A 57,671-nucleotide genomic window follows, 5' to 3' on the forward strand; every position below is an offset into this window, starting at 1 on the left:
TGCAATATCGCGAAACCGACCTTGAATTCATTAATCGCCTTGCCGCCGAAGAAGGCATGGTGTATCACATTGAACATTCAAAAGGGAAACACAGTGTACTGTTCACCGATGATTCTCAAGTCATTAGCTCGCTAGATTCTCCTGTTCCTTATAACGTCATGGCAAGCGGTATCAGCTCAACGCCGTATATAAAAGAATTCAGTAAGACTACTCAGTTTGAAGTCAGTGAAGCGCACAGCAGTGACAACAGTTTTAAAAAGCCACAGTACACCTTTAGCCAACAAGCCGTTGCCAGCGATATAGACTACCAACGTGATACCTATGAGCACTTTGACGCGCCGGGGCGTTTTAAAGATGACGCCATCGGTAAAGAGTTCAACCAACTACGCCTAGATAGCCTGCGTCGCCATGCCCACACCGCCAGAGGCAAAAGTAATGAGCCGCAACTGCAAACTGGCGCTAAGTTTGAATTAAGTGAACACTCTGATGACAGCTTTAATAAAAAATGGTTAGTCATTGCGAGTACTCATCAAGGTGAGCAACCGCAAGCGTTAGAAGAATCCGCAGGCGGTAAACCCACGACTTACGCCAATCAATTTGAAGCAATACCTGCGGAGAAAACCTGGCGCATGCCACAAATAACTCGCCCACGAGTCGATGGCTCAATGACCGCTTACGTTGTCGGCCCAGAGGGTGAAGAAATCTTCTGTGATGAATATGGTCGGGTGAAACTGCATTTCCCGTGGGATAGATATTCCAACGGTGATGAACATAGTTCATGCTGGATTCAAGTCTCACAAGGTTGGGCGGGCAGTCAATATGGCATGATTGCTGTTCCACGTATCGACCAAGAAGTCATCGTGTCGTTTTTAAACGGCGACCCAGACCAGCCAATCGTGACTGGTCGCGCCTTTAACGCACAAAATCTACCGCCTTATACACTGCCAGATAATAAAACTAAAACTGTATGGCGCAGCGAAAGCCATCAAGGCGAAGGGTTTAATGAAATCAGTTTTGAAGACCAATCTGGCTCAGAGCAAGTGTATGTTCGCGCGCAAAAAGACTTTAAATCCGAAACCCTCAATGACCACATTACTGACGTAAACCACGACCAGCATTTAACGGTTGAGAACGACCAATTCACTCAAATTAAAAACAATCACAATCTAACGGTAGAAGGTACAAGTGCTACTAATGTGAAAGGGAATGTCTCTCAAGAGGTCACAGGTTCGATACAAAGTAAAACGGGTAGCGCGTACATCATAGATGCAGCCCAAGAAATCAGCCTTATCAGCCAAGGAAAAATTGTTTTAGAAGCAGGAGCAGAGCTGACATTAAAAGTCGGAGGTAACTTTGTTAAATGTGATGCTGCGGGTGTGCATATTGTTGGGCCTACGGTAAACATCAACTCAGGCGGCAGTCCGGGTGTAGCTTCAAGCTACAAAGGCACAATGCCTCAGTTACCTAAAGGTATTGCTGTATTGCAAGCTCCCGCAACTTCAGTGTCTAGTGGCTCAATGGGAATAAGCACACTAACGCAAGCATCTATTGTTTCTATTTGTGGTAAGCAAACCGATGGCTCGTGCTTAAAAGGAGAGCAATGTCAGTGCAAGCGATAGAGATAAATAACCTGTATCAGCGCCTTGATAGTCTTCACCATGATGAGCATCTCTATTTATTGGTTGATGCGTTAAGTTGGCCAGAGGGATTAGCGCAAGCACAAAGCCTCGACCCACAGGTTAATATGGTGAAGCTCTTTATGGGAACCCAGTTAAGCAACGCAATGGAAGCTAGCCCTTGGATCATCGAAATCAATGACCAAAACAAAACCTTGTTAGCGCAAGTCACTGAAAAGAAAATTGGGATAGTCTATATTTCCACGCTGTCATTATCCAATTTTCAGAAAAGTATTACGCCGTTATTAATAGCATCGATGCCTGCTATCAATGACAAGCAACCACACCAAGTCTTATTAAGTTTTTATCGTCCAAGTGTGGCGCAAGGTATTGCATTGATGGATATCGGACTCTTGTCCTTTAACTCATGTGTTGAAGTCTGGGTTCCCACTGCTCGTCATCAACAATGGCAATCTTATACCTGCCATCAAACGTTACCCGCAAGGGCGATATTACTTACGCCTGAGCTACACCAATCTATCGATGAACAATATTATCAATACTGGTTGGGGGGCTTTGGAAATTGGCAATCTCAATCGGATGATGAGCTAAATAAAGCGGCGCGTATTGTGTATTTATTAAAGCAAAATCATGTCACCAGTGAATTGTCCATATTAATGTGGTTGGATTGGTTGCAAGGACACATTCAAGAAATTGATATTGAGACGATTTTACCCATTATACGTCAAGATAAACCTGCCTTAGCGCGACTTGAGCAAGTGAAATTATTAGTAAAGGATAGCGGTGATGAGTAAGCCTTACGTGATCCAATCTGGCGATACGTTATATTCGATTGCCTACTTCAATCAAACCACGGTTGATGAACTCTTACAACTCAACCCACAATACCAAGCCAATCCTGATTTAATTATGGTGGGGGATACTTTGCAGCTTCCCGGTGAGGATGACGCATCAAGCGCTGAGGACAGTGCCGGTACTGAGAGTGGCGACACCAAAGAGGTGATTGAACTCCCTGCCGCGCAAAGCCCTCTTTCTACAGGCGAGCATCCGACGAATCCCTTACCTTTTCATGAATGCGAAAGCAGTACCGCGCCGCTTGAATATACGGATATCGCCTATTTAGTTGGGAGTCGTCATTTTTATTTGCTCGGTGAGGATGGTGTCGATTTTATTCAACACGCAGAAGATACCTTAATGAGTCGACTGTCTGGCTCTAAAGCACAAGTACGAGAAGGTTTATCAAAGAGCAATGTATTTGATGGCTTAGTCATGGCGAATCTAGAAAGCTTCATGACAGAGGATGAAAAATCGCAATATGAAGCATCTTACGATTGGCTACAAAATGCCGACCAACATGCTGCGGATGCGATTGCAAAAGGCAACACCTCAGGGCAAGGGTTTTCGGCAGAAGTGTCTCATCATCAATCGGAGATGGATGCACTTGAAAGTCAAGCGTTAAAGGTTGCTGAAGGGCAAGGATATAGTGTTGAAAATGGCCTGTTGTATTCTCCAAGAGAAAAAGACATCACCCGCTTAGTTGAACGCTATTTTAGCTTGATGGCGAATCACGCTACAACGACACAAATTAGCGATGTGATGGTGGAAACCGTTCAGCTAGAACAGGCAATACGTAAAGAGCAGGCAGAGTCAGAACAAGCCTACCCCAATGCTTATCAAGCGGCTCAATGGCAACAAAAGCTTGATAATCTAAAAGCGTTAAAACAAGACGCCGATGAGCATCAGCAACAATGTTTTGAGGTGATTTATCAATTATCGTTATTGGGTATTGCGACACCGGAATATGCGTTGTGTAACGGTGTAGATGTGGCGACAGGTGTGACGTTACTTGAAGAATATTATGCCCACTTAAAAGAAGCAGAATCACAAAGGCAAGCGCTAAGCGACAAGCTCAAGTCGTATACAGACGGTTCGAATCTCTACGCCCCACCACCGAGTCAGGCGTTTACTCAAGATATACAGACGTTGAAAAAGCAGCTTGAACAAGCAAAATATCTGCGTGAAACCGCAGAGGTTAATGTCAGTAACATGCAGCCAGTGATGATGCTGCTGTGGGAGCAGGATGATTATACGAAACGACCGTTACAACGCTTAGCCAAAGGCAACTTCCCACTGCGAGAATATGTGCTTGCGACTCCGAAATCGGGCAGTAATGCAATGCGTTACTTCAGTTTAAATGACTTTCCTCATTCAACGAGCTTGCAACAGGATGAAGGCTTATTTAAACCAGACCAAGCCACGGATGAAGCATTTGCAACAATGCTGCAATGCTATGGCGTGAAAGTGTCGATTCGTGACACATGGTTTGATGATAAAGGCATTTTTGATGCGCCTAAGTGTGTTGAAGATTTAAAGGCGGATGGAATTAAAGTGACAGCCTTAGAGGCCAATCAAAGCCAATGGCAAACGACACTAAGCCAAATCTTGTTTGCCTCTAATGTTGAAAAAATGCTTCATCCGTATGACGCCAGCTTGCAAGCGCAATTGGTGCGCTTAACCAATACGACGACCTCCAAAGCCAGTGTGCCTATTTCGATTGGATATGAGCGTAAGGCTGATGGCAGCACGAAAACGTCCGCAAAACTTGCCAGTGTTGATGCAAAAACGCAATTGGATTTAGCACGCGGTGAGGTGAATTTGGTGCAAGCCTTGCTTGGTCAGCCTTACTTACGTTTTCCAGAAGAGGTCTCGCCAGAGGTTAAAGTACCTGTGGATTACTTTGACCGAGCGGGTAACAAAATCGGTCAGGTTCAATTTCAATGTGGCGCGTTTCAGATGCGTTTTTATTGTAAAGCATGGGGATTTGCAGCGGCCAATATAGGGCTGTCGGGCAAGTTAGCATTAACCGACAAAGGATTGGAGGTCACGTCATTATTTAAGCGTGACGAGACAACCAATACGGCGACCAGTGAAGCATTGGATTTTTCCGCTTCGGTATCGGTTGGGGTGACGGTCGGCTCTATGGTGGACTGGCATGTTCCAAGCGACTTACAATCTTACTTGGCTGCATTAAACCTTACCGATACTCAGCCGAATTCAGTATTGACCTTGTTTGAAGGTAAAGTAGAGGTGAAAGCGCAATGGAAGGTAGCCTGTCCAATAATCTTTCAATACGTGAACAAACGATTGAGGGTTGGCATTAAAATCACCCAAGGTGGCGTGACCTTGGGAGTGACAGGCACCGTTGCCCCCGAAGCCGTTGGGTTTTGGGTATTGCAATTTCAGCGCCTGCTGCGTCAAACCAGCTATCACCGTATTCAGATTGCACAAGATGATGAAACCTTTAATCAACTGACTCGCATGAGCCAAGCGATGCTTTTGACTCACTTAAATGTGGGGTTATTTATGGCGCGTGGTAAAGATGTGTTAGATGACATGATGGACTGGCTAACCAATGCCGATGCTAAGCGCGCAGGCTTGATGGCCTACAGCATCTTTGATAAGAACACCAATCAAACCGCGTTAAAACAATGGACGCAGATGTTAGTGCCAGAGGCATTGGGTGCACTGCTGAATACCTTATTGAGTGAGCCAGTTGAGTTTACTACTTCCATTAGGGTTCGTGGTGGTCAAATAAGTATGAAGATTGAAGAGAATCAAACCCTCGCTCTTCAACAAATTGCGATTTGCCGTTTAATCGATTGAATTTATGGTGACAACATGGATAGTAAATATCAATTTGGCTCTACTAGTGAACGAACTCACAGACAAGTTGAAGAGGCACTATGTCGTGTGAATGCCGCAAGTCGAGCTGATGCTAATCCTGATGTACGTTTGGTGGATATTGAAACCAACTATCAACTATTGGAAGCATTTATGGATAGAGAGCCAGTTTTAAGTACTGCACAGGTAGGTAGTCTTGAATGGAGTCTTGCCAATGAGCTACCAGAAGCCAAGCGAGGGGTTAAAACGTCGATACCTATCAACGATAAGAAAGGATTTTATTATCAACTTGATGCTTTGACCTATCATGTTAGGCAACGTATTACACCTGAGGTTAAACAGCGCGCTCAGCTCTCCCATCTATCTAATGTAGGAATGCGTTAAACATGAAAAAAATAGTCAATCGCTTATGGTTATTACCACTGTTTGTACTGCTCATTAATAGTAGTTGGGCGGCGGTGTCGCAAGATGAACTCACCAAGCTGACCCCGAAACAAGCCTACGACAAAGGCATGTTATTACGGTGGCAATATAAGCTTACAGATGCCAAAGCGTACTTAAAATATGCAGCAGATAATGGTGTAGTGAATGCGATGTGTGTGTATTCAATCATGAGTCAAACTAATATATTTATCCAAACAGAAGAGAGTTATAACTATTCCTTAATGGCTGCTAAGCATAACAATGTTTGTGGTATATCGGGGTTGATAGGCGCTGAATCACTTTCTAGTCAAGCGGACAAAAAATTTTGGATTGAACGGTTAAGAGCAATCATTAAACCCAAAATAGAGCATGGGGATGGTGACGCGATGCTAACAATGGCATCGACTTATCTAGTTCAGGATGATCAAGATGGATATTTAGAATGGCTAGAAAAATCAGCACGAACAGGTTATGCCGAATCACAATATTATTTAGCTTATAATCATGATGGTGGTGATGGTTGGTTCCTCATCCCCGGTAGTCGAGAGAAAGAGATCCGTCGTTTGTATAAGGCTTCAGCCGATCAGGGGTATATTCCCGCGATTAGCCAATATGGTGCAATTCTAGTAGAAGAAAATAATTTGGTTGAAGCATTAAAGTATTGGAACAATGCAATAGAGCAAGGTGCGGCCTTGGTGATATTGAGTATGGCTGAAATTTACAGCGGAAAAAATCCGCAGGTTCATTTAGAAGAAAATAAAGTATTAGCTGCTACTTATTATCAAGTCTATTTTGACTCTATGGGCTCAGAAAAAAATGAGAATTTACACAGAATTTTTAAAGAAAAAAATCGTGTTCTTCTTGAAACCATGACAAATGAGCAAAAAGCAGAATCCGATCGTTTAGCAAAAGAATATTTAAAGACGCATACCGTACGAGCCTTTGATGATTTTTGGTATTTGAGCGAAGAAGATAGTGTGATTAAGCGTTGATAATTTATTAATTAGTATTAGGAGTTTGGGAAGTGTTAAGAGCATCAAATAGTATTGGTGTCGTTACTTTAATTGGTGTTTATATCTATTGCGCTGATATGGCTTACACAGGGGGGTACCTCAATACTCTCGGTTTAGATTCAGATGTATTAGGTCGAGAGTTTTATCCGACTCTATATTCTGGTTTTAAGGAAAATTTTATACATCTATTTATGCTTCTTGCTGCCTGTATTATTTGGTTTTTTTTGATTGATATAAGAAATGCTTTTAGGGAAAGCAAGGAAGGTAAAGAGTTTTTGGCATTTTTGGAGACAAAAATGACCTATATCTTTAAAGGTGAAAATAAATCGTCAACAAGTAAGGAAAAAGAGATAAATTTTTGTTTTAGTATTTTGTTCGCTTTTGCTTTATTTATCTTGATGATGGCGATGAATGAAGGGTTAGGCAAACAAAAAGCCATCAAAGTTATGAATGGCATAGAAAATCTAGAGTATACAAAGGTTTACACCCACAATATGGTTGATGATCTTGCTTTTTTATATTGTGGAGCAGTTAACTGCGCGGTATTCAATATTCAAAAGCAACGAACAGAATACATATCTAATAATAATTTTATGGTTGATAATCATAGAATTAAGAGGTTTTTAGGCTTAAAGGAAGCAAGCGATAAAGCAAATCAAAAGTAAAATTCTGGAGTGTGTGGTCAAATAATATGTTAACACCTCAGTTAATCCTCTAAACGCTCATTTAGGAAAATCTGTAACATGGTTCTGCTCCTTTATCATTTAGAGTTACTGTTCATTACAGCTTCATAATTCTATGTTTGACCAAATTCTTAGAATGAATCAATATGTGCCTAATTGATTAATTGCCAAATGAAACCGTATCTACTGATTTGGTGGCTATTCATCAATTTGGGAGCAGGATTGCCCACCATGAGCCCATCTTTGGGATCCTTACTCTTCATCAAATTTACCCGCTAATTATTAAAACAGTGGAATGGCGCTGCAATCACACTAAGCAATAGCTTGACTCAATAGAGTGAGTTACAGAGTTGCTTAGTAAGCCTGTAATATGAGGAGATGCTATAAAATGAATCGTCAATGCCTTTGTTTAACACCCAAAGAAATATAAATAACTACAAAACAAAATATCGGGAGCAATAGCAATACATGTCAGTTAGTTTTTACGATGAACGTATCCTAAACATACGAATCAAAAATAATAGCAAGGGATCTACTTTTTTGTTTGGTGCTGCACTAAGTCAAATAACTGATGGAGTCGGCATTCCAAACGTTGAAAGCGTTCTTGAATTTATTGACGAATATGCAATTGAGCAAGAAGTTTATGACCACTATTTCGAAGAAGCACATAGCTTTTCAGAACAGGATAGATACCAACAAGCTTTTAGCCTAATAGCCGGATTATGTGGTCAAGAGTCGGTAAATGAAATCATTAAGCGGGTAGTAGAAAGTAATATCGACGAGAACGGAAGACATCGAGTACCTAAAGCAATCAAAGACTTCGTTGCTAGTATCAAAAGCGGCAACATCGTAGTAAACAACATCATCACGACCAACTTTGATACGCTACTTGAAGAGGAGTTCAGGAATCAAGAAATTCAGTTCAACTCTTTTAGCGTGGTGGCAGATACTCAGCTCCCCAACGATGTAAACGACAATATCAATATTTATCATTTGCATGGTAGTTGGGAGCGTGGCGATTCAATGCACACGACGAATCAGTTGCAATCAAATAGAGACCGTATTGAAACTTCATTGCAAAACCTCATAGGCAATCAAAGTCTGGTTGTTATGGGGTATGGCGGATGGGATGATAGTTTTACTCGCTCTTTGGCATCTGCAGTTATTAACCCGCAGTTGAGCTACAATATCTTATGGTGTTTTTACGAAGGCAACAGCGCAGTTATAGAGCAAAGAGAAGCCCCGTTATTAAATAGTCTGAACGATGGCATGAGTCGTGGTCGAATACAATTATATAAAGGGATCGATTGCAATAAGGTGTTCGCAACACTGGCACAGGTAAGTGCAATAAAAAAGAGACAAATTGAGCAACGAGACATCGAACAAAAACGTTTAGAAACCATTAACTACTACAACATTCCAGATCGGCATTACAACAGTCAAACCCGTGGGCGAACTAGAAGTAAAGCAATACAAAAGTTGACAAAGCACAACTCATTGTTTGTAAGGTCACCATTAGGTTTCGGTGCATATGACTTCATCTATTCGCTAACGAACGCGGTATCAAGTAAAGACACTCACTGCGTGAGAGTGAACTGCTCAGAGGTTATTTCTCAAGCACAAATTGACCATCAAGTCCTTATGGATTCGGGGCAGCCTTTGTCGCAGCTTTCTTACTTACTTAACTTACGTGAAGATGATGTCCATTTCATTATTTTCGATAAGATTCGTGGTGACATGGATGCGGAAGCTTTGATGTATTTATCTAACCTTCCGAAGAGCCTAAACCTTATACGCAAGAATGTATTTTTCATCTACATGTCAAGTGTTGACATTAAACAATTTGACAAGTTGAAAGTCGAACTAAAAAAACTGGATAGAAACGACACTCAGCTTATTTTAGACAATCGATTTGACAAGCATAGCTTTACACATGCACAAATATCTCAGATATACGAATACTCGGAAGGTGTGGTAGAGAAGCTGGAACTAATAATGGACTACTTAAATGTTAGCTCTGTTGAAGAAGTTCTTTCAGATGCCGAGATGTTCAATGATGCGTTTCACTCAGAACACATTCCTAAAACCACGATGAATCAGATCAACTTATTATTCGATGAACCCTCAAAGGAGCCAGTGTTAAGGTATCTGAAAATTCTTGCCATTCTCAAGAATGGAGAAACATTGACCAATATTCGTAAGGCTGAAATGGGAACAGGTCTACATGCTAGGCATACAATGGAACTCATTAGACTAGAACTTGCCACAACAGTGCAATTAGATCTGGACTCTAAGCTAGTCAAAATTAACCCTATAATCAAAGACTACATGCTGAGTAAAATGACCCGTTCAGAGATATTGCAAATATCCAATGAGTACTTGAATGTTACTCTCATCCGAACGAAAAGGGGTGTAAAGCTCAGCTCTATCAATCGAAAAATCTCACAGTCTGGGTACAATACTGAAGAAGATAATACCTGTACCCTGCTTCGCAACGCGTTCGAAGAGTGTCGAGACAATATTCGTCATGCTGAAGAGACGGGAGAATCAACAGAGCTGTTATTAAGAAGAATGAATAAGCTATGCACTCTAAGCGGAGCGTATGTGTATTTACTTGAAAGTACATCTCGCTTCACGGAAACAATTACAGCTGTAGACAGTTTATTAGGTGTGATTAAAGAAGTCGATAGTGACCAATTGCATCGATATTATGGTCTAATGTCCAGCGCGTATAGAATGAAAGCCAACTACGATGAAGCAAAGGAGTACTTAGATTTATGTGAAGAGTTATGCCCAGAGTCGGATAAACAGACACAGGATATGATCTATAGGGAAAGATTGTACTTGCTTGAAAAAACGAACTGGGATATGGCGATTAAGCTCGCAAAATCACGAAAAAATGACTTCCACAGACATTCTGTTGAGAACATTATAACCGAAGCTCTGCTTGCAGAAAGTAAACCATCTGACCTTCATTTCCAAACCCTAGTTAAATTGGAGAAAAAAGCAAGAAAGCTTGGTCACTTTACAACGGCAAATAACATCTTGTTCACCATTAATCGAGAACGTACACATAGTGAGAAGATTAATAATCTCAATAAAGCAATACAATCAGATCAAAGTGAATATAACATTTGTCGCGCTAAGATATATAAACATCAAGCATATATTGAAATGGGACTTTTTGAACGCATTAAAGATAACGATATAAATGAACTTCTAAATATCTACGATTACCTATTCAGGCAAAAGTTTGACTCACTTTTCAATCAATGTCACCAGTTGCTCTGGGAAATAGCTGAACACAGGCAAATGCACGATGTGATCTTTTTGATATTTTTTAAAGGTACAATTGTGTGGCGTTTAAATTCTGACAATGAAAATGAAATGAAGTACAGAACTAAAATCAAAGAAATCCCGCAACCAAGGCTTCTGGAATTTCAACCATAAAAAGTTATACCATTACTGACAGAAATGACTAAAGAAGAACGTCACCCGCGTCGTTTGATGTTATCGCCGTATGGCATAGCGATGATCTGCTACAAAAGTGGGTTGTTTCTCTGTTAGAGGAAAAATACCTCACATAGGTTGCTTCGGTATCGCTCGCGTAACGCATTTTTGTCCAGAGGTGAGTTGGGTGACAAGTATATATGTGATCACCAAGCGATCCCATCGTAATGACTATCAACTTCAACTTATAGCAACGCCTTAGTTTTTATGACAAGTTTGCGCTTGGAAAAGCGTCAAAATCAGCCCGATTTACAAAAAATTATGACAGTTGCTATAATTGAGGTTCAAAAAGAAAAATTATTAACCTAACTCACTGTTAAAGATACAATTTGTTAATGAATGTCAAAAATTTTGTCTCATAAAATTTCCAAGGGTATGACGTTATGGGCAAAATATATGATGGCTTACACCGTATCAGTTTCTTAATTGATGAAAACGGAACGATTGAACATGTCTTCAATAAATTTAAGACCAAAGATCACCATGAGGTAGTACTTAACTACCTAAATGACAATGCTTAATTGTTCGTATAAGTAGTGAACAAACTAAAACGCCCAGATATTCGATGGTATCTGGGCGTTGTTATATCACGTTATAGTGACTCAGCCGGAGGTTCATTGTTTGCTTCATTACTTGGCAAAGCATTCCAAACTGCTTTGACTAATGTGGCTAATGGAATGGCAAAGAACACCCCCCAGAATCCCCAGAATCCTCCAAATACCAATACCGCGACTATGATTGCAACTGGGTGTAAGTTAACCGCTTCCGAAAATAATACCGGTACCAGAATATTACCATCGAGCATTTGAATGATACCGTACGCAATAATCAACCAATAAAACTGAGGAACGAGTCCCCACTGGAACAACGCAACCAACACCACAGGAACGGTAACAGCAGCAGCACCAATATATGGAATCAATACAGAAAAACCGACCGCTACCGCCAATAACACAGGATAACGAAGCCCAAACGCTAAGAATACAATGTAAGTTGCCACGCCAATAATCACAATTTCGACCACTTTGCCACGAATATAGTTAGAAATCTGGCTATGCATTTCATCCCAAACTTTGGTGGCTAAACGACGATTTTGTGGCATCACTCGGCTTAAAGATGTCAATAATTGAGATTTATCTTTTAATAAAAAGAAAACCAACAATGGTACTAAAACCAAATACACCCCTAAGGTCGCCAAACTAAGTAAAGAAGACATTGAGCCACGTAAGATAGTATCACCCATCCCCAAGATCTTATTTTGAGCGTTATGCATGATCATTTCGATCACTTGGACATCCGCTATGTCCGGATAACGATGTGGCAAACTCGTAATATAAGTTTGGAAGGTAGTATACATGCCCGGCATATCATTAAGTAAGTTAGCAATTTGTCGCCAAATAGTCGGCACCAGGCCAAAGAAAGCTAGCAGCATCAAGCCAATAAAAGCACTCACAACAATTAAAACACTAGCAAGCCGAGGAAGACCCACTTTAGATAAGCGAATAACTGGCCACTCCAACAAGTAGGCTAATACAATAGCGACCAATAACGGTGCAATTAAATGTCCAAAAAAGTAAATAGTAATAAAACCAAATAATAAAATCGCCACTAAGCTCACAGCATGTGGATCAGAAAATCGTTTTTTATACCAACGAACTATCATTTCAAACATTCAATTTGATTCCTTTTTCGTTACTAACAAAGTACATTCATCATTATGTTGTTGTACTGTTACTGAATACGAGGCTTGTTTAAAATATCGAATCATATCGTTAATCGATGCAATGTCATTCGATAAAATGGTTAGTGATTGCTGGTTCAACAATTCAGCACTTTTTCGTTTGGCTAACAATAGTGCCATTGGGCAGCGCTGAGATCGTAAATCAAGACACTCTATTTTCATTCAGCCATTAACCTTTATGATAGAGTTATTAATCATGAGCGAGTATATACCCAAGTAACTTCAAGATGCGAGTTTCAGCAAGAATAAAACAAGCTTTATGCCGCGTCAGATTGGTTTGAAAGGTGCCTTCCTTCACCAATCTTCCTTGCCTAACGGTTTGGATGAGAGCTCTGAATTCTGCATCTTGAAGTTACTTGGGTATAGATACTTTAGATAAAAAAGAAACCAAGCAAGTGGTTTTGAGTCTATACCTCTGACAAATATACCTAAGTCACCTCTAAACCTTGAGCTTACTTAGGTATAACAGATAAACTGGCTTTGTTTTTATAACGTCAAATAATAATGGATGTTGCTTAACGATATGCGCCAATTTTTTCGCACTACCGCATGCTTATGTCTTTCGGCTTTATTATGCGTACAACCTATCGCCTATGCACAGCAAGACTTACCGGATATAGGTACCGCTGCGGCAGGCACATTGACCATTGCTCAAGAATTAGAGTATGGCGATGCTTACATGCGAATTTTACGCAGCATGAGTCCAATAATTAGTGACCCAGTGATGGATGAGTACATCACCTCGTTAGGCCACCAACTGGTTGCCAATGCGAATGATGTCAAAACCCCTTTTCACTTCCATTTGATCCGCGATCGTAGTGTAAACGCCTTTGCATTTTTTGGTGGGTATGTGGTTGCTAATACGGGTTTATTTCTTCACGCCAACAATGAAAGCCAACTTGCTTCAGTTTTTGCGCACGAAATATCGCATATCACTCAACGACACCTTGCTCGACATATGGAAGATCAAGCACGCCGTACGCCATTAACAATCGCCGCTTTAGTCGGTTCATTATTACTTGCCATCGCCTCACCAGAAGCAGGTATTGCTGCGGTTAACGCCACTACCGCCAGCTCAATGCAAGCCAGTATTAACTACACGCGCTCTAATGAACAAGAAGCAGACCGATTTGGTATTGCCACATTAGCCAGAGCCGGTTTTGATCCTGAAGGCATGCCTCAATTCTTTGGCCAATTAGCTGATCAATATCGCTATGCAAGTACCCCGCCTCCAATGTTGCTGAGCCACCCCTTACCTAAAGCACGTTTATCAGAAGCACGAGATAGAGCAGGCCGTTACCCTAGAGTTAATCCACCTATCTCTGTTAATTTCCATCTTGCCAAAGCGCGAGTGATCGCTCGATATGCTAGCATCGATTCTGCTCAATCATTAGATTGGTTTGAGCGTAGACTGCAAAAAGCCAACCCAATGATAAAACCAACTTTAGAGTACGGCCAAGCCTTGGTTTATATGGATAGCGGTAAAATATCACAAGCAGAAACCATCTTAACCCGATTGCTGGCCAGCGATCCGTACAATAACTTTTATCTTGATGCTGTGTCTGACTTATATATACATAAAAAGCAGTATGACAGCGCGATCACTTTGCTTAAAAAAGGACTCGAAAGAAAACCGGGCAATCAAGTGTTAACCATTAACTACGCCAATGTTCTTATCGAAGCCAATCGAAATAAAGAAGCGATAAACATTTTACAAAAGTATACGCACTCCCATCCAGATGAAACGGTGGGATGGTCACTATTAGCGAATGCGAATCGTAAAGCCGCCAATGAGCCGGAACAATTAGCATCAGAAGGCGAAATATTTGCACTGCGAGCGAATTGGAATAAAGCTATTAGTAACTACACTAGAGCAAGTCAGTTAGCCGAATTAGGCAGTCTACAACAAGCAAGATATGATGCGCGGATTGACCAATTGCGTATCGAACAGCAACGTTTTGCTGCTCTACAATAACTCATTAAAATTTTATAAGGATATGTCATGTCAGTTGTTATTTATCACAACCCACGCTGCTCAAAAAGCCGTCAAACATTAGAGCTATTAACTAGCCAAGGTATTGAACCACAAGTCGTAAAGTATCTTGATGACACACCGGATATTGCCACGCTAAAAACCTTGTTTAAGCAACTAGGCTTAACCAAAGTTCGCGATATGATGCGCACCAAAGAAGATATTTATAAATCACTAAACTTAGCCGATGAGACTTTGAGTGATGATGATCTATTTAACGCTATGGCTGAAAATCCAAAACTGATTGAACGTCCTATCGTAGTTGCCAATGACCAAGCTCGCCATGGCCGCCCACCAGAGCAAGTGCTTGAGATTCTATGATTGATCCACAGCTAAAGCGCAGCTCCGTGACTATTGTTGTGTTGTACCATAGCCGACATGGTACGACACAGCAATTAGCTCGCCATATTGCTCGAGGGGTAGAATCGGTAGAAAACTGCCAAGCTTCATTGCGTACTGTTGCGGATATTGATTCCAATGACGACTATCCTGCTACCGACCCGGTGATCAAATTACCAGAGTTAAAGCAATGTGATGGACTGGCGATTGGTAGCCCCGTTTGGTTTGGCAATATGAGTGCTGCAATGAAACACTTTTGGGATCAAACCACTTCTTTATGGATCGCTGGTGATTTAATTGATAAGCCTGCTTGTGTATTTACCTCATCATCTTCCCCTCATGGTGGGCAAGAAACCACTCAACAATCAATGATGTTACCGCTATTACATCACGGTATGATGGTGATGGGACTCCCTTATTCAGAACCAAGTTTACACACTAGCTTTAAAGGCGGAACGCCCTATGGAGCAAGCTCTATATCAAAGCAAGGTCATAGCGGACTCGATAAACAAGTGACTGAGTTAGCATTTGCACAAGGCCAACGTTTAGCAAAAGCGGCTTTAGCCTTATCATCTCTGCATGCTTCATCAACATAAGAAACGGACTGTATGACACAATCATCGGCGACATCGCCACTTTTGGACCGCTATTTAGCTCTATTCAGCTACTTTGCACTACTGCTGTGGGTACTCGCATGGCATGGTTTTATTTCCCCTCATCCCGATCTTAACTCAACCGCCGTCACCGTAGGTTGGTGTATTCCGTTACTGCTGCCTTTTATCGGTATCATTAAAGGTAAGCCCTATACCCACGCTTGGGCGAACTTCATTTTAATGTTCTACTTTTTGCACTCATTAACCATTTTATATATCGATAATGGGGAGCGCATACTTGCAGCTATTGAACTGCTTTTAACTAGCATTAATTTTGTGGCTAATATTCTTTATGCTCGCCACAAAGGTAAAGCGCTCGGCTTAAAGCTAACGCGCCTTTCAGAAGTAGAAAAGCAAGAAAAAGCCAAATATGAAGGTTCAAACAAATAGTATAATTATTCAGAAAACGCTTGCGATAAAACTTTCTGAACTTCGGTTCTAAGCCAACGGTGTGCAAGGTTATTATGTTGCCTTGCATGCCAGACCATATGATATTGATATGTCGACGTATCTACCGGTGCATCCATTACCACCACTTCTAAGTGCTCTGCCATTTTTCTCGCCAAACATCCTGGCAAGGTCAGCAATAAATCACTTTGCTCAATAGCGTAAGGCGCAGCGGTAAAGTGTGGCATTCGCAATACTACGTTACGCTTACGACCAATTTTTGCTAACGCCAAATCAATCGCCCCGGCCCGATCGCCCCCCATAGTGATCAAAGCATGAGTACTATTACAATAAGCATCTAGGGTTAAAGGCTGATTAGCTAAAGGGTGACCTTTTCTCATCATGGTCACTAAACGATCTGGGCCAAGAGCCTGCGCATAAATATCAGCTTGCGGTTTTTGCACATCACTACTAAAACTTAAATCAGCCTCACCAAGCGATAACTTTTCCATCATATCTGGCTGACGGTTCAAACACGTTAATGACACTCCCGGTGCTTGCTCAAATAACGTTTTATAAACGGGTGGCATGAATACTTGCGCGAAAAAATCACTCATCATTAAAGTGAAATGAGTATTGGCTTGCTTGGGTTCAAAATCCGCAGGATTGAGCAAAGTCTCTGCGTGCTGCAATAAACAATCCAATGACGTTGACATTTCAATCGTACGCTCGGTAGGCAATAAGCCTCCTTTGGTTCTCACAAATAACGGATCACCAAATTGATGACGCAAACGCTGCAAAGTACGGCTCATTGCCGATTGCGTGATATTAAGTTGCAAAGCGGCTTTAGTAACACTTTTGGTGCGAATCAAAGCTTGTAATGCGACCAATAAATTTAAATCGACTTGATTTAGCTTATTCATGATATGACTTTAGCTCATTTTGGTAATTATCTTTATGCATTAGGAATATATTACCTTTCTCGCTATTCTAACAGCATAAATTTTCAATCAACTCCACGATAGAGGTTCCAATGCATATTGAAAGTAAAGGTTATGCTTTAAAACAACGTCCAGCTGGCATGCCAACTCAAGAATGTTTTGAGTTACAAATCGAAACGATTACTGATATCGCTGAAGGCCAATTCATCATCAAAAACCTTTGGTTATCCGTTGATCCTTATATGCGTGGCAGAATGACCGATGCCGAAAGTTATGTACCGCCATTTCAACTTGGTGAATTAATGCAAGGCTCTGCGATTGGTGAAGTGATTGAATCAAAGCACCCAGACTTTCAAGTAGGTGACAAAGTTAACAGCATGCTTGGTTGGCGCGAATACGCAGTCTCAACCGGTGACATGGTACAAACACTGCCACAGACTACACTACCTGAGCAAAGCTTCCTTGGGGTTGCGGGGATGCCTGGCTTAACCGCTTGGGTTGGTTTAAATATTATTGGCGAATTGAAAGAAGGCGAAACCGTATTAGTTTCTGCCGCTTCAGGTGCGGTCGGTAGCCTAGTCTGTCAATTTGCTAAATTAAAAGGCTGCCGGGTTATTGGTAGTGCTGGCAGTGATGAAAAAGTGGAATGGTTAAAATCACTTGGTGTCGATGGCGTCATCAATTACAAAGATTATAACAATGCCGCTGAGCTTGAAGCCGCACTCGCAGAGCATTGCCCACAAGGTGTTGATGTATGCTACGAGAATGTTGGTGGTGATCACTTAGAAGCCGCATTAAATTTATTAAATCGTTATGGTCGTATGAGTGTTTGCGGCATGATTGATTTGTATAACCTAGAAGATGCTAAAGCCGGCCCAAATAATCTGGCTAACATCGTCAAGAAGAGCCTACGCATTCAAGGCTTCATCGTTTCTGATCACTGGGAACATTATCCAAGCTACGTTGCACAATTAACTCAATGGGTTGAGCAAGGAAAAATCAGCTGGAAAGAGACGACTCGTGAAGGTATCGAAGCCACCCCGGATGCTTTCCTTGGATTATTTAAAGGTGAGAACATCGGTAAGATGCTCATTAAACTGTAATAAGAAATCATCATTCTAAACACAATCTAAATTCAATAACGTCGCTTTCACGCAAAAGCGACGATTTACTCTGGAGCAACAAATGAACAATTTTAGCTATCAAAATACGACTCAAATTCATTTTGGCCAAGATCAAATTTCAGCAATCACCAATAGCATTCCTAAAGACAAAAAAATTCTGGTGACATACGGTGGCGGTTCAATCAAAAGCAACGGTGTGTATGACCAAGTAGTTGCTGCGCTTAAAGATCATACTTGGGATGAATTCTCTGGTATCGAGCCAAACCCACAATTCGACACTTTAATGAAAGCAGTTGAAAAAATCCGTGCCGAAGGCTTTGACTACCTATTAGCTGTTGGCGGTGGTTCAGTGGTTGATGGTACTAAGTTCATCTCTGCGGCAGTGGGTTTTGAAGGTGACACTTGGGATATTTTAGCCAAAGGTGCTGAAGTAAACAGTGCGCTACCTTTAGGTTGTATCTTAACCCTACCTGCAACCGGTTCTGAAACCAACATCGGTGCAGTAGTGACTCGTGGCAAAGAAAAATTAGCGTTTATGAATCCACTAGTACGTCCTCAGTTTGCAGTATTGGATCCACAAACCACATTAAGCCTGTCTGAGCGTCAAACCTCTAACGGTGTGGTTGATGCCTTTGTTCACGTAATGGAGCAATACTTAACGTACCCTGTTAATGCGAAAATCCAAGACCGTTTCGCAGAAGGTATTTTACTGACTTTAATCGAAGAAGGTCCAAAATTAATCGATAACCTACAAGATATCGAAGCTCGTACTAACGTTATGTGGGCGGCTACTCAAGCACTAAGCGGCTTAATCGGTGTTGGCGTACCTCAAGATTGGGCAACGCACATGATTGGTCACGAACTAACCGGTAACTTCGGTGTAGACCATGGCCGTAGCTTAACCATCGTACTTCCTGCTGTAATGGATGTATGTCGTGAAGAGAAAAAAGCCAAGTTACTACAATATGCAGAGCGTATCTGGAATATCACTGAAGGTTCGGATGATGCTCGTATTGATGCGGCGATTGAGAAAACCAAGCAATTCTTCAGCCAAATGAAGACTCCTGTTTCACTTGGTGAAATCGACCTTGCACAAGCAGACGTTGATACTGCTATCACCAGCTTAGAAGCGCATGGCATGACAAAACTCGGTGAGCACGGTTCAATTGATATTGCCCGTTCACGTAAAGTGCTAGAAAGCGCGCTTTAAGTTATAGCGATCTCAATTAATCACTGAACGAATGAACACAACAAAAAAGGGAGCCAACTTGGCTCCCTTTGTTATATATTCAATATTTACCTTACTTTATAAGCTAAACCACAACTGCTGATCAACTGGCAATTGTTCATCAGCCGTTTTTTTTCCTAGCTCTGAGCTCTCTAGCGTAGCTGATTGTTCTGCAACTTTTGCAGAGTCCACAGGCGCTTGTGTTTTCTCTATTCCTTTTAATCCCATAACTTGCTTTTCAAAGTCCGTTTTATTGCTTAATAGTTGAATATTGAATATTACATTCGTACCTTGGATTGAATGCACTTGTACCGTTGCAACACTCTCTAAATCAAGTAAAGAACGCTCTAAAATAAAGAAAGATTTAGCCGATTGAATGCCAGAAAAGTGAGCCCATAACGCATCATCCACCACATGCTTACCGGTTGGTTTATTTTTCTGAGCGTAGTAAGCACTCACTCGGTCAATGGCTTTATCTATCGCTTGAGTTACATCGCCACTTTCAACACCTGTAACAGCAGATTGAGGCGAAGAGGTAATACGATCCGGAGCCATATCATAGAGCTGCCAATTAACTTCTGAAGATGGTCCATCAGCCGCCACTTTTAGTACGAGTACAGAGTCTGCCGGATAGCGAACACTGGCTGCTGCGAGTGGCTCTGGAAAACCGCCCCATAAATCTGGCGCAGAAATTTTAGTGAAATCATCCATATCACCCACTGGCAAAGTGATCGGAAGCCCTGACTGTTGCGCAGCCGTTTGTAAAGCTGACACTGAATCTAATCCCGATTGCTCCCAACCGACTCGACGTTCAACATTGTCATCTTGCACTAACCAAACTAAAACATTCTCACGCTCTTTCGGCCAAATCGAAGCATTGGCTTGTGATAACAACACACTAATTTGTTTAGGGTTATACTGCATATCTAAACTTTTTTCGCCATTTAGAGTGCTATATTCAAATTTTGCCAAATAATCAGAGCCATCGCGCATGGCTTTTTTTACGACTTCATTGTCAGCAATATTGGCATTACCCGATGCTTTAATTAGCACTTGTTCAAGACCTTCTGCCCATGCGATTGAACGTGCATTTTTTTCATTACTTAACACAACTTCTGCGTGATATACATCAACCGACGTTTTAGCAACTGTCGTTAATGGAAATAAAATCGAAACGATAAGGGGAATAGCAAAATAACGCATAACAGACCTGTTTTTTATTCAGAAATCATTCTGTGTTGTAACACCAAACACTTACACCAAACACTTACACCTAAGTCATTTGGATATATATTAAGCCGCTAATAATACATGAAACGTATACATTTTTCTGCGTACTAATAAGTAGAAAAAAGCGACTCCATTCATTCAATAGAGTCGCTTTATACTAATTAATTCCATCTTCCAGATAATTTTCTGCAATGGCGCTGTTTATTGAGTACCGAAGATCTTATCACCAGCATCGCCCAAGCCCGGAACAATATAACCTTTATCATCCAGTTTTTCGTCAATTGCAGCAGTGTATAGCTCAATATCTGGGTGCGCTTTTTCTAAAGCTTCGATGCCTTCTGGAGCAGCAACGAGCACTAATACTTTGATGTGGTTACAACCTTGCTCTTTTAACAAGTCAATCGTTGCAATCATAGAGCCGCCAGTAGCTAACATTGGGTCAACGACTAAAGCGATACGCTCATTAATGCTAGAAGTTAACTTGTTAAAGTATGGGATTGGTTCGAGTGTTTCTTCATCACGGTATACACCAACAACGGAGATTCTAGCACTTGGCATGTGCTCAAGTACGCCATCCATCATCCCTAAACCAGCACGAAGGATCGGCACAACAGTGACTTTTTTACCTTTAATTTGGTCAATTTCAACCGGGCCATTCCAGCCTTTAATTGTCACTTTCTCTGTTTCAAAATCAGAGGTCGCTTCATAAGTGAGTAAACTTCCCACTTCAGTTGCTAACTCACGAAAACGTTTTGTGCTGATATCGCTTTCGCGCATTAGACCAAGCTTATGCTTAACCAGTGGGTGTTTAACTTCTACGACTTTCATGTCCAACTCCGTGCTTAATTTTGATAAACAAGAGAATTATATACCCAAGTCACTTCAAGATGCGAGTTTCAGCAAGAATAAAACAAGCTTTAGGCAAGACAAATTGAATATGATCATAGTGATTCTATCTCTGTTCAAGTATACACCTCAAACTGACCAAAATTTATTGATAGAACTCATTAAATTTTTTGACCAATCATTGAAGTAAAAAAACTGACGCAAACGTTTTCCTTTTCGCTTCATCCCCTGTTAGAATAGCCCCGTTTTTCACATCCAATCAAATCAAAGGCGAGGATATCCCCGTGAGTGGTAACAATTCTTCTCTAAGCTATAAAGACGCTGGTGTTGATATTGATGCAGGTAATGCATTAGTCGATAAAATTAAAGGTGTGGTAAAACGCACTCGTCGCCCTGAAGTTATGGGTGGCATCGGTGGCTTTGGTGCATTATGTGAGCTACCAACCAAATACAAGCAGCCGCTTTTAGTTTCTGGCACAGATGGTGTTGGAACAAAACTGCGTCTGGCTTTGGATATGAAAAAACACGACACCATTGGTATCGACCTTGTCGCCATGTGTGTAAATGATTTAATCGTTCAAGGTGCAGAACCTCTTTTCTTCCTAGACTACTATGCAACAGGCAAACTAGATGTTGATACCGCAGCAGAAGTGGTAACTGGCATCGGTGAAGGTTGTATCCAAGCGGGTTGTTCTTTAATCGGTGGTGAAACGGCTGAAATGCCTGGCATGTACGAAGGCGAAGACTACGATGTCGCTGGCTTTTGTGTTGGCGTAGTCGAAAAAGCAGATGTTATCGATGGCACAAAAGTAGCCGCTGGTGACGCTTTAATCGCGGTAGGTTCAAGTGGCCCTCACTCAAACGGCTATTCACTTATTCGTAAGATCCTTGAAGTGTCTCAAGCTGATTTAAATGAAGACCTAAACGGTCGCACTATCGGTGAACACCTTATCGAGCCAACTAAGATCTACATCAAATCAGCGCTTAAAATGATTGAAAAGCATGATATCCATGCGATTTCTCATATTACTGGCGGCGGTTTCTGGGAAAACATTCCACGCGTATTACCAGAAGGCACTAAAGCAGTGATCGATGGTAACAGTTGGGAGTGGCCAGCAATTTTCTCTTGGTTACAACAAAAAGGAAATGTTGAAACCTACGAGATGTACCGTACCTTCAACTGTGGTGTAGGCCTGATTGTGGCACTTCCACAAGATCAAGCACAAGCCGCTGTAGAACTACTTAATGCTGAAGGCGAAAATGCTTGGATCATCGGTCAAGTAGCAACAGCTGAAGCGGGTGAAGAGCAAGTCGAAATTAAATAAGCAAACAGCCGAAAGTCCAATTGACTTTCGGCTGTTCCTATTTGGCAAGGAATGTATGAAAAATATCGTTGTATTAGTTTCAGGTAATGGAAGCAACCTACAAGCCATTATCGATGCTTGTGAATCCGAACAAATTCAAGCCAAAGTCACGGCAGTGTTTTCAAACAAAGCCGACGCTTATGGTTTAGAGCGTGCAAAAAATCATTCAATCGCAGCTCACTCCCTTTCCGCGCAAGACTTTCTAAATTCAGATGGAAAACCCGATCGTTTGGCTTTTGATACTGAATTGATGAAGCAAATCGACGCCTATCAACCTGATTTAATTATTCTCGCTGGTTATATGCGTATTCTCAGCAGTAACTTTGTAGAACATTACTTAGGCAGAATGCTAAACATCCACCCTTCTCTACTTCCTAAATATTCAGGCCTTAACACGCATCAGCGCGCCATTGATGCCGGTGATAGTGAACATGGAACCAGTGTCCACTTTGTGACTGAAGAATTAGATGGTGGCCCTGTTATTTTACAAGCTAAGGTACCTGTTTTTGAAGATGACAGTGCCGATGATTTAGCCAAGCGGGTCCTCGTCCAAGAGCATAATATTTATCCTCTGGTGAGCAAATGGTTTATTGAAGGCCGATTAGAGATGAAACAACAGCAAGCTTATTTAGATGGTCAGCCATTAGGATTGCATGGGTACGCTGAAGACTAGTGTTTCGTGTTTCGTGTTTCGTGTTTCGTGTTTCGTGTTTCGTGTTTCGTGTTTCGTGTTTCGTGTTTCGTGTTTCGTGTTTCGTGTTTCGTGAGGAGTTTTAGCTTCCTTGTTTTACATAATCAATAAGATTATCGTCTTTTTCTCGCAACACGAAGTAAAGCACTCTCGTCACTCGCACCACATTCAAGCAACGAGAAGCGAAGCGCCCGAGCCACGAAATACGCTCCCCTAGGAACTAGGAACTAGGAACTAGGAACTAGGAACTAGGAACTAGGAACTAGGAACTATATTCCTTGGTGCAAACGGCTCATCAATCAAATCTAAGCTATTATCTAAAATCAGCTCACCAAAATGAAACACTCCATATTCACTCGGCTTCATTTTGTGCCAGCGTTCGTTATCGGTTAACGGTTGAGTGGCAATCACTGAAACCACATCATTGGGCGTAGTTTCTTCTTGAAAGTCGATACTGACTTCTTCATCAATCAATGTCGCTTTACCAAAGGGCGCTCGCCTTGTTATCCAGTGAAGATTGTTGGTGCAATACATCATCACATATTCACCATCACTCAACAGCATGTTAAATACACCAAACTTTTTCAACTCATCACAACATTGAGCAATAAACTGAAAGATCTCCGGCATTTGACGAGAATGTGGTGGCTCTGGATAACGGTCTTCAAGTTGCTTTAAAATCCAGCAAAATGACAGCTCGCTATCGGTCTCTCCAATAGGGCGATGGCGGCCAGTATTTAAACCTTGGTAACCACTCAATTGACCATTATGAGCAAACGTCCAGTTCTTCCCCCAAAGCTCACGAGTAAATGGGTGAGTGTTTTCTAAGTTCACCTCACCCCGATTAGCCTGACGAATATGACTAATGACCGCACAACTTTTGATAGGATAGCTCTGGACTAACTCGGCAATTTTAGAATGGCAGCTCGGTTTCGGATCTTTAAAATTACGGCACCCTTTACCTTCATAAAAGGTGATCCCCCAACCATCACGGTGAGGGCCTGTTTTTCCACCACGTTGGATTAATCCGGTAAAACTGAAGCAAATGTCAGTTGGGACATTGGCACTCATACCGAGCAATTCACACATTCATCGTTCCTTTTAACATCCCGATTTTGAAAATAGCCACTTTAAAATATCAAAATAATAAAGTTACTTTTCCATTTCTTTTTCAATCAATTGGATCACGATATGGATAATTTTAATGTGGACTTCTTGAATACGGTCAGCGTAACCAAAATGAGGAACACGAATTTCCACATCGGCAATACCTGCCATTTTACCGCCGTCTTTACCAGTTAAAGCAACCGTCTTCATACCTTTTTGCTTGGCCGTTTCCATTGCTTTTAAGATATTGCCAGAGTTACCTGAGGTAGAAAGCCCGAATACCACATCCCCTGTTTGTCCAACCGCTTCAAGGTAACGCGAAAAAACAAATTCGTAACCAAAATCGTTACTAACGCAAGAAAGGTGACTTGGATCCGAAATGGCAATCCCAGGGTAACCCGGGCGGTTTTCACGGTAGCGTCCCGTTAATTCTTCAGCAAAGTGCATCGCATCACAATGTGAACCACCATTACCGCAAGACAATACTTTACCACCTTGCTTAAATGAATCCGCTATTAGCTTAGCCGCCGCTTCAATATCTTGAAGATTTTTATCATCATTTAAAAAAGCGTTAAGTACTTGGGCAGCTTCTGTGAGTTCACTTCGAATCAAATCTTGGTACATGGGAGATTCCCTTATTTTGAATAGTTATCAATCTTGAGTTTACCTATAAAGCTTGAGTTTACCTACAAAGAACGAGACCTGTCACCCATTGGATGAAATATTTTCGTAAGAAAGAAATGACCATTCGATACTCCCCTTACAAGCTAGTTAGAAAACGAACCATTCTAATAAAAAATATAAGATTAATTTGAAAGATACCTCTTACACAAATCTTCCTTACCTAAAGGCTCGTATGATAACCCGGAATTCTGCATCTTGAAGTCACTTAGCGATACATATCGATTAAAAACATTCATTTCATGCTTGAGATCACTTTTCAACCACATTGGCCTTTTACATTTCCTCAACAAGATGGCTACAATGAATCCATCTGGTACGACCACTTATCTTTTTTGTTATAAAAAAGTGTGGTTTTATCACTCATCATAATAAGGAAGACAAAGATGACCACCCTACTTACCTTAATCGTTACGCTTGTCGTATTCGGTTTTTGTTTATACCACCGTCGCTCTCAGTCGATAACCATTGGGGCGATGGCAATAATCTTGCTGATTTCGACCTTACTTGGCGGACTATCCCCGATTTTATTTGGCGTGTTTATTATTCTTTCAGCATTAGTCGCAATTCCACAGATTCGTCGTTCATTATTCAGTAAGCCGGCACTCAAGGTATTCCGTCAAATTTTACCGGCGATGTCGAAAACTGAAAAAGAAGCGATTGATGCAGGTACTGTATGGTGGGAAGCAGAATTATTTAAAGGAAAGCCTGACTGGAAAAAGCTATCCGACATTCAAGCACCAAAATTAAGTGATGAAGAACAAGCCTTTATTGATGGACCAGTAAATGAAGTTTGTCGCATGGCGAATGACTTTGAAATCACCCATGAATTAGCCGACTTACCACCAGAAATTTGGCAATACCTTAAAGACCACAAATTCTTCGCCATGATCATCAAGAAAAAGTATGGAGGCTTAGAGTTTTCTGCCTACGCACAATCTGTGGTATTACAAAAACTAACCGGCGTATCAAGCGTATTATCTTCAACCGTTGGCGTTCCGAACTCATTAGGCCCTGGTGAATTACTACAACACTACGGTACTAAAGAACAACAAGATCATTACTTACCTCGCTTAGCCGAAGGTAAAGAAATCCCATGTTTTGCTTTAACTAGCCCAGAAGCGGGTTCTGACGCCGGTGCAATTCCTGATTTTGGTATTGTGTGTAAAGGCGATTGGCAAGGCAAAGAAGTGCTTGGTATGCGCCTGACATGGAATAAACGTTATATCACGCTTGCACCAATCGCAACTGTACTTGGTTTAGCTTTCAAACTACGCGATCCTGATGGGCTACTCGGTGACCAAGAAGATATCGGTATCACTTGTGCTTTAATTCCAACGGATACTAAAGGTGTGAAAATTGGTCGTCGTCACTTCCCTTTGAATGTGCCATTCCAAAATGGTCCAACTCAAGGTAACGATATTTTCGTCCCACTAGACTACATCATCGGCGGACCAGAAATGGCAGGCCAAGGCTGGCGTATGCTAGTGGAATGTTTATCGGTAGGTCGTGGTATCACTCTACCGTCTAACTCTACCGGTGGCACTAAAACAGCCGCATTAGCAACTGGTGCATATGCTCGTATTCGCCGCCAATTTAAACAACCAATCGCTCATATGGAAGGCATTGAAGAACCATTAGCGCGTCTTGCTGGTAATGCTTATGTGATGGATGCAGCCAGTCAATTAACGGTTGCCGGTATTGATCTTGGGGAGAAACCATCCGTTATTTCGGCGATAGTGAAATACCACTGTACTCACCGTGGACAACGCGCCTTAATTGACGCTATGGACATCGCTGGTGGTAAAGGTGTCTGTATGGGCCCCGCTAACTTTTTAGCCCGTGGTTACCAAGGCGCACCGATTGCTATTACCGTAGAAGGTGCCAATATTCTCACTCGTTCTATGATCATTTACGGACAAGGTGCCATTCGCTGCCATCCTTATGTATTAGAAGAGATGGAAGCGGCGCATTCAAGCGAGAAAAATGCCCTATCACGCTTTGATAATGCGGTATTTGGTCATATTGGCTTTAGCATGAGTAATGCTGTACGTAGCTTTTGGCTTGGCCTAACGGATGGTCGAGGCTCAGATTATGCGGTGCCAAGTGATGCCAATTTTAACGGTATCATTCATGACCAAATTAAAGGTTATTATCAAAAACTTAACCGTTACAGTGCCAACATTGCTCTAATGTCAGATATTTCAATGGCAGTACTAGGTGGTTCATTAAAACGTAAAGAACGTTTATCAGCTCGTCTAGGTGATGTGTTAAGCCAACTTTATTTAAGCTCTGCAACCTTAAAACGCTTTGAGATGGAAGGCTACCAAGAAGCGGATCTGCCACTAGTGCATTGGGGTGTTCAAGATAGCTTGCGTCAAGCAGAAGAAGCGATTGATGACTTCTTACTTAACTTCCCATCACGAGGAGCAGCAGGATTAATGCGTATGTTAATTTTACCACTAGGTAAGGTACGTAAAGCGCCAAGTGATAAACTCGATAACCAAGTCGCGAAAATTCTGCAAACGCCATCGGAAACGCGCTCACGTATTGGTCGCAATCAATACTTAGAGGCTAGTAAGTTCAATCCTGCAGGTAAAATTGAACTAGCTCTAGAAACAATTCTGCGTGCCGAGCCAATCTTTGATGACATTGTCAAACAATCTGGCAAACGCCGCGCTTTTGTCCAATTGGATAAGGTTGCTGACATTGGCTTAGAAAATGGTTGGATTAGTGAAGAACAAGCTAAGGTTTTATGTGATGCGGAATTCTATCGCTTAGAAACCATCAATGTTGATGACTTTGACCCAAGTGAGCTAATCGTAAAAAAGCCTCAAAACAAAATGAGTGAAGTGGCTTAATTCGAAACTCGAAACTCGAAACTCGAAACTCGAAATGATAGTAAAACACCTCAATGGTCACTTAACCATTGAGGTGTTTTTTATGCAATCTATATGGAGTTTCAGTTTCAAATACGCAGAGAGTTGAGGGTTATCCTTCCGGCTCACAGCGCCACAAACAAGTGCCTTTTTTGGCAAATAAATCTAAACGCTCTTCATGTTGCTGCAATTCTTCATCGCTAGCTTTTAAGACTTTCAACGCTTTACGTCCCGTCACTCGCTTAATGGTTTCCCCCGCTCCACCATCTTTAGACTGACCGGCATTAAATTGCATAGCGGTTTGGCCACCTGTCATTAACAAATAGACATCTGCTAAGATCTCCGCATCGAGCAAAGCGCCGTGCAAAGTACGATGGGAGTTATCTATGCCGTAACGGTCACATAAAATATCAAGGTTATTTCGTTTACCGGGGAAAATCTTTTTGGCCATCGCCAAGGTATCGGTAATTTTACAAACCTGTGATGTTTTTACATCTTGGTTAGCTAGCTCAAACTCATAATCCATAAAGCCAACATCAAAGGGCGCGTTGTGAGCCACCAGCTCAGCACCTTTGATAAACTCTAAAAACTCTTGATGAACTTGCTTATAGTCAGGCTTATCGACTAAGAACTCATCGGTAATACCATGAACTGCAATTGCTTCAGGGTCGATTTCACGATCTGGCTTAATATAGACATGGAAATGTTTACCGGTCAGTTTGCGATTAATAATTTCTACCGCACCTATTTCAATGATTCGATGTCCCATATACACAGGGCCACCTTCTCGGTTCATACCTGTGGTTTCGGTATCAAGAACAATGATGCGATCATAAGAAACATTAGTGCTGGTATTCATAATAAACTCTTGTCAGACTAGTCGTATTAATGACTGGTTATTCCAATATGGACTCATAGTATCAAATCATGACGAAACACGTAGAAATTTTCACAGATGGTTCTTGTTTAGGTAACCCTGGCCCTGGCGGCTATGGCATAGTGTTGCGCTATAAAGGTAAAGAAAAATACCTATCTGAAGGTTATACCCTCACTACCAACAACCGCATGGAAATGATGGCCGCGGTAGTAGCCCTTAAAGCCCTTACCGAACCTTGCCAAGTGACGTTAACCACTGATAGCCAATATGTACGCCAAGGCATCACTCAGTGGATCCATGGTTGGAAAAAGAAAAATTGGCAAACGTCAGCTAAAAAGCCCGTTAAAAATGTCGATCTATGGAAAGCACTTGATCAAGAAACCGCTCGCCATCAAGTGGAATGGAAATGGGTAAAAGGCCACGCCGGACACCGAGAAAATGAAATTTGTGATGATCTTGCCCGTACTGCAGCCGAGTCCCCTACCCAAGAAGACAAAGGGTTTGAAGGGTAACTATTTCATCTAAACCTTACTGTTCTTTACTTTAGATGAAGCTTTATTAAACCCCACACTGGCGGGTGAAAAACGACGATTTTTCACTTTCCAATGGGGTTTAATTGGCTTTAATGGGTACATACGCTTTTTGGCAACAATAAAATACACACTACCAAATGTTGAAGCGCAAGCTCCCATACCATGCTCAAGCCAAGTAGTCAGTGCTTTCCCTCTACGAACAGGAAACAGAGCATAGGTATCACAATGAATCACTTCATAGTTGAGCAAGCCCAGCCAATCTTTCATTCTATATGGCGTAAACATGCGACCACTCCAAGGCAAATTGTTTTTACGCCAAGGTAATAAACTCGCAGCGCCCGTTAAGCTTATCGGATTAAAGCCAGTCAGAATAATATGCCCATCATCGATAATTATTCTATCAATCTCTCGCAACAAGCGATGAGGATCGCTACAATAGTCTAGCTGATGGCAGACCAAAGCAGCATCGATGCTTTTTTCAACAAATGGTAAATCATAAGCATCAGCAATAACGGAATGAAGCGGATTGGCAATATCGACGTTCACTTGATGTTTGATATTGCAATTATGCGTGGTTAATTCACAACTTAAACCACCCAGTTTTAGCATGTGATAACCAAATAACTTAGGGCACCACTCATCAAGACGGGTTTGGATCGATTCAACCACCCACTCACCATTTTTTAGCTGTTGCCAAGAATGGGGTTGGACGAAAGATTTTTGAATGCGTGCTGGCTTCATAGATTAGATATCTCTTCGCAGTCCGGATTGGAGATCCACAATGTTAACTGATAAAAAAAATTCAGGCTTAACGGTCGAAAGCATACCTGCATTTAATGATAATTACATCTGGCTGATTCAAAATAATAGTCAGTCCTGCGCTTTAGTCGATCCCGGTGAAGCTGCCCCTGTTTTACAACGCTTACAGCAAGATAATTTAGAATTAGAACTTATCATCATTACTCACCACCATGCGGATCATGTCGGTGGCGTGGCGGAATTATTACGCCACTATCCTAAAGCTCAAGTTGTCGGTCCAAGTAATGACCCAGTGTTAATGCTGACTCATTCTGTACAAGGTGGCGACCGTATTGAAGTCTTTGGTGAAACCTTCCTTGTGATGGATGTTCCTGGACACACTAACGGACATATTGCTTATGTCGGTGACGGCAAACTATTTTGTGGTGATGTGTTGTTTTCTGCTGGTTGTGGCCGAGTATTTGAAGGTACTTATGAACAAATGCTCGATTCACTACAAAAGTTGGCAACACTTCCTCAAGAAACCGAAGTCTATTGTGCCCATGAATACACTTCATCAAATTTATCGTTTGCTCTAGCAGTAGAGCCTGATAATGAATTACTACATAACTATCGTGATGAAGTGAATCGATTGAGAGCACAAGAAAAACCGACGATTCCAACCACTATTCGTCAAGAAAAATGGATCAATCCGTTTTTACGCTGCCAAGAACCAAGTGTAATGAAAGCCGTATCGACACGCACCGATGAACTGACCGAACTCTCTGTGTTTTCAGCCTTACGTGAATGGAAAAATGAATTCTAAGGATTATTGAAGTTACCTGGGTATATAACTGAGCAACGTCAAGATATGAGTTTCAATGTCTTGAAGTTACTTGAATATATCTGTTAAATTTTGTTACTTAAAAAAAATACACAGAAACTCGCTGCGAAATCAATCAAATTGCTCATAAATGTATCTAAAACCTTATAAAAACTCATATCATTTATAAGGCTTTATCGGGGTTTAGGGCAATTCTCACTTGCCACTTATTAATAAACACAAGTATCATTTGCAGCCGTTTTTAGAGGTTGTTTTAATGAATTCAAAATACATTTGGGCTATAGCACTACTACTTGTAGGTTGCCAAAGCGTACCGACATCTACCGTTCAGCAAATCGATGAACCGGAACAAGCTAGCCAAACTGTAATGGTTGAACCCTCTACTCCAGAAAAAAAGCAGCTACAGAAGCAATTAACACCACAAGAGCAACAAAACTTGTGGAAACGCATTTCAATGCAATTCAAACTACCGATCACTGATGACCCTAGTATTGAATACTACCGTAAATGGTATCTAGATCACCCCGAACATTTAAAAACCGTCTCTAAACGTGCTGAACCTTTTTTGTATCTCATCACAACCAAAATTGAAGCTCGTGATCTCCCACTAGAACTAGCTTTATTACCAGTAGTAGAAAGTGCTTTTGATCCTTTTGCATATTCCTATGGTAGTGCTGCCGGCTTATGGCAATTTGTGCCGATGACAGCCGACCGGTTTGGTTTAGAGCGTAACTATTGGTATGACGGGCGCCGTGATGTTAACGCTGCGACCGATGCTGCGTTAGAGTACATGACGTATTTAGGAAATCGTTTCGATGGTGACTGGGAAAATGCCATCGCTGCATATAACAGTGGTGGTGGTCGAGTATCTAGCGCCATTCGTAAAAACAAAAAACTAGGCAAGCCAACCGACTTTTTCTCATTAGATCTACCAAAAGAAACCCGTGGATACGTGCCTAAACTACTCGCACTAGCAGATATTCTTACTAACCAAAAAGAATATGGTATCGAACTTCCTGTTATTGCCAATAAACCAGTACTGACAAAGGTCGATCCAAAGGAACAGTTAGACCTAGCCATTGCAGCTCAATATGCAGGAATATCAGTCAAAGAATTACAAAGTTACAACCCAGGGTACAACCAGTGGGCAACCTCTCCAACGGGACCATACACTCTCTTGATCCCGTTAGAAAAAGCGAATCGCTTTAATGGACAAGCCGAAAAGAACCGTGGCAAGGGCATCAAATTGACTCGTTATAAAGTCAAGCCGGGCGATAGCTTAAGTGTGATTGCGAAAAATAATCAGACCACGACTAAAGCTATTCAAACAGCAAATAACATGAATAATACCAATATCCGTGTCGGTCAGTACTTGATGGTACCGCATTCAACACAAAATAATAATCTATACTCATTAGGTGCCATTAACCGTTTAACAAAAATCCAATCGACTTCTCGTGGTCAGTTGAAATCTGAATATTCAGTAAAAAGTGGTGATAGTTTCTGGGCCATTGCTAAACAGAATAACGTTTCCGTAGAATCACTTGCTAAATGGAACGGCATGGCACCCAAAGATCCATTACGTGTAGGCCAAAAATTAGTTATCTGGAAAGAAAACAAGAGTGGTTCCATTATCCGTACCGTGTACTATAACGTTCGTTCTGGTGATACTATCGGCAGTATTGCACAACGATTTAAGGTGAATACCGACCAAGTACTTGCTTGGAATAGCTTAAATGAAAAAGACTATTTAAAACCTGGTCAAAAGCTGAAATTGTATGTCGATGTAACTAAAGTAGGCTAACCTCCTGCTCCCATCGGCTACATAATCCACATAAATACCCCCAATGTTGATTGTCTAACTATTGGAGGTCAGTTCATAATTTAAGATTTTTTACTTTCTATGATCGGTAATTTTTATATCACCTAATTTTCAATCAACTCAAAACTCACTAACATGGGGTTATGATCTGAAGCAGTGGTGATTGGCGAACTTGCTGACTTAAAATTTAACCCTCGATAAAACACATGATCAAACGCTAAGTCGTTAACAAATAAACGGCGGTTATCCGGACTGAATACGGTTTCTTGTAGCTTTAGTGTATTTGCAACTTTAAGTAGTTGATCATAGCGTGCTTCACTCCAAGTATTAAAATCACCCGCAATAATTAGTGGCCCTTGATGTTTTTGTACTGCTTTTTTCAATTGCTCAATTTGTTGCTCAAACTCATAGGTACCAACAGTAAAGTTAATGGCATGGATATTCACCGCCACAAGATCTTGTCCATTTGATAGTGAATATCGTGCATATAATGCCGACTTAGGTAATTGGATCCAAGGCTCAACACTCGTGTAAGCACATGCCCGATTGGGTAATTGAGAGGCGAGATTAACTACACCAGAACTAATACCAAAGGCTTTAAACGCATTAACATAACTCGCCCCCCACGATTGCTGATTAAGCCATAATGTAAACTGTTCGGTTAAACTGGCTTCTTGTAAAAGGATTAACTGTTTATCATGGCTCATAGATTCAAGCGCAGCCTGCCAATTTTCATCGGTTTGTTTATGAATATTCCAAACTAAAATATTCAGTTTGCCATTCACATCAATAGGTGGTGTAGGTTGTTCGGATTGGTGACAGTACCAATCGGATTGCGAAGAATAATGATCAATAGAAATAAGCTGAGGTTGCTTGGGGATGGTAAAAATAGAATAGAAACCGACGGTCGCAATAATTAAAAGAACGACAGCGCCTAACGTCCAATGCTTAAGTTTCATCAATTACCCAACCCGCTATACCCGCCATAAATGATAAAAAAGGAAGCCAAAGCCTCCTTTAATTATACCCAAGTAACTGGGTATAGTAATGTATTCGGTTGGTATTATACCGCTTCGTCGTCTTCTTCACCGGTACGGATACGAATGACACGCTCAACTTCTGTAACAAAAATTTTGCCATCACCGATTTTACCCGTTTGTGCGGTTTGCATGATGCAATCAATACACTCATCAACCACATCATCAGAAACCACAATTTCTAACTTCACTTTAGGTAAAAAGTCAACCATGTACTCTGCGCCACGATACAACTCTGTATGGCCTTTCTGACGTCCAAAACCTTTAACTTCCGATACTGTCATACCTGTGATACCAACATCCGCTAGCGCCTCACGTACGTCATCCAGCTTAAATGGTTTAATGATTGCTTCAATTTTTTTCATTGGTTCTTATCCCTAAAACTCTGAAATTATTTTGAGTATACCCCTCATCTAAGACTCTGAAAAGATACAATCCTAATTCGCTATTTCTTATGCCAAATCAATTGATAATCAACACCACTATAAGGCTTACCGACAAACAACCCTGCAGCGGCAATCAATTCGGTACCATCAACTAGAAAAGGAATACGTTGTCGCTGCCAAGTCGGTATTTGATATTCTTGCAGCAATTTTTTTAAACTTCGTCCATGTTGTCGATCTTGTGGATGAGCGTGAATACCGGTTGCACTGAATGTCACTTTAATCTGATTATAGCCAACAGGCAGTGACAAGGTTTGAATACGATTCGCTGCAAGACTGGTGGCATCAAAAGATTCAAGCTGATTTCTTTCCTTGAGCTCCAAACGACCAAGGCCATCAGGTAAAGTAAGAGGCTGCTTGATATCCCAATTCAAAACATCAGCGCTAAGATCTTGCATGGTACTAAACACCCAAAGCTGCTGTTGATGACGACCAATATGAGTATTACCATAACGAAATACTGGCGCAGCATCGGCTTGGGCGAGTACCACATCTTGCCATATTTTCGCTAACTGCTTAGCACTTGGCATTAGGAAACCTTGCTCTTGTAGCCAAAGCCTTAAAATAGCGTCTCTCGCCGCCTCTGACTGCTCTTTTAGTAAAAAGACCGATAATGCCCCATCTTCACTACACATTTGCTTATAACGCTCATAGAGAAGCTCATTAAGCAATGATTCTTGTTGCGCACACAAGGCTGCACTACGTGCGACAGTTTTTTCAATATTCGGCCAGCGCTGTCTTAAAATTGGTGCAACTTGATGGCGGATAAAATTTCGATCAAAACGAGTATCAAGGTTACTTTCATCTTCAATCCAATCGAGCTGATGTTGCTTAGCATAGGTGAACATATCTGCACGAGATGCATCGAGCATTGGACGTAACAGGCGTGCAGATTTAAACTTACCTTCCATTGCCATTGCAGATAAACCTTTCGGACCACTGCCACGTTTTAATGCCAGCAAAAAGGTCTCCAGTTGATCGCTTTGATGATGTGCGGTCAGCAATAGACTAGAGGAATTGAGGTGTTGAGATAGCGCTTGGTAACGAGCAGTTCTTGCCGCTTGTTCTAAACTAATGCGATTTCCTAATTCTAGTTGCACTTTTTCTGCTACAAATGGAATATTAACTTGTTGTGACCACTGCTGACATTGTTGTAGCCAATGATTGGCGTTATCACTTAATCCATGGTGAATATGCACCGCTAGGTAATCATATTGCGGATAGTCACACTTAAATCGAGCAAGTAGATGTAGCAGAACTCGTGAATCTAACCCACCGCTTAGCGCCAACACCAAACGAGTTGACTCTCCGAGATGGCTCAATAAACGCTGAACAAAACCTTGATACAACATGTTAATTCCATTAAAACAAAAGTAAAAGCGAGGAGAAGAAAAACAAAAAGCGAGCCTAAGCCCGCTTTACCGTTGATCAACCTTAATAGTCAAATGAGCTTAGCAGTAACCGTAGCTCATTAGGCGCTGATAACGACGCTCTAAACGGTTTTCATTATCTAACGCTTCAAGCTCATCTAACTGTGCTAGTAATGTCGCTTTCATGTTTTCAGCAGTAGCAACATAATCACGGTGAGCGCCACCTAGCGGTTCACTGATTACCGTATCAATTAGGCCTAGCTCTTTCAGACGAGGAGCCACCAGTCCCATTGCTTCAGCCGCTTGTGGGGCTTTATCTGAATCATGCCATAAAATAGAAGCACAACCTTCTGGTGAAATTACAGCATACGTTGAATATTGCAGCATGTTAACGTAGTCACCAACACCAATGGCGAGTGCACCACCAGAACCACCTTCACCAACTACATTACAAATAACCGGAACTTTCAAGCCTGACATCACTTTTAAGTTACGAGCAATCGCTTCAGATTGACCACGTTCTTCCGCTCCAACACCAGGGTATGCACCTGCAGTGTCGATGAAAGTAATCACTGGAACCTTAAAACGTTCAGCCATTTCCATTAAGCGCAATGCTTTACGATAACCTTCTGGACGAGGCATACCAAAGTTACGACGTACTTTTTCTTTGGTTTCACGTCCTTTTTGATGGCCAATCACCATGACTGGGCGGCCTTCGATACGCGCTAAACCACCTACGATGGCTTTATCATCCGCGTAAGCACGATCACCAGCAAGCTCATCAAACTCTGTAAAAACATGTTCAATATAATCGAGCGTATATGGACGCTTAGGATGGCGAGCAAGTTGAGCAACTTGCCATGCACCTAGGTCACTAAAGATTTTCTTCTTTAGCTCTAAGCTCTTTTTTTCTAGTTGGTTAATTTCTTTTTCTAAATCAACCGACGCATCGCCACCGTGGCGCGAAACCTCACGTAAAGCTTCAATTTTAGCTTCAAGTTCAACAATAGGTTTTTCAAATTCAAGAGAATCTAGGCTCATCAATGGATCCTTTATTTCATTTTAATTCTTTTATCACTTTAAGGCATTGAACCGTCAACGGCGATAAAAAGTATACAGAGCATCACTGAAAATATTCAAAACTAAATTGTAAACCGAAGCAACCAATTCATAATTTGAATAACAATGTACTAATAATGCCCTGTTCTTTAGTTAAATTCGAGTTCTACTTGCTTAGAACCGAGCAGAAGTTTTAAATCATCCAGTAAATTATCGTCTGGTGTTACTCGCCACTCGACGCCCAGTGACAGTTTTGCTCTGGCATCTTGACGTTGATAATAAATATTTACTGGCACCGTACCCGCTCGGTACGGTTCTAAAATTCGATTAAATTTCTCAAAGAATTGACCATCTACCTGAGATTGCTCTATAGAGATCGATAACCCTTTGGCATATTTTTCACGTGCATCAGCGAGACTCATCACTTCTCGGGCCGACATCTTAAGCCCACCGTTGAAGTCATCAAAGCTGACCTGTCCAGAAACCACCACTATTTTATCTTGTTCTAACAATTCCGCATACCGTTCTAAAGCATCGGAGAACAACATCACTTCGAGTCGACCCGAGCGGTCATCAAGAGTCATTAAGCCAATTCGTGTACCACGTTTGGTAGTCATCACACGTGAAGCAATCACTAAACCGGCAACCGTGAGTGATTGATCACGGCGAGTTGGCTGTAAATCATTTAATCGACAATTAGTATATTTCGCCAGCTCTTTGAGATAAGAATTGACTGGGTGCCCAGTCAAATATAGACCTAAAGTAGCACGTTCACCTTCTAACCAGACTTTTTCAGGCCATTTTGGGACTTGAGCATATGCCTGCTCGACCTCTTCTGGCGCCTCAGTCAATACACCAAACATATCGGATTGTCCAAAGGCTTCAGCTTGATGAAATTGCCCAGCGGCTTTAACGGCTTCATCAAGTGAAGCCATCATGGCTGCGCGGTGCGGACCTAAACGGTCAAGAGCACCAGCTTGAATCAGTTTTTCAATCACACGCTTGTTACATTTTTTCAGATCAACACGTGCACAGAAATCAAATAGGTCTTTAAAATAACCGCCTTGTTCACGACAAGCGATAATATTTTCAATTGGCCCTTCACCGACCCCTTTTATCGCGCCGATACCGTAAACAATCGCGCCGTCTTCATTCACATTAAAGCGATACAAGCCTGAGTTCACATCCGGTGGCAGCACTTTAAGATTCATACGAATACATTCATCGACCAAACCGACCACTTTTTCAGTGTTATCCATATCGGCTGTCATTACCGCCGCCATAAATTCAGCAGGATAATGGGTTTTTAACCACAATGTTTGATAAGAAACCAGTGCATACGCTGCGGAGTGAGATTTGTTAAAACCATAACCGGCAAACTTTTCTACCAAGTCAAAGATCTTCATCGCCAGTTCGCCATCAACCCCGATGCTTTCAGCACCCGATTTAAAGATCGAACGTTGCTTCGCCATCTCTTCAGGTTTCTTCTTACCCATCGCACGACGCAGCATATCCGCGCCACCTAAGGTATAGCCAGCCAGAATCTGCGCAATTTGCATTACCTGCTCTTGGTACAAGATAATGCCGTAAGTTGGCTCTAGAGTTTCTTTTAGTGACTCATGTTGCCATGTTGAATCAGGGTATGAGACTTCTTCACGGCCATGCTTACGGTCGATAAAGTTATCTACCATGCCCGATTGCAGTGGGCCCGGACGGAACAAGGCCACCAAAGCGATAATATCTTCAAAACAGTCAGGCTGTAGACGCTTGATCAAATCTTTCATACCACGAGATTCCAACTGGAATACCGCCGTCGTTTCTGAGTTTTGTAGCAAGCGGAATGATGCTGGATCCTCTAAAGGAATCGCTTCGATGCGAACCGGATCTTTGCCTTCTTTTTTCAGCCTAGGATTAATTAAACCGAGTGCCCAATCGATGATAGTTAAGGTTCGTAGACCTAAGAAGTCAAACTTAACTAAGCCGGCCGTTTCCACATCATTTTTATCAAATTGCGTTACGGGGAAGTTACCTTCCGAATCACAATAAATAGGGGCAAAGTCGGTAATCGTAGTAGGAGAAATCACCACGCCACCAGCATGCTTACCGGCATTTCGAGTACAACCCTCGAGGATCCTGCACATGTCGATGAGTTCTTTAACGTCTTCATCAGCGGCATACAACTCGGGTAGTTGTGGCTCAGCATCAAAGGCTTTAGCCAGCGTCATTCCCGGATCAGGCGGTACAAGCTTTGAAATGCGATCAACAAAACCATAAGGATGCCCTAGCACCCTACCCACATCGCGAATTACCGCTTTCGCTGCCATAGTACCGAAAGTAATGATCTGAGATACCGCGTCACGGCCATACATTTCAGCAACGTGATCAATTACTCGGTCACGCTTATCCATACAAAAATCGATATCGAAATCGGGCATGGAGACACGTTCTGGGTTCAAGAATCGTTCGAATAGTAAGTCATATTCTAGTGGATCAAGATCGGTAATTTTAAGCGCATAGGCCACCAATGAACCGGCGCCAGAACCACGGCCTGGGCCGACTGGAATATCGTTATCCTTTGACCATTGGATGAACTCCATTACGATCAAGAAATACCCGGGGAAACCCATTTGGTTGATTACATCCAGTTCGATTTGCAAACGCTCGTCATAGTCAGGTCGCTTTTCTAAACGAACTTTTTCATCAGGAAATAAAAACTCTAAACGCTCTTCTAAGCCTTCTTGAGATTTTTTGACCAAGAAATCTTCAATGGTTAAATCACCGGTCGGGAAATTCGGTAAGAAGTATTCTCCTAGGCGAACCGTAACATTACAGCGCTTAGCGATTTCGACACTATTTTGCAGTGCTTCGGGAATATCTTTAAACAGCTCACACATTTCTTCTTCGGTACGAAGGTATTGTTGAGAACTGTAATTTTTAGGACGGCGCGGATCTTCTAACGTATAGCCATCATGGATGGCCACGCGAATTTCGTGAGCATCAAATTCATCAGCACTTAAAAATACCACTTCATTAGTGGCAACAACCGGTAAGTCATACTGCTCTGCAATATCGAGGGCAAAGTGTAAGTAACTTTCTTCATCGGCACGACCAGTACGAGTCAATTCAAGATAGAAGTGATCTGGGAAATGCTCTTGATAGAAGTCGATACAACGCTCAACCAGTGGCTGATTACCTTTAAGTAACGCACGCCCTACTTCACCGGCACGACCACCAGATAGGATGATTAAGCCTTCTTTGTGATTCACTAACCATTCTTTATCTATAACAGGTTGGTGCTGAACATGACCACGCTGGTAAGCTTCTGAAATCAATAGGGTCAGGTTGTTGTAACCAATGTTATTTTTGGCTAGAACCGTAATTTTGGTTAGCTCATCGGCAAAGTCTGGCGATTGCACAGTAAAGTCAGCACCGATGATTGGCTTAATGCCACAACCGTGAGCGGTACTATAAAATTTAACCAAGCCACACAGGTTGGTAAAGTCCGTTAATGCCATGGCCGGCATATTAAGCTCAGCGACTTTTTTAACCAATGGTGGCACTTTCGAGAGGCCATCAACCATCGAATAGTCACTGTGAACACGAAGATGTACGAACTTAGGATCAGACATAAATTTACTGTACTTAGCTTTTAATAATGAAAGTGCTAATGAATACTGAAAGTGTAAGGGTTTATGGTAAACGCAACAATGGTTTTATTGGTTGTCTAACCCAAAGTAATTGAAAATACCGTGAGGCAACAAGTGAATGAGACCCCATGAGCATAGGTTGTCTATTCGATTGGGGCGAATGAACGCCGTCAACAACGCTGCAGCTTCAAGTACGAAGGGTTAGATTCCTAATACTTTCTTAACTGGTTTATAACTTTTGCGATATTGCGCCAGAAGCTCTGGCATTTGCGCGATATCATGATCAACAATCGCCTGCATGTGCACCTTAGTTGGATAACCATTGTGCTTGGCAAAACCAAACATTGGATATTTAGCATCAAGCTGTTTCATTTCTTCATCACGAGCGACTTTAGCAATAATCGAAGCAGCACTGATTTCAGCGACACGCAAATCCCCTTTGACTACCGCAGCACTTGGCATGGGCAATTCCGGCGTTCTATTACCATCAATCAATACAAATTCTGGCTGCACTTTTAACCCTGCCACTGCTCTTTGCATTGCGACCATGGTTGCTTGCAGAATATTGAGTTCATCAATTTCCCAAGCTTCGCAGCGACCGAGTGACCAAGCCAATGCTTTCTCTTGAATTTCAGGCAACAAGGCGAGACGTTTCTTTTCGGTTAGCTTTTTTGAGTCATTTAAGCCTTCAATCGGATTATTCGGATCAAGGATCACCGCAGCGGTCACCACAGCTCCGACTAATGGCCCCCGACCGACCTCATCGACACCGGCAAATAAACCAAAGCCTGTGGGATATTCAAATTCAGGTAATTCAACACTCATTATTTTGTCTCTTGCTCTGTCAGCAGCTTCTCAGCATCGATAAGATTTAGCACCGCTTTGGCTGCTTGGGTATCGGCATCTTTACGGATCCACTGATGCATTTCATGGAAAGCTTGTTGCATCTGCTGACCTTTATCGCTCATTAAGCGAGTCACTTCTGAAGCTAAGTTTTCAGGTGTGCAGTCTTCTTGTAAAAACTCTTTCACTAACTCTTTATCCGCCAAAATATTCGGTAATGATACATAAGCAGTTTTAAGCATACGACGAGCAATAAAAGCACTGATAGCGTTTACTCGATAGCCAACCACCATAGGTCGATTGACCAACATGCATTCTAACGCCACTGTGCCAGATGCCAACATAACGACATCGGAGGCTTCCATTACGGTGCGTGCGGTGCCGTTTCGTAGTTCAAAATGCAATTCAGGCGCAAACTCTTTCCATGCGGCTTCAAACTGCTCACGTCGTTTTTGATTCACCAGTGCAACGACAAAACCTAAATTTGAATGTTGCTTGGCAAGTTGTTGGCAAGCTTTTAAGAATGGTTCACACAGCATTTTCAGTTCAGCATTACGGCTTCCCGGCAGCACTGCCAGCCAAGTTTTATCTTGTGTTAAACCTAATGCATCTCTTGTTGCAACTTTATCAGTTTGCAAAGGAATCGTATCAGCTAACGTATGGCCAATAAACTCACAAGGAACATTGAACTTGTCATAAAACGCTTTTTCAAACGGCAAGAATGCCAGTACTAAGTTGGTGGCTTTAGCAATACCATGAATACGATTTTGACGCCAAGCCCACACAGATGGACTCACATAGTGAACCGTTTTAATGCCCGCTTGTTTTAATGCCAGTTCAACACGTAAGTTAAAATCCGGTGCATCAATACCAATAAATACATCCGGTGGATTTTGCTTAAAATAATCCACAATCGATTTTTTAATTTTCAAGATACGGAATAAGCGACCTAGTACTTCCACTAAGCCCATCACAGAAAGCTCTTCCATATCAAATAACGACTGGCAACCTTGCTCAATCATTTGCGGGCCACCGATGCCAACAAATTCCGCATCAGGGTAACGGGCTTTAATTGCGCGAATTAAACCTGCACCTAAAGTATCACCAGATAGTTCGCCAGCCACTACACCAATTCTCAATCGACGCTTCATATCTATTTTCCTAATAAAAAAGGCCCGAATTAACAAGGCCTCTTTAATAACTATCACGTTAACAAATGAAAATATTAACGAACAATACCGCGCTTAGAAGAATCAATAAATTCAATCATTGCTTGTACCGATTCAAACTGCACTGCATCTTCTGCCATTTCTAGCTTAGCTTCTTCTACCGTATTCTTATTACGGTAAAGTGATTTATAAGCACGACGAATGGCATGGATTTCTTTTTTCTCGAAACCTCGACGCTTCAAACCTTCAAAGTTTACACCATAAGGTTTAGCATGGTTGCCTTGAGCAATCACAAATGGAGGGACATCTTGAGCCACACCCGATGCACCACCGACCATACTATGCTGACCAATTTGACAGAACTGGTGTACAGCAGACATACCACCAATAATGGCAAAATCACAAACGGTTACGTGGCCCGCTAGTGTTGCGTTATTTGCAAGGATACAACGGTTGCCGACAACACAATCGTGCGCAACGTGAACATTAATCATAAATAAGTTATCGCTGCCAACTCGTGTCACACCTTCGTCTTGCGTCGTACCACGGTGCATACTAACGCTTTCACGAATAATATTGCGATCACCAATGATTAACTGGGTTGGCTCACCTTTGTATTTCAGGTCTTGGCATGCTTCACCAATAGAAGCAAATTGGTAAATTTTATTTTCTTTACCAATAACGGTTGGGCCTTTAACCACAACATGTGAATAAATTTCAGTGCCTTCGCCGATTTCAACATCCGTACCAATATAGGTAAAAGGACCAATTTTTACGTTGGCAGCAATCTTCACGCCATCTTCAATAACAGCAGAAGGGTGAATTTGAGCAGTTTCATGGATCATAAGGCTACCTTTAAAATTCGCGACGAGCACATTTAAGTTCAGCAGAACATACAACTGCGCCATCCACTTTCGCTACGCCATTAAACAGTGCGATGCCACGGCGATCTTTAATGAATTCAACTTCAATAATTAATTGATCGCCCGGTACCACTGGCTTACGGAATTTCGCGTTATCAATGCTCGCAAAATAGTACAATTCATTTTCAGAAGGTGCACCAAACGATTTAAATGCTAACAATCCGGTCGCTTGAGCCATCGCTTCAAGAATAAGAACACCAGGGAAAATCGGTAATTGTGGAAAATGGCCTGTAAATTGAGGCTCGTTAACCGATACATTTTTCAAGGCAACTAGATACTTTTCTTCTTGATAATCGGTAACACGATCAATTAATAGGAAAGGGTAGCGATGAGGAAGAAGTTCGCGAATTTCCGTAATATTTAGTGTTTTCTTTTCTGTAGTCAAAATTATTATCCTATTAATAATCAGCAAAGTCGGTCTATATATCCAAGTAACTAATTATATACTGAAGTTATTACGCTATAAATGAAAAAGACCTGCAACAGACAGGCCTTAAGTGTTCAAGCAACATCAATTTACATAAATCCGAGATTCCTTATTGAAAAGAAACCAATTGAAATCACCTAGATGTTACAAGTTAGACCGATTCGATCAATCTTCAAGCTTCTTTTCAAGCGTTTTTAGACGTTTATGCATTTCATCGATCTTAAGAGTACGTGCCGCTGTTTTGCGCCACTCTTTATTACTCTGTAAAGGGATACCTGATGAGTATACGCCTTTTTCTGTAATACTACGCATCACCATACCCATTCCGGTAATGGTTACGCCATCAGCAATTTCAATGTGACCATTCAATACTGATGCGCCGCCTATAATACAGTACTTACCGATTTTGACACTACCCGCTACTGTGGTACAACCAGCCATAGCTGTGCCATAGCCAACGTGAACGTTATGAGCGATTTGAATATGGTTATCAATGATCACATTATCTTCAATAATAGTGTCATCAATCGCACCACGATCAATGGTAGTACAAGCACCTATTTCGACGCGGTTACCAATGATAACAGAACCAAGCTGAGGGATCTTAATCCACTCACCACGGTCATTCGCATAACCAAAACCATCAGATCCAATCACAGTATTAGATTGAATTAAGCAAGCCTTACCGATCTCAACATTGTGGTAGATGCTAACATTTGCCCACATTTTAGAGTTATCACCAACTTTGGCATTTTTACCAATAAAACAACCTGCGCCGATCACAACGTTATCACCTAACTCCACACCAGATTCAATCACGGTATTGTGGCCGATACAGACCCCTTTACCTATCACAGCATCAGGTGCAATCACCGCACTTGATTCGATACGTTCTGCTGGTTGTGGCGTAGTATCCAGAGCTTGTGCGACTAAGGCAAAAGCCAAATAAGGGTCTGCGACAACAATCGCATTGGTCTGGCAAAGTTCAAGTTCACTCGATTTAATTAAAATCGCAGTGGCTTGACACTCTGCAAGGTGCTTACGGTATTTTGCGTTAGTCAAAAAAGTAATTTGACCTTCGCCTGCTTTATCCATGGCAGCAATAGAGGAAACCGTTAATTCACCGTTTCCATGTAGCTCACCACCTGTAATCGTTGCTAATTCAGCAAGAGTAAGTTTTGGCATCTTTGACTTCTATTATTTTAGTTCTTTAATTACAGCATCTGTGATATCTGAATCTGATTTTGCATATTGAAGTGCTTGTGCATCAATAATCATGTCATAACCTTGTTTTTCAGACACTTTTTTGATTGCTTTTTGAATCGTTACAAACAGTTTTTGTTTTTCAGCTGCTTCACGTTGCTTAGCATCACGCTCTAGTGACTGACCCTGTACTTTATATTCCGCTTGTAGTGAGCCAATTTCAATTTGCAGCTTACGCATATCATCTTCACTGAGAAGTTGACCGTCACGACGTACTTTATCCATTTTAGTCTGAATTTTCTTTTGCAGAGAATCTAGCTGGGCTTTTTCATCTTTAAATTCAGATTGAAGTTTTTTCGCAATAGCCTCACGTTGTGGCAACGTTTGGAAAACTTTAGCAGTATTCACATAACCAATTTTTTCTGCAGCTTGAGCAGCATTTACCGCTAAAGATGACGTCAATACTGCTAGGCTAATACCTGCGACTTTAATAAATTTTTTCACAATCATTTCCTTACAAAGGGCTAAAAAGTTAGAAGGTTTGACCAATCGTAAAGGTAAAGAATTCTTCATCATCACCTTCATAAATTTCAATTGGCTTCGCCACCGAGAACACCAAAGGCCCCATAGGTGACATCCATTGCAGTGCCATACCATATGAAGCACGGAACGCAAATGGGTCTGAATAATCATAATAATAATTTTTACCGGCCATATTAGCATCAGCATCACGATACTTAAATTCGGTATCCCATACACTGGCCACATCAACAAACACACTGGTACGCACTGATTGCCGTGTTTCTTCAGAAGCAAATGGGGTTGGAACAATTAACTCAATACTTGCCAATGCAGTAGCATTACCACCGACAGATTCATCAGTGGCCACATAGTTAGGGTTGTTACCACCATTACTACCACCTTCATCATATACCGCTTTCGGACCTACTGAGTTAGATCCAAAGCCACGTAATGAAGAGAAGCCACCAGCATAGTAGTTTTCATAGAATGGGAATAAGTTATCATTGCCATCGGTTGAACCATAACCATTACCATATCCCAAACGACCACGAAGTAATAACGTGAAATCTTGTTTTTGCGTTAATGGGATATACTGCTTGGCATCATATTGCATCTTATAATACGGAACGTCAGAGCCAGGTACGGTTATTTTAAAAGTTGCACGTTGATGATTACCCGCCGTTGGGAAATAACCGCGGTTTAAATTATTTCGAGTCCACGAAATATTAATATCGAAATCATCGACATCTAATTCACCGGATTCAGTATCATAGTTCCCAGCCGATTGCTGCGAAGCTAAGAAACCTTCGTTTTGCACATACGGATCAATGTTAGAAATTTTATTATGGGTATAACCTACCCCCAGTTCAATGAAGTTTAATTCATTAATAGGGAAACCCCAGGTTAAATTTGTACCGTAGCTCTGGTTGGTATAATCAACAATACCCGCTTCTGATGCTTCAAATTCGTTGTAGAAAATCTTACCGCCCAGACTAACACCGTCTAGTGTCCAATATGGGTCACGATACTCTAAGCTGACATTTTTTTGGTAATCATTGGTCATAGCGTTAATACCAATACGATTACCAGTTCCTAAGAAGTTATCTTGTTGTAAGCCAACCTGAAAGCTTACGCCGGACTCTGTACCATAACCAATACCGAAGTTCACACTACCCGAGTTGGCTTCTTTCACGTTATAGATAATATCTACTTGGTCTTCTGTGCCTGGTACTCGTTGAGTTTGCACATCAACCGTTTCAAAGAAACCAAGTCGATTCAAACGCGCTTTACCCGTTTCAATTGATTTTGAGTTTAACCAACCACTTTCCATTTGGCGCATTTCACGACGCAATACTTCATCTTTGGTAATATTATTACCAGTAAAACGAATATCACGTACATACATGCGGTTGCCCGGATCCACTTGAACGGTCAGCGTTACTTCTTTTTTATTGTCATCAAACTCAGGAATGGTTTGTACTTTAGGGTAGGCATAGCCTGATTCCCCCAAGGTTTTCTTGATTTTTTCTTCAAGACCTGTAACTAACGAACCATTATAAGTATCACCTGCTTCAAACGGCACCATCTCAGTGAAGTCATCTTGTTTACCGATTAAGTCACCACGGAATTTAATTTCTTTCACCGTGTAAGGTTCACCTTCGTTTAAATTTAGCGTGATATACACACCTTTTTTATCCGGTGAGATAGAGACATTCGTCGATAACACTCTGAACTTCAGATAACCACGGTCAAAGTAATAAGTACGCAGTTTTTCAATATCGCCAGCAAGCACTTGCTTTTGATACTTTTCATCGGCCATGAAATTCCACCACGGAACATCAGCATTCAAATCAAAACGCGAAAGGAGCTCATCATCGGTAAAGACTTCATTACCAATAAAGTTAATTTGTTGAATTTTAGCCGATACACCTTCAGTAAACACAAACTTTAAATCCGAACGGTTACGAGGTAATGGTGTTACTACCGCTTTTACCGTTGCGTTATATTTACCTACGCTGTAATAGAAATCTTCTAGTCCCTTTTCAATTGTACTTAGTTTAGTGCGATCTAAGGCTTCACCAACACGTATACCAGAAGCATCTAAATTCTGCTGCAGTTGCTCATCTTTAATAGCCTTGTTGCCTGAAAATGAAATCTCAGCAATGGTTGGACGCTCTTTTACTTGAACTAATAAGACATCACCATCTCGAAATACTTTTACATCCTCAAAGTTGCCTGAAGAATACAGGGCTTGAATAATAGCGGAAGCATCCTGCTCATCAACAGTATCACCGACACGTACTGGCATTTTGAGCAATACCGCACCAAGCGCAACTCGCTGTAGACCTTCGATCTTAATATCTGAGACTTCGAAAGAGTCAGCGTGTGCAACCGTGCTGAGCATCAGCAAAGTTGAAATCCATAAACGTTTGATCGCCATAAACTTTATTATTAATCCTTTATATATACTACTTGGCCTTTTAAACCACTACTGGTACTACAGGCGAGCAAAATCATTGAAAATTGCAATTAACATCAGAGATAAAATCGCCGCGCTACCGATACGATATCCCACTTCTTGTACTTTTTCTGGGACTGGGCGACGAATCACAGCTTCGATAGCAAAAAATAACAAATGACCGCCATCAAGTACAGGTAAAGGCACTAAATTGATAATCCCTAAGTTCACACTAATTAATGCTAAGAAGCCTAAAAAGTAAACTAATCCATAATCAGCTGTTGCACCCGCACCTTTGGCTATTGAAATTGGGCCACTCAAGTTTTTTATACCGACATCACCTGTGATAAGTTTTTTCAACATTGTGAGTGTTAAATCGATAATTTGTCCCGTTTTCTCTACCGCTTTAGGTATAGAGGCTAACACACCAAACTTTTGCTCAAAGCGATACGATTCCGGCCATTCTCCCATTGATGGTGCAACACCTGCAAACCCTATTGTGTCACCATTTTTTAAAATTTTACTCGCTGGAAATAAGCTCAAGGTGAGTTCTTGACCATCACGATTCACTTTTAAACTCACTTCTTGATCTGGATGTGAGACAACCGTATCAACAAATTGCTGCCATGTTGTTATCGTTTCTCCATTAATAGCAATTAACTTATCACCGACTTGTAGACCGGATTTCTCAGCTGCACTACCTTCCGTAATGCTCGAAATGATAGAAATAATTTCCGGGCGATACGGCTGAAAACCTAAAGTGCCCATTGCAGAATCGACTTCAGGGTCAAACTTCCAATCTTGGGTATTTAAGGTAACGGTACGTTCAATCCCTAATTCATCCGCTGAAGAGACTTTCATAACAATCTGGTCATCACCAATATGAGAGATCAGAGCCATATTCACCGAGTCCCAATCAGAAGTTTGGATACCAGAAATTTCTTTAAGTTCCATCCCCGACTCAATTCCTGCTTGAGAAATAATTGAATTGGGCGTGACATCACCAATTACTGGTTTCACTGCCGGTACGCCAATCATAAAGACCAGCCAGTAAGCAAAAATGGCAAATAAAAAGTTAAAAGCTGGGCCAGCAGCCACTATCGCACTACGACGCCATAAACTCTTATGATCAAACGCTAAATGCTTATCTTGTTCAGCCACCTCATCAACTCGAGAGTCCAGCATTTTTACAAAGCCACCTAATGGGATCATTGAGATGGAATACTCAACGCCATCCTTACCCTTGCGGCTCCACAATGATTTGCCAAACCCGATAGAAAACTTTTCGACTTTAACGCCACAGCGTCTTGCTACCCAAAAATGGCCAAACTCATGCACAGCAACGAGAATGCCAAGGGCTACGATAAATGAAGCTAAATTCCATAAAATGCCAGTCATTAATTACGCTCTGCTAAAGTTTCTGTTGCTTAAGGTTTCTGTTGCATAGATTCGAGCTATTCTATCTAGCTCAAGTAAGCTTTCCAAACTCTCCGTACTAAGAGTCGATAAACCACACACTTTATCCATTACTATTTCATTAACCCGTGAAATATCGGTAAATTTTAATTGATTATTCAAAAACGCCGCAACGGATATTTCATTGGCAGCATTAATTGCGGTGGTTGCATGCTGGCCGGTATAACAAGCATCAATCGCCAACTGCAGACATGGGTACCTTGACATATCTGGTGCTAAGAAAGTCAATTCGCTTAACGCAGTAAAATCGAGTGGTTTTACACCTGAAGGAATTCGATCGGGGTAAGACATTGAAAGCGCAATTGGTGTGCACATATCTGGCTCTCCCATTTGCGCAAGAACTGAACCATCATTGTATTGCACCATCGAATGAATCACCGATTGTGGATGAATCAAAACTTTTAGCTGTTCTTGCTTAGCATTAAACAACCATTTGGCTTCGATAAACTCTAGGCCTTTGTTCATCATAGTCGCAGAATCCACTGAGATCTTTGGTCCCATAGACCAATTAGGATGAGCAATCGCCATCTCTGGGGTCACGGAATCAAGGGTGGCAATATCACTATAACGGAACGGTCCCCCCGAGCCAGTTAATAATATTGAGTGAATACCACCTTCATCGAGATCACAATAACCTAACTGATTTTGTACGCTCTGAGATAAGCATTGAAAGATAGCATTATGCTCACTATCAACAGGAAGAATTTGTGCGCCATATTGCTTAGCCGCATCAATAAAAAATTGACCTGACATCACCAAAGATTCTTTATTAGCAAGTAATATGCGCTTACCCGATTTCACTGCCGCCATGGTTGGCAGCAAGCCCGGAGAGCCTACAATTGCCGCCATCACCATATCAACGTCATCAGCAGATGAAATAGCACATAGTCCGTCAATACCAGCAACCACTTGGGTTTTACAGTTCACTTGTTTAAGGCGTTGTTCTAACTCTAACGCGGCCGCTTCATCTGCCATCGCTGCCATTTCAGGCTGCCACTTTTCACATAATGCTTGCATACTTTCAACATTAGAAGCTGCGGCTAAGGCATACACTTCAAACTGTTCAGGATTATGTTCAACTACCGATAAAGTACTTGCACCAATTGACCCCGTTGCACCTAAAATCGTTATCTTTTGCATGATCAATCAACCATTAAGAATAAATGCATCAATATTCTTCCTATATTTCGTGCGGCAGATTATTGGCAAATAAAATACAATAAAGCAAAAACTGGAAATGCCGCAACAAGGCTATCGATGCGATCAAGAATGCCACCATGCCCTGGGATAATATTACTGCTGTCTTTAATATTAGAGACGCGCTTAAACATACTTTCGACTAAGTCACCTAAAACAGAAATAACCACTGTAACAAAAGTAATAAACAGCATCACTGTCAAGCTAGCAAAGTGAATATCTAACAAAGAAGAAGCAAACCAACCCACGACCATGGCTAAGATAATGCCACCAAATAAACCTTCTAGCGTTTTATTCGGGCTAACATTCGGCGCCATTTTATGTTTACCAAATGTTTTTCCTGAAAAGTACGCCCCCGTGTCGGCGGCCCATACTAATAAGCAGACAAACATAACTAATTTAGCGCCATGATAAGGATTCAAAGCATAATCTTGGGCTCTAAGTAAAAAGACTGCCCAGAGAAAAGGAATCAGTGACAGCATGCCAAAAAGATGACGTAAAGCTACGTTCTTTTCCCACAAGTTTATACTTCTTGGGTAAGTTAACGCTAAACCACTTGCCACAACCCACCAGATAGCCCCTACCGCCAAGATCCACAAATGCGTCTCGGAAACCGTCGATAAGCTCAAGTTATCAAATGGGAACACAGCAAAACTGCCAGCCAAAACCACTAAAGATGGAATAAGACTGAGTGCGCGTGATTTAGGCAGAACAAATTGAGTCCATTCCCAAAAGCCAATAATAGATATAGCCGTTAACGCAATAATGAAAAAAGGAATTGAAAGTTCAAACACCCCCCATAAAACCAAAGGCGCTAAAATCAATGCTGTTATTATTCTTTGTTTCAAACTTTCGTCCTTTATTATTGAATCATCAACGACTGTAGTTGCTCACTAGTGCAACCAAAGCGTCTTTCACGGTTGATGAACCAGGCAATGGCGTCCAACATTGCTTGCTCATCAAATTCTGGCCAAAATAAATCGGTAAAATACAATTCGGCATAAGCCATTTGCCAAAGCATAAAATTGCTGATTCGGCACTCACCGCTAGTGCGGATCATAAGATCGACATCCGGCAAATCAGCCATAGATAAATGCTGAGATATGGTTGACTCCGTAATATCTTGTGGTTGAAGTTGTCCCTCAGACACCTGTTGAGCCACTTGCTTAACCGCTTCGGTTATATCCCATTTACCACCGTAATTAGCGGCGACATTAATCACAGTGCCAGTATTTGCCTTTGTTAGGGCTTCTGCGGCTGCAATTTTTTTTTGTAATGCTGGACTAAAACGGGTTTTATTACCAATAATCTGTAGACGTAAATTATTCTTATGCAGTTTTTTGACTTCTCTGGTTAACACCGTCATAAATAAATCCATGAGCACGCTCACTTCTTCTTCTGGGCGTTTCCAGTTTTCACTGCTAAATGCGAATAAAGTAATAGCTTTTATTCCCAATCGACTGGCGGTTGAGATAGTTTCTCGCACTGATTTAACTGCCATTCGATGACCATAGATACGAGGCTTGCCACGTTGCTTAGCCCAACGACCATTGCCATCCATAATAACGGCAATATGTTCTGGTAGTAGATCAGATGAGAATTGAGTATCAGACATTATTTTATTCATACTTGTAGGCAGGTTTTGCATAAAAAAAGCGCTGTGCTGTACCGCACAGCGCCTTTAAGCAGGTAGAAAAAGAAGATTAAACTTCCATCAACTCTTTTTCTTTCACAGCAAGCAACTCATCAATATTTTTAACAGCTGCATCGGTGATTTTTTGAATTTCGTCTTGCGCTTTACGATCTTCATCTTCAGAGATGTCTTTATCTTTTAGAAGAGCTTTAAGATCCGCATTGGCATCACGGCGAATATTACGTACCGCTACACGGCCACCTTCTGCTTCAGCACGTACAATCTTAACAAGGTCTTTACGACGCTCTTCTGTTAGTGGAGGAAGTGGTACACGAATTACCGTACCAGCAGACATTGGGTTAAGACCTAGGTCAGATTTCATGATGGCTTTTTCTACCATTGGCGTCAGTTCTTTATCAAAAACTGTAATGGCCAATGTACGCGCATCTTCAGCAATGATGTTAGCAACTTGGTTTAGAGGTGTTGGAGCTCCGTAATATTCAACAGAAATATTTTGCAGAATACTTGGGTGAGCACGGCCAGTACGGATTTTTGAAAGATTATTTTTTAGTGCTTCAACACTTTTTGCCATGCGCTCTTGAGCGTCTTGTTTAATTTCGTTAATCACGATATCACCTTGTTATTTGTATTTTCTACAGAGCGAAATACCTTCACTCGCGCGATGTTAATTGCTTTATCACGTTCTTATTCTGGCAGCTCGCCGATTAGTGTACCTTCTTGTTCACCCATTACGACACGACGCAAAGCACCAGGCTTGTTCATGTTGAATACGCGAATTGGCATTTTGTGATCACGAGCTAAAGTGAAAGCAGCTAAATCCATCACTTTTAATTCTTTTTCCAGTACGTTGTTGTAACTCAGTTTATCACACAAAACTGCGTCTGGGTTAGCAACTGGATCAGCTGTATAAACGCCGTCCACTTTGGTTGCTTTTAGCACGATATCTGCTTCAATTTCGATCCCGCGTAGACATGCTGCAGAGTCGGTTGTAAAGAATGGGTTACCTGTACCTGCAGAAAAAATCACGACACGGCCTTGACGAAGTTGGCTGATCGCATCCGCCCAGTTGTAATCATCACATACACCTTTCAACTGAATCGCAGACATCACACGTGCATTCACATAAGCACGGTGAAGCGCATCACGCATTGCTAGGCCATTCATCACTGTTGCTAGCATTCCCATATGGTCACCTACAACACGGTTCATGCCAGCTTCTGCTAAGCCAGCACCACGGAATAGGTTACCACCCCCAATAACAACACCAACTTGTACGCCAAGTTCAACAAGTTCTTTAATTTCTTGAGCCATGCGATCCAAAATAGCCGGATCGATACCAAAACCTTCTTCACCCTGTAGAGCTTCGCCACTAAGTTTTAACAAAATACGCTGATATGCAGGCTTAGGATTCGTTGTCATGGAGTTTACCTTTCAAAGTATGGTTGATTAACGGTTATGAATAGACGTTATTCGAATTCTCGTCACTCGTATCGCTTCGCTGCTCGAAAAAGCAAAAGCATTACTTAGCTTAGTTGAATCTAATATCTATTTATAACGATTAACGCTATTCCAAAAACTAACTGTATTCATATCGAAAAACGAGAAGCGTAGCGTCCTAGCCCCGAGACTCGCTGCTTCATTCACAAAAAGACCGCAGCAGTGCTACGGTCCTTTAGGTTAGCTATACAAATCAGGAATTAACCTTTTTGTACCGCTGCAACTTCGTCTGCGAAGCTCATTTCAGCCGCTTTTTCGATACCTTCACCAACTTCTAAACGTACGAAGTTAGTTACTGAAGCGCCTTGCTCTTTCAAGAACTCACCAACAGTTTTCTTTGGTTCCATGATGAAAGCTTGACCAGTAAGAGACACCTCACCAGTGAACTTCTTCATACGACCAATAACCATTTTTTCTGCGATTTCTTGTGGTTTACCTTCGTTCATTGCGATTTCAACTTGAACCGCTTTCTCTTTAGCAACTACATCTGCAGGAACATCTTCAGGATTTACGTACTCAGGCTTAGAAGCTGCTACGTGCATAGCAACTTGTTTGATTACTTCATCGCTAGCATCACCAGCAACAACTACACCGATACGCTCACCGTGACGGTAAGAACCGACTTTAACACCGTCGATGTAAGCAACACGACGGATGCTGATGTTTTCGCCGATTTTCGCAACTAGAGCAATACGAGTTTCTTCAAATTTAGCTTGAAGTGCTTCTACATCTAGACGTTCTGCAACTGCAACATCAAGAACTTCGTTAGCAAATGCTAGGAAATTTGTATCTTTAGCTACGAAGTCAGTTTGGCAGTTAACTTCAAGAAGCGCAGCAAAACCGTCCGCTTCTTTTACTAAAATAGTACCTTCAGCAGCAACGTTACCCGCTTTTTTAGCAGCTTTAGCCGCACCGCTTTTACGCATGTTTTCGATTGCTAATTCAATATCAGCATTCGCTTCAACAAGCGCTTTTTTACAATCCATCATGCCTGCGCCAGTACGCTCACGCAATTCTTTAACTAGAGCAGCAGTTACTGTTGCCATGGTTTAATCCTCGGTTGATTCCAAAAATGGTAAAAAACAGGGGCCAGGCTAGTATTTTATTAAAAGCATGCCCCCTATTTGTAACTATAACTCAATCTAAGCGGTTCATTTATGACAGCAAGATTAAGTGGCTAGGGTCTGTTGAACCTAGGCGTTACGATATTAAGCTTCTTCTACGAAACCGTCTTTATCAGCAACTGCAGCTACGTCTTTGTTACGACCTTCAGTTACCGCTTGACCAGCAGCGTTTAGGTATAGTTGTACCGCACGGATTGCATCATCGTTACCAGGGATAACGAAATCAACGCCATCTGGGTCAGAGTTTGTATCTACAACAGCAAATACAGGGATACCTAGGTTGTTTGCTTCTTTAATAGCAATGTGTTCGTGATCCGCATCGATTACGAATAGTGCGTCAGGTAGGCCACCCATGTTTTTGATACCACCAAGAGATTTCTCTAGCTTATCCATTTCACGGGTACGCATTAGAGCTTCTTTCTTAGTTAGTTTTTCAAAAGTGCCGTCTTGAGCTTGAGCTTCGAAATCTTTAAGACGCTTGATTGATTGACGAACAGTTTTATAGTTAGTCAACATACCGCCTAACCAGCGGTTGTTTACGTAGTACTGATTGCTGTTGATAGCTGCTTCTTTTACTGCTTCAGAAGCTGCGCGCTTAGTACCAACGAAAAGAACTTTACCTTTACGCTCACCGATTTTGCCTAGCTCAGCTAGTGCATCGTTGAACATTGGAACTGTTTGTTCTAGGTTGATGATATGAACTTTGTTACGAGCACCAAAGATGAAAGGCTTCATTTTTGGGTTCCAGTAACGAGTTTGGTGACCAAAGTGAACACCAGCTTTAAGCATATCGCGCATTGATACAGTTGCCATTATATAATCCTCTATATGGGGTTAGGCCTCCACATCCCCCATGATACCGACCCTTTCGCTATAAATAAGCATAAAAGAGCACCCCGGATCACGTGTCGGAATGTGTGTGATTTAAGAAATAAGTATATGAAACCCACACCACATCGCCTCAAAAAGGAGAAAGTAGTTACAGATTTCGGTGCGCTTTATACCACAAAAGCAGGTTAAAACACCAGAAAAACCACTATTTTCCGCATGAGTTTTTCCGCAACTTTGTCATTTATTCTGGCAAATAAAGAGATTTATACTAGATGTTAACGGATTTCAATTGCGATTAGAGCCCACTGTTAATACACTAGACACAAAGAGATAACGGATACTAATTATGTCGATCAAAATTAACACAGCCGAAGAAATTGAAAAAATGCGCGTTGCATGTAAGCTCGCCGCTGAAGTTTTAGAAATGATTGAACCCCATATCAAAGAAGGGGTGACCACCGAAGAACTTGATAAAATCTGCCATAACTATGCCTTAGAAAAAGGTGCTTATTCAGCTCCTCTTGACTACCATGGTTACCCAAAATCAATTTGTACTTCAATCAATCATATTGTTTGTCACGGTATTCCCGCAAGCCAAGATGAAGTAGGCAGCAACGGCCAAGTTAAGCCAGCTGTTTTAAAAAATGGTGATATTGTCAACCTAGACATCACAGTGATCATTCCTAACGATCCAAATGCCGATCTTAGCGTTCGTCCAGAAGGTTACTATGGTGATACTTCTAAGATGTTCCTAGTAGGGGATGTTTCTCCCGCCGATAAACGCTTATGCATGGTGACTCAAGAAGCCCTTTATGTCGGTATGCGGAAAGTAAAACCAGGTGCCACCATTGGCGACATTGGTACTGCGATTGAGAAGTACATCAAAGACAATAACAAAAAAAATCCTCGCAATAAGTTTTCGATTGTGAAAGATTTTTGTGGTCATGGCATCAGTGATGAATTCCACTCAGAACCTCAAGTCGTTCATTACCGTAATTCCGATCGTCGAGTGATGAAAGAAGGCATGATCTTCACCATTGAGCCTATGATCAACGCAGGTAAGTTTGGTGTAACCGTTGATGCAGAAGACGATTGGACTGTTTATACCGGTGATGGTAAAAACTCAGCACAATATGAGCACACTATTCTGGTAACTAAGTCGGGTTGCGAAGTCATGACATTACGCTCGGAAGAAACTATTCCTCGTTTAATGAACAATAGCTAAACTCGAAAACTCGAAAACTCGAAAAGATTAAGCCTTTATCTCCATTCTGATAAAGGCTTTTTTATTATCTGCAATACAGGTACTATCGAGTTAGATTTACTTGTTGCAAGGAATGCATTCATGACTTATCAGTCCCCCGTCTCTCTAGATGATCAACAACTGTCATCCATGGCTCTTAAACAGCAATTGGAACAGTTTTCTCAACATCAAAAACAAGCCTTTTTAGAACAACGACAACCTATCCAAGATTTGGTATACGAACGCTCTGCTTATATGGATTCCATACTTCAGCGCTTATGGGACTTTTTTAGATTTGCGCAAGTAAACTCTCTCAGCTTAATTGCTGTGGGTGGCTATGGCCGCTCAGAACTTCATCCGCTGTCTGATATTGATATTCTAGTATTGTCAGAAAAGAAAATCTCGGATGATGTGAACAAAAAAATCAGTGAATTCATTACTCTACTATGGGATCTACACCTCGAAGTTGGCCATAGTGTCCGCACTCTAAAAGAATGTATCCACGTCGGTAAAGATGACTTAACTGTTGCAACCAATTTACAAG

General features: G+C 41.5%; 50 protein-coding genes and 2 pseudogenes (1 of these 52 running past the window's edge). 23 read left to right on the forward strand and 29 right to left on the reverse strand.

Annotation, left to right across the window (positions count from 1 at the left end):
• The 9 genes and pseudogenes from ACE3G9_RS12960 to ACE3G9_RS13000 all read left to right on the forward strand — a co-directional run.
• A partial coding sequence (locus ACE3G9_RS12960) for a type VI secretion system Vgr family protein (protein ID WP_449219352.1) occupies positions 1-1,619 on the forward strand: 1,619 nt, incomplete at its 5' end.
• A complete protein-coding gene (locus ACE3G9_RS12965; RefSeq protein WP_449219353.1) occupies positions 1,601-2,431 on the forward strand; it encodes a DUF4123 domain-containing protein in 831 nt (276 codons plus the stop codon). The genes ACE3G9_RS12960 and ACE3G9_RS12965, both read left to right, overlap by 19 nt.
• Positions 2,424-5,300: a LysM peptidoglycan-binding domain-containing protein gene (locus tag ACE3G9_RS12970; RefSeq protein ID WP_449219354.1), complete on the forward strand. Its 2,877-nt coding sequence runs from the start codon at positions 2,424-2,426 to the stop codon at positions 5,298-5,300. The genes ACE3G9_RS12965 and ACE3G9_RS12970 overlap by 8 nt, the downstream gene beginning before the upstream one ends.
• Before the next feature lie 15 nt (positions 5,301-5,315).
• Positions 5,316-5,702: a hypothetical protein gene (locus ACE3G9_RS12975; RefSeq protein ID WP_449219355.1), complete on the forward strand. Its 387-nt coding sequence runs from the start codon at positions 5,316-5,318 to the stop codon at positions 5,700-5,702.
• A 2-nt stretch (positions 5,703-5,704) separates the two neighbouring features.
• Positions 5,705-6,733, forward strand: a complete 1,029-nt coding sequence (locus tag ACE3G9_RS12980) for a tetratricopeptide repeat protein (protein WP_449219356.1) — start codon at positions 5,705-5,707, stop codon at positions 6,731-6,733.
• A gap of 32 nt (positions 6,734-6,765) precedes the next feature.
• Entirely contained in the window at positions 6,766-7,419 is a 654-nt protein-coding gene (locus ACE3G9_RS12985) for a hypothetical protein (RefSeq protein WP_449219357.1), read from the forward strand.
• 486 nt (positions 7,420-7,905) lie between these two features.
• Positions 7,906-10,887, forward strand: coding sequence for an SIR2 family protein (locus ACE3G9_RS12990; RefSeq protein ID WP_190332152.1), 2,982 nt, complete (start codon positions 7,906-7,908; stop codon positions 10,885-10,887).
• 41 nt (positions 10,888-10,928) lie between these two features.
• A pseudogene (locus ACE3G9_RS12995) lies at positions 10,929-11,024 on the forward strand (LysR family transcriptional regulator); the annotation flags it as partial.
• A 306-nt stretch (positions 11,025-11,330) separates the two neighbouring features.
• A pseudogene (locus tag ACE3G9_RS13000) lies at positions 11,331-11,468 on the forward strand (thioredoxin-dependent thiol peroxidase); the annotation flags it as partial.
• A 71-nt stretch (positions 11,469-11,539) separates the two neighbouring features.
• On the opposite strand, the gene ACE3G9_RS13005 reads toward ACE3G9_RS13000, so the two are convergent.
• Complete coding sequence (locus ACE3G9_RS13005) at positions 11,540-12,619, reverse strand: AI-2E family transporter (protein WP_417879268.1); 1,080 nt, start codon at positions 12,617-12,619, stop codon at positions 11,540-11,542.
• Positions 12,620-12,850, reverse strand: coding sequence for a sulfurtransferase TusA family protein (locus ACE3G9_RS13010; protein ID WP_417879269.1), 231 nt, complete (start codon positions 12,848-12,850; stop codon positions 12,620-12,622). It abuts the gene before it with no gap.
• A 361-nt stretch (positions 12,851-13,211) separates the two neighbouring features.
• Between ACE3G9_RS13010 and bepA the strand changes: the two genes are divergently transcribed.
• From bepA to ACE3G9_RS13030, 4 genes are read left to right on the forward strand one after another with little or no spacing between them, the layout of a single operon-like run.
• Positions 13,212-14,663, forward strand: a complete 1,452-nt coding sequence (gene bepA, locus ACE3G9_RS13015) for a beta-barrel assembly-enhancing protease (protein ID WP_417879270.1) — start codon at positions 13,212-13,214, stop codon at positions 14,661-14,663.
• Positions 14,664-14,690: 27 nt separating this feature from the next.
• Positions 14,691-15,041: an arsenate reductase (glutaredoxin) gene (arsC, locus tag ACE3G9_RS13020; RefSeq protein ID WP_449219358.1), complete on the forward strand. Its 351-nt coding sequence runs from the start codon at positions 14,691-14,693 to the stop codon at positions 15,039-15,041.
• Entirely contained in the window at positions 15,038-15,655 is a 618-nt protein-coding gene (wrbA, locus tag ACE3G9_RS13025) for an NAD(P)H:quinone oxidoreductase (protein ID WP_417879272.1), read from the forward strand. Before arsC ends, wrbA begins: the two co-directional genes overlap by 4 nt.
• Before the next feature lie 12 nt (positions 15,656-15,667).
• A complete protein-coding gene (locus tag ACE3G9_RS13030; protein WP_417879273.1) occupies positions 15,668-16,102 on the forward strand; it encodes a DUF2069 domain-containing protein in 435 nt (144 codons plus the stop codon).
• A 5-nt stretch (positions 16,103-16,107) separates the two neighbouring features.
• On the opposite strand, the gene ACE3G9_RS13035 is transcribed toward ACE3G9_RS13030, so the two are convergent.
• Complete coding sequence (locus ACE3G9_RS13035) at positions 16,108-17,022, reverse strand: LysR family transcriptional regulator (protein WP_417879274.1); 915 nt, start codon at positions 17,020-17,022, stop codon at positions 16,108-16,110.
• Between the two features lie 110 nt (positions 17,023-17,132).
• Here ACE3G9_RS13035 and ACE3G9_RS13040 point away from each other — a divergent pair, with 110 nt between their 5' ends.
• On the forward strand, positions 17,133-18,143 hold the full coding sequence (locus ACE3G9_RS13040) for an NADP-dependent oxidoreductase (protein WP_449219359.1): 1,011 nt from the start codon (positions 17,133-17,135) through the stop codon (positions 18,141-18,143).
• Positions 18,144-18,225: 82 nt separating this feature from the next.
• The gene (locus tag ACE3G9_RS13045) at positions 18,226-19,374 is read left to right on the forward strand and encodes an iron-containing alcohol dehydrogenase (protein ID WP_449219360.1); all 1,149 of its coding nucleotides are present in this window, start codon (positions 18,226-18,228) and stop codon (positions 19,372-19,374) included.
• A gap of 96 nt (positions 19,375-19,470) precedes the next feature.
• Here the strand turns inward: ACE3G9_RS13045 and ACE3G9_RS13050 are convergent, their stop codons facing one another.
• A complete protein-coding gene (locus ACE3G9_RS13050; RefSeq protein WP_449219361.1) occupies positions 19,471-20,595 on the reverse strand; it encodes a DUF2066 domain-containing protein in 1,125 nt (374 codons plus the stop codon).
• 228 nt (positions 20,596-20,823) lie between these two features.
• Complete coding sequence (upp, locus tag ACE3G9_RS13055; protein WP_417879278.1) at positions 20,824-21,450, reverse strand: uracil phosphoribosyltransferase; 627 nt, start codon at positions 21,448-21,450, stop codon at positions 20,824-20,826.
• Between the two features lie 302 nt (positions 21,451-21,752).
• Here upp and purM point away from each other — a divergent pair, with 302 nt between their 5' ends.
• Together purM and purN are read left to right on the forward strand one after the other, a co-directional pair.
• On the forward strand, positions 21,753-22,793 hold the full coding sequence (gene purM / locus ACE3G9_RS13060) for a phosphoribosylformylglycinamidine cyclo-ligase (protein WP_417879279.1): 1,041 nt from the start codon (positions 21,753-21,755) through the stop codon (positions 22,791-22,793).
• A 55-nt stretch (positions 22,794-22,848) separates the two neighbouring features.
• Positions 22,849-23,505, forward strand: a complete 657-nt coding sequence (gene purN, locus ACE3G9_RS13065; RefSeq protein ID WP_417879280.1) for a phosphoribosylglycinamide formyltransferase — start codon at positions 22,849-22,851, stop codon at positions 23,503-23,505.
• Positions 23,506-23,778: 273 nt separating this feature from the next.
• Here the strand turns inward: purN and ACE3G9_RS13070 are convergent, their stop codons facing one another.
• Both ACE3G9_RS13070 and lpcA read right to left on the reverse strand, forming a co-directional pair.
• Complete coding sequence (locus ACE3G9_RS13070) at positions 23,779-24,612, reverse strand: class II glutamine amidotransferase (RefSeq protein WP_449219362.1); 834 nt, start codon at positions 24,610-24,612, stop codon at positions 23,779-23,781.
• A gap of 63 nt (positions 24,613-24,675) precedes the next feature.
• A complete protein-coding gene (gene lpcA, locus ACE3G9_RS13075) occupies positions 24,676-25,254 on the reverse strand; it encodes a D-sedoheptulose 7-phosphate isomerase (protein ID WP_417879282.1) in 579 nt (192 codons plus the stop codon).
• A 443-nt stretch (positions 25,255-25,697) separates the two neighbouring features.
• Between lpcA and fadE the strand changes: the two genes are divergently transcribed.
• Positions 25,698-28,172, forward strand: a complete 2,475-nt coding sequence (gene fadE / locus ACE3G9_RS13080) for an acyl-CoA dehydrogenase FadE (protein WP_449219363.1) — start codon at positions 25,698-25,700, stop codon at positions 28,170-28,172.
• Between the two features lie 130 nt (positions 28,173-28,302).
• On the opposite strand, the gene dnaQ is transcribed toward fadE, so the two are convergent.
• Positions 28,303-29,049: a DNA polymerase III subunit epsilon gene (dnaQ, locus tag ACE3G9_RS13085; protein ID WP_417879284.1), complete on the reverse strand. Its 747-nt coding sequence runs from the start codon at positions 29,047-29,049 to the stop codon at positions 28,303-28,305.
• 68 nt (positions 29,050-29,117) lie between these two features.
• Between dnaQ and rnhA the strand changes: the two genes are divergently transcribed.
• On the forward strand, positions 29,118-29,579 hold the full coding sequence (rnhA, locus tag ACE3G9_RS13090; protein ID WP_287024979.1) for a ribonuclease HI: 462 nt from the start codon (positions 29,118-29,120) through the stop codon (positions 29,577-29,579).
• 9 nt (positions 29,580-29,588) lie between these two features.
• Here the strand turns inward: rnhA and ACE3G9_RS13095 are convergent, their stop codons facing one another.
• Positions 29,589-30,341 carry a methyltransferase domain-containing protein gene (locus ACE3G9_RS13095; protein ID WP_417879285.1) on the reverse strand — a complete coding sequence of 251 codons (753 nt, stop codon included), beginning with the start codon at positions 30,339-30,341 and terminating at the stop codon, positions 29,589-29,591.
• Positions 30,342-30,381: 40 nt separating this feature from the next.
• On the opposite strand from ACE3G9_RS13095, the gene gloB reads away from it, so the two are divergent.
• Positions 30,382-31,164, forward strand: coding sequence for a hydroxyacylglutathione hydrolase (gloB, locus tag ACE3G9_RS13100; RefSeq protein WP_417879286.1), 783 nt, complete (start codon positions 30,382-30,384; stop codon positions 31,162-31,164).
• Between the two features lie 274 nt (positions 31,165-31,438).
• The gene (locus ACE3G9_RS13105; protein ID WP_449219364.1) at positions 31,439-32,986 is read left to right on the forward strand and encodes a LysM peptidoglycan-binding domain-containing protein; all 1,548 of its coding nucleotides are present in this window, start codon (positions 31,439-31,441) and stop codon (positions 32,984-32,986) included.
• A 122-nt stretch (positions 32,987-33,108) separates the two neighbouring features.
• Here ACE3G9_RS13105 and ACE3G9_RS13110 read toward each other — a convergent pair whose 3' ends face one another.
• The 20 genes from ACE3G9_RS13110 to rpsB all read right to left on the reverse strand — a co-directional run bounded on the left by ACE3G9_RS13110 (position 33,109) and on the right by rpsB (position 55,866).
• Positions 33,109-33,963, reverse strand: a complete 855-nt coding sequence (locus ACE3G9_RS13110) for an endonuclease/exonuclease/phosphatase family protein (RefSeq protein ID WP_417879288.1) — start codon at positions 33,961-33,963, stop codon at positions 33,109-33,111.
• Positions 33,964-34,067: 104 nt separating this feature from the next.
• Positions 34,068-34,406 (reverse strand): nitrogen regulatory protein P-II, encoded by a 339-nt coding sequence (gene glnB, locus ACE3G9_RS13115; protein WP_027696925.1) that lies wholly within the window; start codon positions 34,404-34,406, stop codon positions 34,068-34,070.
• A gap of 80 nt (positions 34,407-34,486) precedes the next feature.
• Positions 34,487-35,836 (reverse strand): tRNA lysidine(34) synthetase TilS, encoded by a 1,350-nt coding sequence (gene tilS, locus ACE3G9_RS13120; protein ID WP_417879289.1) that lies wholly within the window; start codon positions 35,834-35,836, stop codon positions 34,487-34,489.
• Positions 35,837-35,935: 99 nt separating this feature from the next.
• Entirely contained in the window at positions 35,936-36,895 is a 960-nt protein-coding gene (accA, locus tag ACE3G9_RS13125) for an acetyl-CoA carboxylase carboxyl transferase subunit alpha (RefSeq protein WP_417879290.1), read from the reverse strand.
• Positions 36,896-37,062: 167 nt separating this feature from the next.
• Positions 37,063-40,542 (reverse strand): DNA polymerase III subunit alpha, encoded by a 3,480-nt coding sequence (gene dnaE / locus ACE3G9_RS13130; RefSeq protein ID WP_417879291.1) that lies wholly within the window; start codon positions 40,540-40,542, stop codon positions 37,063-37,065.
• A gap of 219 nt (positions 40,543-40,761) precedes the next feature.
• Positions 40,762-41,385, reverse strand: a complete 624-nt coding sequence (rnhB, locus tag ACE3G9_RS13135; protein WP_417879292.1) for a ribonuclease HII — start codon at positions 41,383-41,385, stop codon at positions 40,762-40,764.
• The gene (gene lpxB, locus ACE3G9_RS13140) at positions 41,385-42,554 is read right to left on the reverse strand and encodes a lipid-A-disaccharide synthase (protein ID WP_417879293.1); all 1,170 of its coding nucleotides are present in this window, start codon (positions 42,552-42,554) and stop codon (positions 41,385-41,387) included. Before lpxB ends, rnhB begins: the two co-directional genes overlap by 1 nt.
• A gap of 74 nt (positions 42,555-42,628) precedes the next feature.
• On the reverse strand, positions 42,629-43,417 hold the full coding sequence (gene lpxA / locus ACE3G9_RS13145) for an acyl-ACP--UDP-N-acetylglucosamine O-acyltransferase (RefSeq protein ID WP_449219365.1): 789 nt from the start codon (positions 43,415-43,417) through the stop codon (positions 42,629-42,631).
• Between the two features lie 10 nt (positions 43,418-43,427).
• Positions 43,428-43,880 (reverse strand): 3-hydroxyacyl-ACP dehydratase FabZ, encoded by a 453-nt coding sequence (fabZ, locus tag ACE3G9_RS13150; protein ID WP_237295069.1) that lies wholly within the window; start codon positions 43,878-43,880, stop codon positions 43,428-43,430.
• Between the two features lie 207 nt (positions 43,881-44,087).
• A complete protein-coding gene (gene lpxD / locus ACE3G9_RS13155) occupies positions 44,088-45,107 on the reverse strand; it encodes a UDP-3-O-(3-hydroxymyristoyl)glucosamine N-acyltransferase (RefSeq protein ID WP_417879295.1) in 1,020 nt (339 codons plus the stop codon).
• A 12-nt stretch (positions 45,108-45,119) separates the two neighbouring features.
• The gene (locus ACE3G9_RS13160) at positions 45,120-45,629 is read right to left on the reverse strand and encodes an OmpH family outer membrane protein (RefSeq protein ID WP_417879296.1); all 510 of its coding nucleotides are present in this window, start codon (positions 45,627-45,629) and stop codon (positions 45,120-45,122) included.
• 28 nt (positions 45,630-45,657) lie between these two features.
• Complete coding sequence (gene bamA / locus ACE3G9_RS13165) at positions 45,658-48,087, reverse strand: outer membrane protein assembly factor BamA (RefSeq protein WP_417879297.1); 2,430 nt, start codon at positions 48,085-48,087, stop codon at positions 45,658-45,660.
• A 57-nt stretch (positions 48,088-48,144) separates the two neighbouring features.
• Positions 48,145-49,503: a sigma E protease regulator RseP gene (gene rseP / locus ACE3G9_RS13170; protein ID WP_417879298.1), complete on the reverse strand. Its 1,359-nt coding sequence runs from the start codon at positions 49,501-49,503 to the stop codon at positions 48,145-48,147.
• A gap of 3 nt (positions 49,504-49,506) precedes the next feature.
• The gene (gene ispC, locus ACE3G9_RS13175; protein WP_449219366.1) at positions 49,507-50,721 is read right to left on the reverse strand and encodes a 1-deoxy-D-xylulose-5-phosphate reductoisomerase; all 1,215 of its coding nucleotides are present in this window, start codon (positions 50,719-50,721) and stop codon (positions 49,507-49,509) included.
• 59 nt (positions 50,722-50,780) lie between these two features.
• Positions 50,781-51,626, reverse strand: coding sequence for a phosphatidate cytidylyltransferase (locus tag ACE3G9_RS13180; RefSeq protein ID WP_417879300.1), 846 nt, complete (start codon positions 51,624-51,626; stop codon positions 50,781-50,783).
• A gap of 14 nt (positions 51,627-51,640) precedes the next feature.
• Positions 51,641-52,393 (reverse strand): isoprenyl transferase, encoded by a 753-nt coding sequence (locus ACE3G9_RS13185; protein WP_417879301.1) that lies wholly within the window; start codon positions 52,391-52,393, stop codon positions 51,641-51,643.
• Positions 52,394-52,481: 88 nt separating this feature from the next.
• Positions 52,482-53,039, reverse strand: coding sequence for a ribosome recycling factor (gene frr, locus ACE3G9_RS13190; RefSeq protein ID WP_417879302.1), 558 nt, complete (start codon positions 53,037-53,039; stop codon positions 52,482-52,484).
• A gap of 77 nt (positions 53,040-53,116) precedes the next feature.
• The gene (pyrH, locus tag ACE3G9_RS13195) at positions 53,117-53,851 is read right to left on the reverse strand and encodes a UMP kinase (RefSeq protein ID WP_417879303.1); all 735 of its coding nucleotides are present in this window, start codon (positions 53,849-53,851) and stop codon (positions 53,117-53,119) included.
• Between the two features lie 278 nt (positions 53,852-54,129).
• Positions 54,130-54,975 carry a translation elongation factor Ts gene (gene tsf / locus ACE3G9_RS13200; protein WP_449219367.1) on the reverse strand — a complete coding sequence of 282 codons (846 nt, stop codon included), beginning with the start codon at positions 54,973-54,975 and terminating at the stop codon, positions 54,130-54,132.
• Between the two features lie 162 nt (positions 54,976-55,137).
• The gene (gene rpsB, locus ACE3G9_RS13205; RefSeq protein ID WP_089123372.1) at positions 55,138-55,866 is read right to left on the reverse strand and encodes a 30S ribosomal protein S2; all 729 of its coding nucleotides are present in this window, start codon (positions 55,864-55,866) and stop codon (positions 55,138-55,140) included.
• Positions 55,867-56,230: 364 nt separating this feature from the next.
• Between rpsB and map the strand changes: the two genes are divergently transcribed.
• The gene (gene map, locus ACE3G9_RS13210; protein WP_417879305.1) at positions 56,231-57,109 is read left to right on the forward strand and encodes a type I methionyl aminopeptidase; all 879 of its coding nucleotides are present in this window, start codon (positions 56,231-56,233) and stop codon (positions 57,107-57,109) included.
• 120 nt (positions 57,110-57,229) lie between these two features.
• Positions 57,230-57,671: the start of a bifunctional uridylyltransferase/uridylyl-removing protein GlnD gene (gene glnD / locus ACE3G9_RS13215; protein ID WP_449219368.1), read on the forward strand. The gene runs 2,183 nt beyond the window's last position; only the first 442 of its 2,625 coding nucleotides appear in the window; it begins with the start codon at positions 57,230-57,232; its stop codon lies beyond the right edge, outside the window.

Source organism: Vibrio sp. E150_018, from assembly GCF_053544035.1.

Coding starts and splice junctions, on each gene's coding strand:
- lpxD (WP_417879295.1), bottom strand. CDS start 45,107: ATGCCAAAACTTACTCTTGCTGAATTAGCAACGATTACAGGTGGTGAG.
- ACE3G9_RS13030 (WP_417879273.1), top strand. CDS start 15,668: ATGACACAATCATCGGCGACATCGCCACTTTTGGACCGCTATTTAGCT.
- fadE (WP_449219363.1), top strand. CDS start 25,698: ATGACCACCCTACTTACCTTAATCGTTACGCTTGTCGTATTCGGTTTT.
- rpsB (WP_089123372.1), bottom strand. CDS start 55,866: ATGGCAACTGTATCAATGCGCGATATGCTTAAAGCTGGTGTTCACTTT.
- ACE3G9_RS12970 (WP_449219354.1), top strand. CDS start 2,424: ATGAGTAAGCCTTACGTGATCCAATCTGGCGATACGTTATATTCGATT.
- ACE3G9_RS13005 (WP_417879268.1), bottom strand. CDS start 12,619: ATGTTTGAAATGATAGTTCGTTGGTATAAAAAACGATTTTCTGATCCA.
- bepA (WP_417879270.1), top strand. CDS start 13,212: ATGCGCCAATTTTTTCGCACTACCGCATGCTTATGTCTTTCGGCTTTA.
- rnhA (WP_287024979.1), top strand. CDS start 29,118: ATGACGAAACACGTAGAAATTTTCACAGATGGTTCTTGTTTAGGTAAC.
- rseP (WP_417879298.1), bottom strand. CDS start 49,503: ATGACTGGCATTTTATGGAATTTAGCTTCATTTATCGTAGCCCTTGGC.
- ACE3G9_RS13050 (WP_449219361.1), bottom strand. CDS start 20,595: ATGCGTTATTTTGCTATTCCCCTTATCGTTTCGATTTTATTTCCATTA.
- tilS (WP_417879289.1), bottom strand. CDS start 35,836: ATGTTGTATCAAGGTTTTGTTCAGCGTTTATTGAGCCATCTCGGAGAG.
- ACE3G9_RS13110 (WP_417879288.1), bottom strand. CDS start 33,963: ATGAAACTTAAGCATTGGACGTTAGGCGCTGTCGTTCTTTTAATTATT.
- map (WP_417879305.1), top strand. CDS start 56,231: ATGTCGATCAAAATTAACACAGCCGAAGAAATTGAAAAAATGCGCGTT.
- ACE3G9_RS12980 (WP_449219356.1), top strand. CDS start 5,705: ATGAAAAAAATAGTCAATCGCTTATGGTTATTACCACTGTTTGTACTG.
- ACE3G9_RS13095 (WP_417879285.1), bottom strand. CDS start 30,341: ATGAAGCCAGCACGCATTCAAAAATCTTTCGTCCAACCCCATTCTTGG.
- ACE3G9_RS13070 (WP_449219362.1), bottom strand. CDS start 24,612: ATGTGTGAATTGCTCGGTATGAGTGCCAATGTCCCAACTGACATTTGC.
- lpcA (WP_417879282.1), bottom strand. CDS start 25,254: ATGTACCAAGATTTGATTCGAAGTGAACTCACAGAAGCTGCCCAAGTA.
- rnhB (WP_417879292.1), bottom strand. CDS start 41,385: ATGAGTGTTGAATTACCTGAATTTGAATATCCCACAGGCTTTGGTTTA.
- ACE3G9_RS12965 (WP_449219353.1), top strand. CDS start 1,601: ATGTCAGTGCAAGCGATAGAGATAAATAACCTGTATCAGCGCCTTGAT.
- lpxB (WP_417879293.1), bottom strand. CDS start 42,554: ATGAAGCGTCGATTGAGAATTGGTGTAGTGGCTGGCGAACTATCTGGT.
- ACE3G9_RS13035 (WP_417879274.1), bottom strand. CDS start 17,022: ATGAATAAGCTAAATCAAGTCGATTTAAATTTATTGGTCGCATTACAA.
- ACE3G9_RS13010 (WP_417879269.1), bottom strand. CDS start 12,850: ATGAAAATAGAGTGTCTTGATTTACGATCTCAGCGCTGCCCAATGGCA.
- ACE3G9_RS13045 (WP_449219360.1), top strand. CDS start 18,226: ATGAACAATTTTAGCTATCAAAATACGACTCAAATTCATTTTGGCCAA.
- pyrH (WP_417879303.1), bottom strand. CDS start 53,851: ATGACAACGAATCCTAAGCCTGCATATCAGCGTATTTTGTTAAAACTT.
- tsf (WP_449219367.1), bottom strand. CDS start 54,975: ATGGCAACAGTAACTGCTGCTCTAGTTAAAGAATTGCGTGAGCGTACT.
- lpxA (WP_449219365.1), bottom strand. CDS start 43,417: ATGATCCATGAAACTGCTCAAATTCACCCTTCTGCTGTTATTGAAGAT.
- ACE3G9_RS13040 (WP_449219359.1), top strand. CDS start 17,133: ATGCATATTGAAAGTAAAGGTTATGCTTTAAAACAACGTCCAGCTGGC.
- dnaE (WP_417879291.1), bottom strand. CDS start 40,542: ATGTCTGATCCTAAGTTCGTACATCTTCGTGTTCACAGTGACTATTCG.
- accA (WP_417879290.1), bottom strand. CDS start 36,895: ATGAGCCTAGATTCTCTTGAATTTGAAAAACCTATTGTTGAACTTGAA.
- ACE3G9_RS12990 (WP_190332152.1), top strand. CDS start 7,906: ATGTCAGTTAGTTTTTACGATGAACGTATCCTAAACATACGAATCAAA.
- upp (WP_417879278.1), bottom strand. CDS start 21,450: ATGAAAGTCGTAGAAGTTAAACACCCACTGGTTAAGCATAAGCTTGGT.
- wrbA (WP_417879272.1), top strand. CDS start 15,038: ATGATTGATCCACAGCTAAAGCGCAGCTCCGTGACTATTGTTGTGTTG.
- ACE3G9_RS13185 (WP_417879301.1), bottom strand. CDS start 52,393: ATGTCTGATACTCAATTCTCATCTGATCTACTACCAGAACATATTGCC.
- ACE3G9_RS13105 (WP_449219364.1), top strand. CDS start 31,439: ATGAATTCAAAATACATTTGGGCTATAGCACTACTACTTGTAGGTTGC.
- dnaQ (WP_417879284.1), bottom strand. CDS start 29,049: ATGAATACCAGCACTAATGTTTCTTATGATCGCATCATTGTTCTTGAT.
- bamA (WP_417879297.1), bottom strand. CDS start 48,087: ATGGCGATCAAACGTTTATGGATTTCAACTTTGCTGATGCTCAGCACG.
- purN (WP_417879280.1), top strand. CDS start 22,849: ATGAAAAATATCGTTGTATTAGTTTCAGGTAATGGAAGCAACCTACAA.
- gloB (WP_417879286.1), top strand. CDS start 30,382: ATGTTAACTGATAAAAAAAATTCAGGCTTAACGGTCGAAAGCATACCT.
- arsC (WP_449219358.1), top strand. CDS start 14,691: ATGTCAGTTGTTATTTATCACAACCCACGCTGCTCAAAAAGCCGTCAA.
- ispC (WP_449219366.1), bottom strand. CDS start 50,721: ATGCAAAAGATAACGATTTTAGGTGCAACGGGGTCAATTGGTGCAAGT.
- ACE3G9_RS12975 (WP_449219355.1), top strand. CDS start 5,316: ATGGATAGTAAATATCAATTTGGCTCTACTAGTGAACGAACTCACAGA.
- glnB (WP_027696925.1), bottom strand. CDS start 34,406: ATGAAAAAAATTGAAGCAATCATTAAACCATTTAAGCTGGATGACGTA.